The sequence below is a fragment of the Promicromonospora sp. NPDC110617 genome, assembly GCF_055598465.1.
In genome coordinates, this window is sequence record NZ_JBVKBM010000003.1 from 562,631 (window position 1) to 618,048 (window position 55,418).

Consider the following 55,418-nt stretch of genomic DNA (forward strand, 5'->3'; position numbering starts at 1 on the left):
AACGTCGTCGGCCCGTCCATCGTGGGCATCATGACGTCCAGCAGGACGGCGTCCGGCGGGTCCTCACCGCACAGCGTGATGGCCTGCTCCCCGCTGCAGGCCAGGCGCACCGACCACCCGGCGACCACCTCCAGCCCGGTGCGGACGACCTCGCGGATCGCCTCGTCGTCGTCGACGACCAGGATCCGACGGCTCACCGGGCCGCCGCCGTGCCGGCCGTCCTCGGGTCGAGTGTCCTCACCGTGTGCTCACCTGCACCGTTCGTCCGTGCACTGTTCGTCCCGTGTGCCGTTGGTCCCTCTCGCGGGCTCTCATCGTGCCACGGGCGGTGACCTCGCACCGAGGTCTCGCGCGTCACTCGATCGCGGCGGCCAGGGGGTGGGAGCGGATGGCGGCGGCCAGCTCGCCCTCGATACGGTCCAGGTAGACGCCGGTGGTGGCGATCGACGCGTGCCCGAGCAGCTCGGCGACGACCTTCACGTCCCACCCGTCCGCCACCAGCAGGGTGGCCGTGGTGTGCCGCAGGGCGTGCGGGGTGGCCTCACGCTGGTAGGGCGCGGGCATGCGGCGCACGGCGCGGGCCAGCAGGGCGCGGATGGCCTGCGTGTCGATGCGCCGTCCGCGCCATGACAGCAGGAGCGCACGCTGCGCGTCGGCGTCCTGCGGGCGCTTGGCGGCCAGGGCGGGCCGCAGGTTCGTCAGGTAGTCCTCCAGGGCGCGCGCCAGCGGCGGGGACAGCGTCACCGTGCGGGTGTTGCCGCCCTTGCCGCGGATGCGCCACGTGGTGCGCTCCGGCTCCCGGGCGACGTCGTCGACGTCGGTGCGGGCCAGCTCCGAGACCCGCGGCCCCAGGACCAGCAGGAGCGCGACCACGAGCCGGTCGCGCAGCGCGAGGTCCTGGTCCGTGCGCGCGGGGGTGTCCGACGGCGGGGTGGTCAGCAGGCTGCGTGCCGCGCTCGCGGACAGGGCCGTGCGGGCGGTGCGCAGGGTGCCGCGCACCTTCGCGGGCGGCGCCGCCCACTGCATCGGGTCGGCCTGCACCCAGCACTCCCGGGCCGCGTACGCGAAGAACCGCGTGACCGACTGCCGGAACCGGTTGACCGTCGCGGTGCTGCGACCCGGCCCGGCCTTGCGGTCCGGGTCGGTGTACCGGGCGTCCGGCGCGGACTGGTACCGCACCAGCACGGTGTCGACGTCGGCACCCGTCACGTCGTCCAGGATGCGCTCCCGGCCCGTCAGGCGGCCGAACTCCGTCACGTCGCGCGTGTAGCTGCGCGCCGTGGCGGGGGACAGGACACCGCGGATCGTCTCGACCTCGACCGCGGCCAGGTAGCGGCGGGCGGCTTCGTCGACGGTGATGCGCTCGAGGCGCGGAGGAGCGACCATGTCCGCCACCCTAAGCGCGACCACTGACACTCCCGATATGCCGGAATAGGCTGCTGACCTGCGACGAGACCTCACGCGAGGTCGCGGCGACGCAGCACCACCAGCACCACGGCGCACAGCCCCACCACGTACGCCACGACCGTGACCACCGCCTGCCCGCCCGGGACGACGTCGAGCACCCCGGGCGTGCCCGTCCCCGTCCCCGTGAGCGAACCGACCAGGGACCCGGCGGCCGTGCCGGGCAGGTAGTGCGTGACCTGCTCGACGGCGTCCAGGAGCGACCCCACGCCGCGCAACAGGTTCTCCACCACCAGGGCCCACACCAGCCCGAGCCCCACCGCGAGCGCCGGACCGCGCGCCAGGACACCGACGGCGTACCCCAGCAGGGCCCACATCTCCAGCACGAGGAGCCCGCTGCCGACGGCCTGAGCGGTGGCGCTCGCGGCGGGCCAGACGACCGCCTGGTCCTCGGCGAGGGCGATCCCGGCCGAGACCGCGGTGAACAGGGCCAGGGTGGCCACGACCATCAGGAGCACGAAGCCGGTCAGGGCGGTCAGGGAACCGCCGACGACGGCGGTGCGGGAGGGGCCCTGGGTGAACGCGGTCTTCCACGTGCCCCAGCCGAAGCCGTTGCCCGCGACCAGGGCGCCGAGCACCATCGCGAGCGCCCCGCCGAACATGGGCATGCCCTGGACCAGGACGTCGGGCACCGCCTGGGGGAGGAGCCCGGCCAGGAGCGCGTCACGGGCGGCGGCCGCGCCCTCGGTGGCGAAGGACTCGGTGCCGGTGGCCCAGGTGACGTAGTCGAAGACGTAGCCGAACGTCAGGGCGAGGGCCACCCAGGCGCCGACGGTGATCCAGACGGCGGGCCAGCGGCTCAGCCGGAGCAGCTCGGCGCGGGCGGCGTGCAGGACGGCGGTCATGCGACGGGCTCCTTCCCGGTGGTGGCGCCGGCTGTGGCGTCGGCGGGTGTCGTGCCGGGGCCGGTCGTCGTCAGCTCGAAGAAGACCTCCTCCAACGTGCGTTCGCTGGGCGCCACCTCGTGCACGTCGGCCCCGGCCGCGACCAGCGCCCGCGTCAGGTCAGGTGCGGCGCTCGCGGGCAGGTCCACGCCCAGCGCGCCGTCGGGCAGCGGGCGGACGGCGCCCGCACCGGCCAGGCGGGTGCCCACCGCGAGCGCCGTGTCGTACGGGGTGGCGCGCACCCGCATGGTGACGCCGCCGCGCAGGTCGGCGACACGTGCCTCCCGCAGCAGCCGGCCGTGGTCGATGATCCCGACGCGGTCGCAGATCTCCTGCACCTCGGCCAGCAGGTGGCTGGACAGCAGGACGGTGCGCCCGCCCCGGGCCAGGGACACGACCAGGGCGCGCATGTCCGCCATCCCCGCGGGGTCCAGGCCGTTGGTGGGCTCGTCCAGGATGACGAGCTCCGGGTCGCCGAGCAGGGCGGCGGCCACACCGAGGCGCTGCTTCATGCCCAGGGAGTAGCCCTTGTAGGCGTCTGCGCCGCGACCGGTCAGGTCGACCAGGTCCAGGACCCGGTCGACCTCGGTGCGCGGCAGGTGCCGGTACCGGGCCAGGACGCGCAGGTTGTCCCGGCCCGACAGGTACGGGTAGAAGCCCGGACCCTCGACCAGGGCACCCACCCGCGCCGTCACCGCGGGACGCCCCGCCGGCCGGCCGAGCACCGTGGCCCGCCCCGCGGTGGGGCGCACCAGCCCGAGCACCATCCGCAACGTCGTCGTCTTGCCCGCGCCGTTGTGCCCCAGGAAGCCGTACACCTCGCCCCGGCGCACCGTCATGCTGACCCGGTCGACGGCGGTCCGGCCGCCGTACCGCTTGGTCAGCGCGTCCGTACGCAGCACGAGGTCGTCCGGGGGCGCCGTCCCCGTCGTGTGTGTCGTGTCCCTGCTCTTGATGTCCATGGCCCCACCGTCGCCCCGCCCCGGCAGGCCCGGCGTCCGTCACGGAGCGACACCCGAGTACGCAGGTTTGCGTACGAGCGGCTTCGCCCACCGACGAATGTGGTTGTGCCCACCGGGCGCGCACAGTTGCCTGGACCCAGGGATACGCCCAGGACGGAGAGCCCCGTGAACAGCCTTGTGAACAGCCGCGTGAACAGCACAGCACCCTTCCGCTTCGGCGTCGTCGCCTCACCGGCACCCACCGGCGCCGCCTGGCTCGACCACGCACGACACATCGAACGCCTCGGCTTCGACACCCTCGTGCTGCCCGACAGCATCGCCCACGGCCTGTCCGTGCTCCCCATGCTCGCCGCGGCCGCCACCGCGACCACCCACCTGCACCTGGGCACCTACGTCCTGGCCAACGACTTCCGCCACCCCGTGCTCGTCGCCAAGGACGCCATGACCCTCGCCGTCCTGTCCGACGGCCGCTTCGAGCTCGGCATCGGCGCCGGACACCCCGGCACCGGACCCGACAACGCCATGCTCGGCCGCACGTTCGACAAGCCCGGGGTACGCGTGTCCCGCCTCGCCGAGTCCGTCGGCATCATCCGCCGCCTGCTCGACGGCGAGACCGTCACCACCACCGGCGAGCACTACACCACCACCGACGCCACCGTGACCCCGTACGACACGCAGCCACCCCACGTACCGCTCCTGATCGGCGCCGGCGGGACCCGCATGCTCACCCTCGCCGGCAGGCACGCCGACACCGTCGCCCTCGGCATCCCGCTCGACGCCGACGCGAACACGGCAGACAAGCTCATCGACCACGTGCGCGACGCCGAACGCACCCGAACCACAGCCGTCCCCACACCCGTCTCCACACCCACCGCCCTGCCCACACCGGTGGAGCTCAACGTCAACCTCATGGCCGTCGGCGACGCCGTACCCCGCTACCTGGCCGACCGCATCGACCCCACGGCGCTCGCGGCCTCGGGAGCGGTCTCCGTGGTCGGCGGCTCGCCCCAGGACATGGCCGACCAGCTCCGGGAGCGCCGCGAGCGCCTCGGCATCTCCTACCTCGTGGTGTCCGAGGAGCTGGTCGACGCGTTCACGCCGGTGCTGCGCCTCCTCGCGGGGGAGTGACGGGGGTGTCGGTGCCGCGTGGTTGAATCCGCTCGTGCGAGCGATCCTCTTCGACGAGTTCCAGGGCCCCACCTCCGTCCGGGAGGTCCCCGACGTGAGCGCCCCCGACGGCGGCGTCGTCGTCCGCGTGCACGCCACCGGGCTGTGCCTGAGCGACTGGCACGCCTGGGCCGGGCACGACCCCGACATCCCCGCCCTGCCGCACGTGCCCGGGCACGAGCTCGCGGGCACCGTGGCGCAGGTGGGCGCCGGCGTCACCCGGTGGCGTGAGGGGGACCGCGTCACCGTGCCGTTCGTGAGCGGCTGCGGCACCTGCGAGTGGTGCCGGACCGGTCAGGCCCAGGTCTGCCTCGACCAGACCCAGCCCGGGTTCACGCACTGGGGGTCGTACGCCGAGCTCGTCGTGCTCCACGCCGCCGACGCCAACCTCGTCGCCATCCCCGAGGACGTCACGTTCGAGGCGGCCGCGAGTCTCGGCTGCCGGTTCGCCACCGCCTACCGGGCCGTGGCCGGCCGCGCGCGAGTCCAGGCAGGGGAGTGGGTGGTGGTCGTCGGCGCGGGCGGCGTCGGGCTCAGTGCGGTGATGATCGCCGTGGCCCGCGGGGCGCACGTCATCGCCGTCGACCGCTCCCCGGGGGCCCTGGACGCCGCCCGCCGGGCCGGCGCCGAACGCACCGTGCTGGCCGACGGCCTCGACGTCCCCGCCGTCGTCCACCAGCTGACCGACGGCGGCGCGCACGTCGCGCTCGACGCCGTCGGGAGCGAGCAGACCTGCGCCGACGCGATCCTCAGCCTGCGCCGACGCGGCCGCCACGTCCAGGTCGGCCTCTTCCCGCCCGTCGACGGCGGCCCGCGCGTACCGATGGGCCGCGTGATCGGATGGGAGCTCGACGTGCTCGGCAGTCACGGCATGGCCGCCGTCGACTACCCGGAGATGCTCGACCTCGTCGCATCCGGCGCACTACGGCCCCAGGACCTGCTCGACCGCGTCGTGGGCATGGCCGAGGCGGCAGCCCTGGTGCCGACGATGGACTCCGCGCCCCGCGCCGGGATGGTGGTGCTCGACCCACGGCGGGCGTGAGGACGGCACACGTCAGGTGGCCCAGCGCAGCAGCGCGTCGAGCGGGGCCGGAACCCGGTCGAGGGGGAGCGTCTCGGCGAGGCGCCGCCCGTAGCGTTCCTTGCGGCCCCCCTTGGAGCCGATGAACCGGTGCAGCTGCTGGGTGGTGGTGCGCTCGCGCTGCGCGGGCTGGCCCCGCAGCCGCTCGAAGCTGCGCAGCTCGCCCTCCGCCTCGATCAGGGCCAGGAACCCGTCCGTGCCGACCGCCCGCATGAGCTCGTCCTCGAGGTCCCGGTCGCACCGGAAGAAGCCGTGCTCGGACAGGGGAGTGGTGGCGGCCTCCGGGCGGAGCCCGACGCGGTCGAGGCCCTTGATCACGAAGCGTTCCTCGGCGGCGTCGTACAGGCCGCCCACGCGGAAGGTGCGGGCGGCGTCGGGCAGGCTGGTGCCCGGCAGACCGGACGACTGACCGGTCACCCGTCCGGGAGCTGGGCGCTCACCGGACACGGCGACGAGGTGGTGGCCGATGTTGGTGATCCCGCCCATGGCGACGACCTGCACACCGAGGTCGGCGAGGGGGAGGCCCAGCCGCGCGGCCAGCGCCTCGACGGCGACGCGGTCGCTCTCGCCCTCCACGAGGACGGCGGTGCTCGTGGAGGCGGCGAGTATCCCGGCGAGGTTCATCGTCTCGGAGCGTATGCCCGCGGTGCGAGGCGGCGCCGCAGAAAATCGGCTCTGCTACCGTGATGATCTTGCTTGATGGTGGAAGACGGTTGTGTTGCGCTATACACACTGCTTTAAGGTTCTTGGGCGGTGGGTGCCGGGTAGGGGTGGGGCGGCCTGGGTGAGCTGAAGGCCCGCAGGTTGGGGCTGAAGACCTGCAGGTTGGGTGAGCCGAGGACCCGCGGCCGCGCCATGGGTCGAGCCTCGCGCTCGCGACTCGGCGTCGGATCACCTTTGAGGCCCGGCTTTCTCCGCATTGAGTCCTGTCAAAGGCGAGAAAGCCGGGCCTCAAAGGTGATGAGGTGAGACACCCGCAGCCTGAGGGGTCGCCTCAGGGGTTGGCGGCCGCGGCTCGCGTCCGTGCCCGGCTGGGTGGCGATTCGACACGCCGTGCCGTTCGACACGTCGCGCTGTTCGGCACGTCGTGCCGTCGTGCCTGGGGGACCTGTTCCCAGGGCCTCTTCGCGCCGTAATGACATAATGTGCATTATCGGATCCATCTCGGAAGCGGCGGATCTCAGCAGTTGTCGCGATCCCTGGGGTCGGCACGACACTGTGCCACGCTGTGCTCGTGCGTCAGGATCCCATCGTCATCCAACCTCACGACCCGCACTGGCAGCATGACTTCGACACCCAGCGGCTCGCCCTGGAGCGCGTGCTGGCCGGCTACCTGGTCACACCCGTCGAGCACATCGGCTCCACGTCGGTGCCTGGACTCCCGGCCAAGCCGATCATCGACATGCTCGCCGTCGTCGACGACCACGAAGCCTTCGGCCCGGCGCTCCCTGCGCTGCTCAGGATCGGCTGGGTGCACGCCCCGGAACCTCGCGACGCCGAGCGGCGCACGTGGTCGGTCTGCTTCCCGTCGGTGGAGCATCGCACGCACCACCTGCACGTCGTCGAACGCGACTCGACCGGTTGGCGCGACTGGCTGCTGTTCCGCGACTACCTGCGTGTTCATCCCGCGGCGGCGCACCGCTACGCGGCGCTGAAGACCGAGCTCGCGGCGCAGGACCGGCGCGATCGTGTGCGCTACCGATCCGGGAAGGCGCCCCTGATCGGCGAGCTCATGGACGAGGCGCGCGCCTGGCGCTCCCAGGGTTCGCTGACATAACGACGCCCCGGCGCGCTCCTGGCGGCAGAATCACCGCGTGACCTCTCGACCCGCCGCCCCACCGGCCGTTCCGGAACCCTCGATCCCTGACCTCGCCGACACGCTCCGCCGTCGTCCCACGGTGCGCCTCGGTGCGGACGTCGAACCGGGCTGGCATGACGCGCTCGCGGGATGGGCTCGCGCGCACGGGCTGGAGGTCACCGACGGGGATGCGACGCTCGCGATCACGACGGATCCGACCCAGGCGGTCCGCGCCCCCTGGGTCCACTCCCCCTTCGCCGGCGTCGAGCACCTGGCGCCGGCTCTGCCGGACGACGTCGTCCTGACCCGCACCACCGGCACGATGCCCGAGCGGATCGCCGAGTACGTGCTGACCTGGGTGCTCGCGGAGCGCTGGCAGGTGGCCCGGTACCTCGCGCAGTCGACGACGGCGACCTGGGACGCGTCGAACCCGCCCGCGGCGCCCGACCGTCGTGAGGCCGTCGTGGTGGGCACCGGCGCCATGGGTGCGGCGATCGCCCGGACCCTGGCGACTCTCGGGTACCGCGTCGTCGGGCTGAGCCGGACCGGCCGTCCCGACGACGCCTTCGACGCCGTGCTCCCCCTCGCCGAGGCGTTCGGCGCCGCGCCTACCGCACAGGTGTTCGACGGGGTGCGCGCGGACGTCCTCGTGCTCGCACTCCCCCACACGCCGCAGACCGACGGGCTGGTCACGCCCGCGTTGTTGCGGGCCTTCGAGCGGGTGCACCTGGTCAACATCGGGCGCGGCTCCGCGGTCCGCACCACCACGCTGCTGGACGCGCTCGACACGGGCCGGCTGCGGCACGCCACGCTGGACGTCGTCGAGCAGGAGCCGCTGGAGGCGTCGTCGCCCCTGTGGCGGCGGCCCGACGTCACGATCACGCCGCACGTCTCCGGGCTCACCCTGCCGTCTGACGTCGTCGCCGGCCTCGACGCGGCGCTGACGGCGATCCGGGCGGGGGCCCGTCCGGCATCGGCCGTCGCCCGGGACCGCGGCTACTGACCGACCCTGCCGGCTGCCTCTACGGACCAAGCCTGCCGACGGCCCCTACTGGCCGTCCTGGCTGTCCTGGCCGGGCGCGAACGGCCACTCCTCGAACGCGCTGCACCGCCCGTCGTCGTCGAGCTCCACGATCCAGAGGTCTCGCCACCGGTCCCCCGGCTCCAGGTACTCCACGTTCACGCGGACCACGGCGGTCGGCCCGTCGACGGCGAGCACCTGTGCCGTCAGCGTGAACTCCTCGTCCGGGCCGTCGCGGTGGCTCTCCCAGAACTCCGCGAGCGCCGGGAGCCCGACGACGGGTGGTGCCCAGGGTGAGGGCAGGTAGGTGGCGTCCGGGGTGAAGAGCTCGGCGAGGGCGTCGGTGCCGGCGGTGCGCCAGAGGCGTTCGTAGTCGCGGATCCAGGTCTCGACGGTGGTTCGCTGGGTCATCTCCCGAGGTTACTCAGCGAGCGCCGTCCGGGCCTGGGGTGCGTCCGGGGTGGTGGGTTCGGGTCGGTCGATCTGGTCGGCGAGGTGCTGTGGGGCCTGGATGCAGTAGGAGTCGGTGAGCAGCTCGGTCAGCTCGTCCCAGTCGGTGTGCTGGTCGAGGATCAGGCCGACGACGTTGCTGCCCCAGTCGGCCTTGAAGTACTGCGGGCCGAGGTGCTGGAACGCCGCGACCTCGTCGGGGTCGGCGCGGAAGGTGATCCGGACCAGGCCGTCCTCGCCGCCGAACACGTGGGCGACGGTGGCGTCCCTGGTCTTCCAGGCGACGCCGGTCCAGGCGTCGTGCTCGCGGCACTCGGGCAGGCGTTCGAGGATCGTGGCGAGCCGGTGGACGGCGTCGGCGGGGACGGGTGCGCGTTCGGTCACGTGCGTGAGTCTTGCACCCGCCACTGACATGCCTGCGGGGTGCGGTCCGGTGCGTCAGACGAGGCCGAGCTCCCGGGCGCGGACCCCGGCCTGGAAGCGTGATCCGGCGCCGAGGGCGTCCATGAGCTCGGCGACGCGGCGGCGGTAGGTGCGTACGCCGAGCCCGAGCGTGCGGGCGGCGGTCTCGTCCTTGATCCCCTGGCCGAGCAGGTCCAGGACCTGGGGTGCGAGCTGGCGGATCTCGGCGATCCGGTTGTCGTAGACGTCCAGGTCGGTGGCGGAGCGCCAGGCGGCCTCGAACAGGGACGTGACGCCCTGGACGGTCTCGCGCTGGGTGATGACGCTGTAGCTGCGCTGCCCGGCGCGGACGTCGCCGGCGAGGATGACCAGGCGGCGGTCGAGGATGATCGTCTCGTTGATCTCGTCGCTCGTGATGCGGATCTGCGCGCCGTGGCGGTCGCGGTCGCGGGCCAGTCCCTGGGCGGCGACGGGGTCCAGCAGCAGGGCGGAACGGTAGACCTTGCGGATGCGGACGTCGCCGGTACGTCGGGTCCGCATCGCCTCGGCGAGCTCGCCGGAGGCCTGCGCCCTGGCCCAGGTGGCGAGGTCGTTGGCGGCGCAGGCGACGTCGGTGGCGGAGGCCATCAGGTGCGCGGTGCGCTCCATCAGCTCGCGCTCGCCTTGCACGATGGTGACCATCTCGCCCGTCTGCATGCCTTCGATCATGCCCGTGGGCGCGGGGCGGCACCAGGCGTGGCCTCGGGGACGGCAACAACCTGCCAACACCGTGGGATCGGGCGGGTGCGGCGCGAGGCTGGCTTCATGACGACAGACATGACGACAGGCATGATCACCCCCAGCACCTGGCAGCTCGGCGACCGCACGGTCAACCGCATCGGGCTCGGCGCCATGCGGCTGATGGGTATGCCCTGGGACGAGACGCCCCGCGAGCGCGGCTCGGCGCTCGCCGTGCTGCGCCGGGCCGTCGAGCTCGGCGTGAACCACATCGACACCGCCGCGTTCTACTTCACCCCCACCCGCTCGGCCAACGAGCTGATCAGCACCGCCCTGCAGCCCTACGCCGACGACCTGGTCATCACCACGAAGGTGGGCCCGGCCCGGTCACGTGACGGGCAGATGGAGCCCATGGCGCGTCCCGACCAGCTCCGTGGCCAGGTCGAGGAGAACCTGCGGCAGCTCGGCCGCGACCACCTCGACGTCGTCAACCTGCGCTGGGGCACGCGGATGGCGGGCGAGGGCCGCGCGTCGGAGTCGGTCGCCGAGCACTTCGGGGCGCTCGCGGAGCTGCGCGAGGCGGGCCTGGTCCGGCACCTCGGCGTCTCCAACGTGCTCGCCGAGCAGCTCACCGAGGCCCTGACCATCGCGCCCGTCGTGTGCGTGCAGAACCAGTACGGCCTCACGCACCGGGAGGACGACGACCTGGTCACCCTGTGCGGCGAGCGCGGCATCGCGTTCGTCCCGTTTTTCGCCGTGGGTGCGGCCGTCCCGGGCGCGTCGCCCGTGGGTGGCGTCGACGACACCGGCCGGGCCGAGGTCGAGGCGATCGCCGCGGCGCACGGCGCCACCCCGGCGCAGGTGCGGCTGGCCTGGACGCTGCACCGCGGCCCGCACGTCCTGGCGATCCCCGGGACGGGCAGCGTGGCGCACCTCGAGGAGAACGTGGCCGCGAGCGCCCTGCGGCTGAGCGCGGACGAGCTCGCAGTGCTCGACGGGATCGCGTAGCCCTCTGCCTCCTTCCCCCGGAGCGGCGCCGACCGTCGCGCCGGGCCGGCGCCGCCGCTCCCGTACCCTGACCTGCGTGAGGATCGCGGTCACCGGCTCGACCGGCACGCTGGGCAGTCAGGTCGTCAACCTCCTGGCCGCGAGCGCCGGGCACGAGGTCGTGGCGCTCGCGCGTCGTCCGGAGGCGGTGCCGGCGAGGTTGAGCGAGCGGGTGCGGCGGTCGGGCGTGGTGACCGCGGTGCGTGCGGACTACGACGAGCCGGGGTCGCTGGTGGCGGCGCTGGGCGGTGTCGATGTGCTGGTGTTCGTGTCCGGGGACGGTGAGGCCGCACGGATGCTGGTGCAGCACCAGAACGTGGTGCGGGCCGCGGTCGATGCCGGGGTGGGGCACGTGGTGTACCTGAGCGGGGTGGATGCCGATCTGTCGTCGCCGTTCTGCTATGCGTTCACCAACGGGTGGACGGAGCGGCTGCTGGAGGGCAGCGGGCTGCCGTTCTCGTTCGCTCGGGCGTCGTTGTTCACGGAGTTCTTCGCGGCGTTCCTGCGTCCGGCGCTGCGTTCGGGTGAGCTGCGGGTCCCTGCCGGGGAGGGTCGGGTGTCGCTGGTCTCCCGGTCGGACGTCGGCCGGTGCCTGGCCGCGCTGGCGCTGCTGCCGCCGAGCGGGCGGCACCACGACCTGACGGGGCCGGTGTCGTCGACCCTCGGGGCCGTGGCCGAGGTGCTGAGCGGGGTCGCGGGGCGGCCGGTGCGGTACACGGACGTGCCGCCGCCGGCCCTGGCGGAGGAGCTGGCCAGGGCCGGCGAGGACCCGTGGTGGACGTACGCGTACTGCAGCATGTTCGCCTCGGTCCGTGAGGACCGGTGGAGCCGGGTGTCGCACGAGGTGCGGCGGCTGACGGGCCGGGCCCCGGCGTCGCTGGACGTCGTCGTCCGCGCGAGCGCCTGAGCCGGCCCGTCCTGCCTCCCCCGGTCCTACCCCCGGGTCCTGCCCCCAGGGTGGCTGCCCGGTGGGTTACCGGTACTGCGCGACGATCGGGCAGTCCATCGGGTCGGCGTGGCCCAGGCCGACGCGGTTGAGGTACTCGACGATGATCCCGTAGGACTCGAACAGCCCGGTCTCGGTGTAGGGGATGCCGCGCTCGGCGCAGAACTCCTGCACGATGGGGCGGACCTGGCGGAGGTTGACGCTGGGCATCCGCGGGAAGACGTGGTGCTCGACCTGGTAGTTCAGGCCGCCCATGGCCCACGCGACGAACCGTCCGCCGCGGATGTTGCGCGAGGTGAGGACCTGGCGGCGCAGGAAGTCGATGCTGGTGTCCTTGGGGAGCAGCGGCATGCCCTTGTGGTTGGGGGCGAAGGTGGCGCCCATGTAGACGCCGAAGGTGGCGAGCTGGACCAGCATGAACGCCAGGCCGAGCACCGGGCCGAGGGTGAGGAAGACGAGGGTCGGGAAGCCGATGAGCCGGATGCCCAGGAGCACGCTCTCCGCCGCGCGGTGCTTGATCGCCGGGGTCGTGGCGAGGGTCTGGACCGAGTTCGCGTGCAGCACGGGGCCGAACAGCGCCAGCATCGGGAAGAACAGCCAGCCCTGCCGCCGGGTGACCCAGCCGAGGAACCCGGTGCGCCCGGCCTCCTCCCCCGGGACGAACACGAGCGCCCCTGTGGCGATGTCGCCGTCCTTGCCGATCACGTTGGGGTTGCCGTGGTGCTTGTTGTGCTTGCGGTTCCACCAGCCGATGCTCAGGCCGACGCCGAGGTTGCCGATGATGCGGGAGAACCACTCGTTGTGCTTGCCGGTGGCGAAGATCTGCTGGTGGCCGCCGTCGTGGGCGAGGAAGGCGCCCTGGGTGAACACGATGCCGAAGAAGGCCGCGACGGCGAGCTGCCACCATGTGTCGCCCAGGGTGAGCAGCAGCGTGAGTCCGACCGCGAGCGCCGCCGCGAAGCCGATGGTGCGGCCGACGTACCAGCCGACGCGACGTCCCATGAGGCCCGCGGCGTTGGCGCGTTCGACGAGCTCGAAGTAGTCGTTGGTCTGCGCGTTGCGGGCCGTGCGTCGTTGGCGGGCCGGGCGGGGCGGGGCTTCGGTCGTCATGGGCGTCAACCTAGGAACTGGGTCGTGCGCCGCGCGTCCCCCGCAGGAGCCAATCTCACCCCCTACGCAGGTAGCGGGTCAGGGTCCTCGACGGGCAGGGTCGCGGCGAGCTCGAACCCGCCGTCGGGCGTGGGGCCGGCGGTGACCGTGCCGCCGAGCGCCGCGACCCGTTCCCGGATGCCCGCCAGGCCCAGGCGGGCGCCCGGGGTGGGCTCGTCGTCCCGGTCGGGGGGCGTGTTGGTGACGCTGACCCGCAGCTCGTGCCCGTCGTCGGTGATGGTGACGGCGATCGCCGAGCCCGGGGCGTGCCGCAGGGCGTTGCTCAGCGCCTCCTGGACCAGCCGGAACGCGGTGAGCCCGACGACCTCGGGCACCTCGGCGGCAGCCTCGGTGTCCGAGGCGCCGTCCCCGTCCGTACCGGTGCCGGCGTCGGCGTCGGCGTCGGCGTTGTACGTGATCGCCACGCCGGAGGCGCGGGTGGACTCGACCAGCCCCGTGACGTCGGACAGGCCCGGCAGCGGCGCGGTGGGCGCCGTGTCGTGGCCGCGCAGGATGCCGAGCAGCCCGCGCATCTCCCCCAGGGCGCGCCGCGAGGAGGCGGCGATCTCCTCGAACTCGCGCTGCACCGCCTCGTCGAGGCCGGGCTGCCGGTACCGCGCCGTGGACGCCTGGACGGTGATGACCGACATGCTGTGCGCGACGACGTCGTGCAGCTCGCGGGCGATCCGGTTGCGTTCCTCCAGCTCCCGGCGCCGGCCGGTCTCGGCGGCACTGAGCCGCTCGGCCTGTTCCATACGCAGCACGCTCAGGCTCCACAACCGCATGATCACGCCGACCAGCGCGAAGCCGCCGCTGAGCGACACGAGCACGACGCCGTTGGCGAACGCGGCCGGGTGCCCGCCGTCGCTCAGCGCCGCGGGCGCGAGCACGGTCAGCATCGCGCCGGCCAGCCAGAGCGACGCGGCCCAGTACCAGGAGTGGCGCAGCGCCAGCACGAACACCGTCAGGCAGTGCGCCAGCAGCACGGTGACCGGCCACGGCCAGGGCCACTCGGGGGCCGCCCCCGCCGTCACGATCGTCAGGGCGGCGGACCCAACGATCGAGGCGCCCAGCCCCGCCCACGGCCAGCGCACCGCCAGGATCGCGGCGGCGCAGTTGACCAGCGTGAACGCCATCGCCGCCGCGGGGTGGGTGCCGTAGCCGGACGCGGTCACGGGCCAGCCGACGGCGACCAGCGTGACGGCCGCGAACGAGACCACCGACCACAGCCACACGATCTCGCGCCGGGCGATCGAGACCGCGCTGACATCCAGCCGGGTCAGCGAGCGCAGCCGGTTGAGGGAACGCGGCCGCGGCGGCGTCTCGGGTGGGTGATCCATCACGCGCAGGCTATGCGGTCGTGCGCCCGTGGCGCGTCACCCGTACGACGGACCCGGTGTCATACTTTCGGGTCGCGTTCACCCCTGGGGCGACGGGCGGTTCTCCGTCCTCGGTTAGGTTTGTCCCCATGCCACCACCTCCCGACGTCGCCGGGCGCGACATCCGGGTCCTGATCGTCGACGACCAGTCGATGATCCGCGCCGGGTTCGAGGCCCTCCTGAACGCGCACGAGGGGATCACGGTGGTCGGCACGAGCGACGACGGCGCGGGCATCAGCGACGTCGTGCGGCGGGTGCAGCCCGACGTCGTGCTGATGGACATCCGCATGCCCAAGGTCAACGGCCTGGACGCCGCCCGCACGATCCTGGCGATGCCCGGCACCCCGCCCAGGGTGATCATGCTGACCACGTTCGACGCCGACGAGTACGTGTTCTCCGCCCTGCGCGCGGGCGCGAGCGGGTTCCTGCTCAAGGACTCCCCGCCCGAGGAGCTCACCCACGCCGTCCGCACCGTCGCGGCCGGCGACGCGCTCCTGTCCCCCAGGATCACCCGGGCCCTCATCGCGGACTACGCCGCGCGCCCGGCCACACCCGCCTCGGTGGCGGCCAGCCTGGGCGGGCTGACCGACCGTGAGCTCGACGTGATGAAGGCCGTGGCGGCCGGGCGGTCCAACGCCGAGATCGCGACCGAGCTGCACCTCGCCGAGCAGACCGTCAAGACGCACGTCTCGCGCATCCTGAACAAGCTCACCCTGCGCGACCGGACGCAGATGGTGGTCTGCGCCTACGAGTCGGGCCTGGTGCGCGCCGGCCGCTGACGTGTCGGACGTCCAGGTCACCCGCGTGACCTGGACGTCCGACACGTCAGGAGGTGCGGACGTACTCGGCCAGGTGCTGGCCCGTCAGGTTCGGCTCGCCCGCCTCGGTCCGGGCCACCAGGTCGGCGGGCGTGCCCGCGAAGACGACGCGGCCGCCGTCGTGCCCCGCGCCGGGACCCAGGTCGATGATCCAGTCGGCGTGCGCCATGACGGCCTGGTGGTGCTCGATGACCACGACGGACTTGCCTGACGCGACCAGGCGGTCCAGCAGGGCCAGGAGGTTCTCGACGTCGGCCAGGTGCAGGCCCGCCGTGGGCTCGTCCAGCACGTAGACGCCGCCGTCCTCACCCAGGTACGTGGCGAGCTTGAGGCGCTGCCGCTCGCCCCCGGACAGCGTGGTCAGGGGCTGCCCGATCTTCAGGTACCCCAGGCCGACGTCGGCCAGGCGCTGCAGGATCTTGTGCGCCGCCGGCGTCCGGGCCGGGCCCGACCCGAAGAACTCCTCGGCCTCGGCCACCGACATCGCCAGCACCTCGGCGATGTCCTTGCCGCCGCCGGCCCCACCACCCGAGCCGTCCGCCGAGCCGTCGCCCGAGCCGCCGAGCTTGTACTCCAGCACCGCCGCCTGGAACCGCTTGCCCTCGCACTCCTCGCACGTGGTGGCCACGGTGTCCATGAAGCCGAGCTGCGTGTAGACCACGCCGGCGCCGTTGCAGGTGGGGCACGCGCCCTCGGAGTTGGCGCTGAACAGCGCGGGCTTGACGCCGTTGGCCTTGGCGAACGCCTTGCGGACCGGGTCCAGCAGCCCCGTGTAGGTGGCGGGGTTGGAACGGCTCGAGCCCTTGATCGCGGTCTGGTCCACCACGACGACGCCGTCGCGGCCCGCGAGGCTGCCGTGGATGAGGGAGCTCTTGCCCGAGCCCGCGACGCCCGTGACGACGCACAGCACACCCGTGGGCACGTCGACGTCGACGTCGCGCAGGTTGTGCGTGCTCGCGCCCCGGATCTCCAGGGCGCCCGTGGCAGCCCGCGGGGACTCCTTCAGGGCGGCCCGGTCCGCCAGGTGCCGCCCGGTCAGCGTGCCGCTGGACCGCAGCCCCTCGACCGTGCCCTCGAAGCACACGGTGCCGCCGTCGCTTCCGGCGCCCGGCCCCAGGTCGACGACGTGGTCGGCGATCGCGATCGTCTCCGGCTTGTGCTCCACGACCAGAACGGTGTTGCCCTTGTCCCGCAGCTGGAGCAGCAGGTCGTTCATCCGCTGGATGTCGTGCGGGTGCAGGCCGATCGTGGGCTCGTCGAACACGTAGGTGATGTCCGTCAGCGCCGAGCCGAGGTGGCTGATCAGCTTGGTGCGCTGCGCCTCGCCGCCGGACAGCGTGCCCGAGGGCCGGTCCAGCGACAGGTAGCCCAGCCCGATCTCGACGAACTTGTCCAGCAGGTGCTGCAGGTTGGCCAGCAGCGGCGCGACGGACGGCTCGTCCAGGCCGCGCACCCACTCGGCCAGGTCGCCGATCTGCATGGCGCACGCGTCGGCGATGTTGACGCCCCGGACCTTGGACGCCAGCGCGGCCTGGGCCAGGCGGGTACCGCCGCAGTCGGGGCAGGTGATGAACGTGACCGCCCGGTCCACGAAGGCGCGCAGGTGCGGCTGCAACGCGTCACGGTCCTTGGTGAGCATCGAGCGCCGCACCTGCGGGACCAGGCCCTCGTACGTCAGGTTGGCGCCGCCGATCTTGCGCTTGGTCGCGTCCCGGTACAGGAAGTCGTGCCGCTCGGTCTCGTTGTAGTCGCGGATCGGCTTGTCACCGTCGAGGAACCCCGACTCGGTGAAGAACCGCACCGACCAGCCGCCCGCCTTGTACCCGGGCACCGTGATGGCGCCCTCGTTGAGCGACTTGTCCTCGTCGACGAGCTCGCTCAGATCGATGTCCGAGACGGTGCCCCGGCCCTCGCAGCGCGGGCACATCCCGCCGTGGTACGTCGCCTCGCGCACGATCTGCTTCTCGCCCGTGGACGACGTCATCACACCGCTGGCCGTGCGGGCCGGGACGTTGAACGAGTACGCGACCGCCGGGCCGGCCGACGGCGTGCCCAGGCGGCTGAACAGCAGCCGCAGCAGCGCGTTGGTGTCGGTCACGGTGCCCAGCGTGGAGCGCGGGTTGGCGCCCAGCCGCTCCTGCCCGACGACGATCGCCGTCGTCAGCCCCTCCAGCAGGTCGACGTCGGGCCGCGACAGCGACGGCATCATGCCCTGCACGAACGCGCTGTAGGTCTCGTTGATCATCCGCTGCGACTCCGCGGCGACAGTCGCGAACACCAGCGAGCTCTTGCCCGAGCCCGAGACCCCGGTGAACACCGTCAGGCGGCGCTTCGGGATCTCCAGGTCCACGTCCTTGAGGTTGTTCTCCCGCGCGCCGTGCACCCGGATCAGGTCGTGGGTGTCCGCCGGGTGCGTCCCGGACGGCGGTGCGTCCGTGCCGGCTGCCGTGCGGGTGGTGGCGCTGGTGGCTGTGCTCGCCGTGTTCATGCTCGGCCTTCCGTGTCAGTCGTTGCGGAGGCGGACACCAGCGCGGGCCGGGGTTCCGCGGACGGTCGGGTGTCGGCCGGCTCGGTGTCGGACAGGTGGGTCTCGGCCGCCCGGAGGTAGGCCGCCAGCCCAGGGACGCACATGCGTCGCTCAGAGCTGCTTGATGCGGACGGTGTTGCCCGCCGGGTCGCGGAACGCGCAGTCGCGGAACCCGTACGGCTGGTCGACCGGCTCCTGCATCACCTCCGCGCCGCTGGCCTGCACCCGCTCGAACGCCGCGTCGAGGTCGGCCGCGCCCAGGATGACGGCGGCGTACGTGCCCTTGGCCATCATCTCGGCGACCGTGCGGCGCTCGTCCTCGGTGACGCCCGGGTCGGCCCCCGGCGGCGTCAGCACGATCGAGGTGTCCGGCTGGTCCGCCGGGCCGACCGTGATCCAGCGCATCGCGCCCTGCCCGACGTCGAGGAAGACCTCGAAGCCCAGCGCGTCCCGGTAGAACGCCAGGGACGCCTCCGGGTCGGTGTGCGGCAGGAACGTCTGGTGGATCGTCAGGCCCGTGCTCTTGCTCGTCGGTGTGCTCATGACGATCACGCTAGGTCCGAACCCGGGGGTTGCGCTTCTCGATTCCTGACGGGGTTCCGCACGGGCCGGGTCACCTGCTTGGCGATGCACGCCGGCAGACCCGCGGTGTCGACCTGCGCGCCCGCGAGCACCGGGTCGGCGCGGTACACGCTCGGCGGCACCCCGACCAGCTCGGTGAACCGCGTGCTGAAGGTGCCCAGCGACGAGCAGCCCACCGCGAAGCAGACCTCGGTCACGCTCAGGTCCCCCCGGCGCAGGAGCATCATGGCGCGCTCGATCCGCCGGGTCATCAGGTAGCTGTACGGCGACTCCCCGTAGGCGGCCTTGAACTGGCGCGACAGGTGCCCGGCCGACATGTGCACCCCGGCCGCGAGCGCCGCGACGTCCAGGGGCTGGGTGTACTCGCGGTCCATGCGGTCGCGGACGCGGCGCAGGAGCGCGAGGGTGCGCAGGTGCTCGGTGTCGTCGGCGTAGGTCGTCACGCACGTGATGCTGCCATGTCGTGCCGTCTTGCTCGCGCGGCGCGGCCGACCGGCGGAGATGTCCGGCGGGAGGTGTTCGGCGTGTCAGTGGGTGAAGGTACGTTGACGAGATGCCTCCGCCGTCGCGAGATCGGTCGCCACGAGACGTGTCTGCCCTGGCCCTGGAGAGGTTCGGCGTGCGCCGGTCCGGTGGCGTATCGCCTGCCGATGCCCGTTCGGGTGCGGGGATCCATCGTGTCGAGCTGGTGGGTGGTGGGAGTGCGTACCTGAAGGTCACCGCGGCCGCCGACGGCCGGTCCCGCGCCGCGGCGGAGCGGGAGCTGCGGTTCTACCGGACCGTGGCGCCTGCCGCCCCCGTGTCCACTCCTGCGCTCCTGGGCGCACTGGTCGTCGACGAGGGCGTCGCGCTGCTGCTGGACGACGCCGGCGTGCAGCGTGACGTCGCTGCCTGGTCGCCGGAGCGGTGGCGGTTGCTCGGCCGTGACCTGGCCCGGCTGCACGAGATGGCTCTGCCGGCGGGCGACTGGGTACGCCCGGACGACCTGCTGTCGGCGCTCGCGGTCCAGGATCTCGCCCCCGTCCTCGGGTTCTGGTCGGCCCATCTTCCGCAGCTCGACACGCTGCTGGCCGGCCGGACCGCGCTGGGTGACTACCTGGGCGCGGTGCCGGCGGTGTTCGTCCACGGTGACTGTCACACCGCGAACGTCGTGCACCATGCGACCGTCGCGCACGGTACGGACGGCGGGCAGGGCGCTCTGGTGTTCTGCGACTGGCAGGCGGCCGGCGCCGGGCGGGCGACGTCGGATCTCGCCCTGCTCAGCGTCCGGGCCACCCCCTCAGGTGCTCGTGTCCCGGCCGTCCTCGTCCAGGAGTACCTGGCGCAGCGGGCACGGGCGGGCAGCGCGACGGACGTCGCCGGGTTCCGCAGCCGGCTGGCGCTGGAGGAGCTGGCCATCCTGGTCTTCCAGTGGCCGGCGTACGCGGCCTACAACGGTCCGGACGCGGTTGCCCGTGTTCGGCGGCGGGCCCGGTACCTCGCGGCCCGGTATCTCAGGGAGCGGTACCGCACCCGGTACCGCACGGAGCGTGTCAGCGGCTGAAGAACTGGAGGTAGTTGGTGTCGCCCCAGCCGTTGTCCGCGCCGTCGGCCTGGAAGCTGACGGCGACCGGGCCGCGGGCGTTGACGGCGACCTCGGGTGCCGTGCCGTAGCCGTAGGAACTGACGACGACGTCGTTGAGCGGGGTGCTGGTGCGGTCCAGGGTGACCAGCCGCAGCGTGCTCCGGGGGCAGCCGCCACGCGCGACGACACCGAACGCGACGTAGGAGCGTCCAGCGGGTGCGACACCGACGCCGGTGTTGACGAGCTCCCGGCACAGGAGGGGCACGCCGGCTGCGTAGCTCTTGGCCCACACGGTGGTGGTGGATCCCCAGCCCTCGCCGGCGGAGGTCTGCGCGAAGTGGCGGGTGCGGACCGAGAGGTAGCGACCGTTCCGGTAGGGCCACACCACGCGGGTGTCGGTGGCGCCCGCGGCGAGCTGGGCGTCCTGCCCCACGGCGAACGCGTAGGCGGGGGTGGAAGCGGTGGTCTGCTGCCGCCAGAGCTTGTCGCCCGCGGTGATCGTCTCGCGCCCCTGGCCGTCGGTCACGATGCGGGGCGCGCCGCCGGTGGGCGAGACGGTGCCGAGGGTCTGCGGCGCGGTCCAGGTGGTGGCGCCGGGGCGGAGCACGGTGCGCCGGACGACCTGGGTGGTGGTGCCGGTGGCCTCGGCCCAGACCACCGTCACCTTGCCGGCGTCGTTGATGGTCGCGGCGAAGTACCCGTTCTCGGGCACACCGGTGACCGGGAGGGTCGTCCAGGTCGCGCCCCGCGGGTGGAGGCCCGCCATGAGGCCCTCGGGAGCACGCCAGACGACGACGGCATCCCCGTCGGTGTTGGTGACGAAGCTCGTGGCCCGCTCGAGCTCGCCGATTGTCTCCGGCGCGGTCCACCGGCCGCCGACGAACTCTCGGGACACCAGGAACGAGTCGGGCCCGTAGGAGACGGCGATCCCGTATGCGCCGGAACCGGCGCGGACGGTGCCGCCGTACCCGGGGATCTCGGTCGGGGCGGGCCAGGTCCCGTTGTACGTCGACCTCAGGTTGATGACCTCGGAACCCTCGCCCGGCACGGGGTGCGCCACGGTGTGCACCCGACCGGACTGGGAGACCGCTGTCGACCAGGAGCCACCACTGTGCTGCGTGGGCCAGCCGGGGGCGGGGTCGCCAGGCGCGGCGTGCGCGGGCAGGGGTGTCGCCGCCAGCATCAGTGCTGCTGCCAGGGCGCCCACGATTCGTCGTCGCATCCGGGCTCGCCTTCCTCGGGGCTCAGCGGTCTCCCCGCCGAGGTTAGCCCCGAGTTCACCTGTACGGACGGGAGAGACCGGGTGAACTCGGCCGCCGTGAACGCAGGAACACCACACCAGCTCCGTAGGAACGACGCAGGTCGGGGCACCCGATCGGGAACAAATCGGGCCTCGTCGCACGTTACGGAAGCAGCAATGAGCAACTGTCCGATGTCGGTGGCCCAGGGCTCTCCCCAACCCTTGACGTGCGTCGGCGCACTCGTATCTCCCTGGCTCGACATCCCGGTCCGCGAACCCGGTCCAGCGCCCTCTCAGGGCGCTCCCGGTGATCCTGGATCGGCTCGCGCGATGCTGCTCACCCGGCCCCCTACGTATGGAGGACCACGTGACAACACCCGCCCCACTCCTGCGTCCTGTTCCCGACTCCCCTGACTTCCCCGACTCCTCCAGTCCTGCCGGCCCGCTGCTGATCGTCGTGGGCGGCGTCCCGGGCGCCGGGAAGAGCACCCTGCTGGCCAACGTCGCCGCGGACGTCCCGCGCGCGGTGGTGCTCGACCCCGACCGCTACCGGCGCCGGATCGCCGCCCGCCTGCCGTCCTGGGTGCCGTACGGCGCCTACCGCTGGGTGGCGCACACCCTGCACGCCGTCGCGACCGTGCTGAACCTGCTGGCCGGGCCGCGCTCCGGCCGGCCCCTGCTGGTGCACGACACCGCCACCCGCGAGCGCCGTCGGGAGCTCCTGGGCCTGCTGGCGCGGTGGTGCGGGTGGGACCCGGTGCTGGTGGCGGTGGACGTGTCGCTGGCAGAGGCGCTGGACGGGCAGCTGGACCGGGGCCGTGTGGTGCAGCCGGACGAGTTCGTGCGGCACTGGGAGCGGTGGACGGCGCAGCGTTCGCTGCTCGCGGCGGCGGCCGGCGGCCCGCGCGGCCCGTGGTCGGCGGTGCACCTGATGGAGCGGTGCGACGCGTTCGGGCAGGTGCGTGACCTGGTGCGGCGGCGTTCGGTCGTGGTGGCCGCGAACCGCCCGGAGCCGGCGCCGGCCGGCGCCGCGGCCGCCAACCCCTGCGCGGCGTAGCCGGCCGGGCCCAGCAGGTTGGGCAGGCTGGGTAGGCCGGCCGGGAGCTGCTGGTGGCCCCGGCGTTCACATGCCCGTCAGCAGCGCCTCCCGGAGGCTGTCCGGCAGGTCGGGCGGGACGTCGGGCGGCACGGCGAGGGCGTGCAGCGCACGGCTGAAGTAGTTCCGGGCGGCCGCGGCGAGCACGACGTCGACGATCTGCCGGTCGGTGAGCCCGAGGTCACGCAGCCGCTGCGTGTCCTGCTCGGTCAGCGCGGTCGAGTCGTGGCTGATGCGCTCGGCGAGCTCCATGGCGGTGACCTCGAGCTCGCTGAGCCCGGCGGCGTGGTAGTCGAGGGCGATGCGTTCGAGCTGGGCGTCGTCGAACACGGTGCGGGACTTGCGCCCGTGGGCCAGGCGGCAGGCCTGGGACCGCAGGGCGCCCGCGGCGGCGAGGGTGACGAGCTCGTACAGGCGTAGGCCGATGCTGGGCACGATCGCGCCGGTCAGGTCCTCGAACGCGCGCTGCGCCTGGGGGTTGACGGCCATGACCCGGGTGTGGCTGGGCACGTAGCCGAGCTCGCGGAGGTCTCCGGCGTACCCCTCGGCCCAGGCGCCGGTGGCCTCGGCGGGCTCGGGCGTCCTGATGATGGTCATGTTCGCAGCGTCCCACCGCCGTCGTCGGCCCGACAGCCGGTGGGCGGGTGAGATCACCACCCGCCCGGCCGGGCCGACGACGGTGCGGTCACCGCCAGCCGAGCGCCGGCGCCACGTGCTTGACGATGTTCTCGATGACGTGCGCGTTGTAGTCGACGCCGAGCTGGTTGGGCACGGTCAGCAGCAGCGTGTCGGCGGCCGCGACCGCCTCGTCCTCGCGCAGGTCCTCGACCAGCGCGTCGGGCTCGCCGGCGTACGTCTTGCCGAACCGGGCCGGCCCGGTGTCGAGGTGGCCCACCTGGTCCTCGCTGTAGACCTCCATGCCGAAGTACTGACGGTCGCGCTGGTCGGTGATCGGGAAGATGCTGCGGCTGACGGACACCCGCGGCTCGTGCTCGTGGCCCGCCTCGGCCCAGGCGTCACGGAACCGCTGGATCTGCTCGGCCTGCAGCCGGTGGAACGGCACACCGGTGTCCTCGGTCAGCAGCGTGGACGACATGAGGTTCATGCCCTGCGCCGCCGTCCACTCGGCTGTCGCGCGGGAGCCCGCACCCCACCAGATGCGCCGCCGCAGCCCGTCGGAGTGCGGCTCGACGCGCAGCAGGCCCGGCGGGTTGGGGAACATGGGGCGCGGGTTCGGCTCGGCGAAGCCCTCGCCGTCGAGCAGCTCCAGGAACCGGGCCGTGTGCTCGCGGGCCAGGTCCGCGCCGCCGGCGTCCTTCGCCGCGGGCTCGTACCCGAAGTGCCGGTAGCCCTCGATGACCTGCTCGGGTGACCCGCGGCTGATGCCGAGCTGGAGCCGGCCGCCGGAGATCAGGTCCGCCGAACCGGCGTCCTCCGCCATGTACAGGGGGTTCTCGTAGCGCATGTCGATCACGCCCGTGCCGATCTCGATGCGGCTGGTGCGCGCCCCGATCGCCGCCAGCAGCGGGAACGGTGAGGCGAGCTGCCGCGCGAAGTGGTGCACCCGGAAGTAGGCGCCGTCGGCGCCCAGCTCCTCGGCGGCCACGGCCAGGTCGATCGACTGCAGCAGCGCGTCCGACGCCGAGCGGGTGCCCGACTGCGGATGCGGTGTCCAGTGACCGAAGGACAGGAACCCGATGTTCTTCACGCTGACCTCAACTCCCCCGGGGTGCTCGTCCCGTCCCGGGACGGTACGACCGTTCCCGAACCGTTATCGGCACACGGGCATCGTTTCGTGCCCGTCGAACGTCTTTACCAGTGTGAGCAACAACGACGCCTTCCTCGACCGCACCACCTCCGCGCAGCCCGACCACTTCTACGGTCGTACCCAGCCGGAGACCGTGCGCTGGTGGATCCCTCTGGTGGCTTCCACCGGCGCGCTGCTCGTCCTCGTCCTGGGCACCGCTGCCGTCGTCAGCGGCATCGTGAACTCGACGATCGGCAGCATCGGCGGCTGACCGTCCCCGCTGGGGGCGCCCGGCACAGAGGCCCGTCCGGGCGGCGCACCGCCGTCCGGTCGGGCCTCCGTCGTGTCCGCGAAGCTGTCGTGTCCGAGAAGCTCAGGCCTGCTTGCGCACCGCGTCCGCCACGGCCTCCGCGACCCGGTGGTCGAACACGCCCGGGATGATGTACGCGCTGTTCAGCTCGTCCGGCGCGACCACCTCGGCGATCGCCACGGCCGCCACGCGCAGCAGCTCCGTGGTGATGTCCGTGGCGCCCGTGTCCAGCAGCCCCCGGAACAGGCCCGGGAAGGCCAGCACGTTGTTGATCTGGTTGGGGTAGTCGCTGCGCCCCGTGGCCACCACCGCTGCGGACTCGGCCGCCTCCAACGGGTCCACCTCCGGCGTCGGGTTGGCCAGCGCGAACACGATCGCGTCCTCCGCCATCTGCGCGATGTCCGCACCCGACAGGATCCCGCCCGCCGAGACCCCGACGAACACGTCGGCGCCCTTGAGGCCCTCCTGCAGCGTGCCGGAGAAGCCGTCGACGTTGGTGTTGTCCACGAGCCAGCGCCGGTGCGGGTCGTCCGTGACCACACCCGGGTGCAGCGCCCCGTCCCGGCCGAACGCCACGATGTGCCGCGCGCCCTGCGCCTTGAGCAGCCGGATGATTGCGTTGCCCGCCGCGCCGACGCCGGACACCACGATCCGCACGTCCGCCAGGTCCTTGCCCACCACCTTCAGCGCGTTGACCAGCGCCGCCAGCACCACGATCGCCGTACCGTGCTGGTCGTCGTGGAACACCGGGATGTCCAGCTCCTCGCGCAGCCGGGCCTCGATCTCGAAGCAGCGCGGCGCGGCGATGTCCTCCAGGTTCACGCCCCCGTAGACCGGCGCGATCGCCTTGACGATCCGCACGATCTCGTCCGTGTCGGTCGTGTCCAGGCACACCGGCCAGGCGTCCACCCCGCCGAACTCCTTGAACAGCGCCGCCTTGCCCTCCATGACGGGCAGCGCCGCGGCCGGGCCGATGTCGCCCAGGCCCAGCACCGCCGTGCCGTCCGTGACCACGGCGACCGTGTTGCGCTTGATCGTCAGCCGGCGCGCGTCCTCGGGCTTGTCCGCGATCGCCAGGCACACCCGCGCCACCCCCGGCGTGTACGCGCGCGACAGGTCCCGGCGCGTCTTGAGCGGCACCTTGTTGGTCACCTCGATCTTGCCGCCCAGGTGCATCAGGAACGTCGAGTCGCTCGACTTGAGCACCTCCGCGCCCTCGACGGCGTTGACGGCCGCCACGACCCGCTCACCGTGCTCGGCGTCGATCGTGTCGCACGTGACGTCCACGACCAGGCCGTGCGACGTCGAGTGCGCGATGTCGACGCCCATGACCGCCGCCCCGGCGTCGGCTACCGCCGCTACCACCGTGCTCGTGGCGCGCTGCGACGCGGCCACCTCCACGCGCAGGGTGATCGTGTAGCTCGGGCTGGGCAGCGACATCGTTGTTCTCCTCGGTCCTCCGGCCCACGTCGGCCGGCACAGGCGCACGGGCGTGCGCGCACCTGGAGATTCCTACCCCCGCGACGTGACGTGCGCCACACGAGCCCGGCATGCGGACGGCGCCCGCGAGCGCCGGGCAGGACAGCGGGGGGTGTGCAGGAGAGGGGGCGTGCAGGATAGGGGCGTGAACGTCTCCCCCGACTCCCCCGCGCGCGACGACGTGCTGCTCCTGCTCGACGAGCACCTCACCGACATGTTCGCCACCTCGCCGGCCGAGAGCGTGCACGCCCTGGACCACACGGCGCTGCTCGCCCCGACGATCACCTTCTGGACCGCCCGGGACGACGACGGCACCCTGCTGGGCTGCGGGGCGCTCAGTGCGTTCGGCGAGCGGGAGGGCGAGATCAAGTCCATGCGCACCGCCGGCCACGCCCGCGGCCGCGGCGTCGCCTCCGCGCTGCTCGACGCCGTCCTGGCGGAGGCGACGCGACGCGGGTACGAGCGCGTGAGCCTGGAGACCGGTACGCAGGACTACTTCGCGGCAGCCCGCCGCCTCTACGCCCGGCACGGGTTCGTCGAGTGCGGGCCGTTCGGGAGCTACACCCTGGACCCGCACAGCGTGTTCATGACGCTGGAGCTGCCCGCTGCTCCGCCCGCCGGGGAACCGTCTGCCGGGCGGCAGACGACCGGCCCGGCTACCGCAGGCGCTCCCGCAGGTTCGTGATGCGCGCCTCGTCCAGCCCTGCGTACCGCAGGTAGGCGACCGGGTCCAGGTCCGCCAGCCACTCCAGCAGGGCCGCACGGCGCTCGCCGACGCGTTCGTCGAGCTGGCGGGCCGTCCAGGTCTCGCCGCGGTGCTGCACCCAGGCGCCGCGTTCGACGTCGTAGGCCACGCCGCCGCCGCGGTGCGTGGTGCCGCGGAACGCGCGCTCGTAGTCCTGCGCGATCGCCTCGTGCTCCACGCCGGTCAGCGAGAGCAGGAGGGCCGTGACCATCCCGGTGCGGTCGCGTCCGGCCGCGCAGTGCACCAGCACCGGCCCGGGGGCGTCGGCGACCGCCCGGAAGACCCCGGCGAACAGGTGCGGGTACATCGCGATGTTGGGCGCGTAGGAGCGTGGGTGGTCGAGCCAGGGGCCGCAGGTCTCCAGGAAGTGCGGGTCGCCGGGATCCTCCGTCGGGGTGTTGCGCGTGACGAGCTCCCCGGGCCGCGCGGCGTCGGGCATGAGGTCGTGCGCCTGCTTGACCTCGGCGGAGTTGCGCAGGTCGACGACGGTCGTGAGCCCGGCGTCGACGGCCTCCGCCCACCCGGTCTGTGTCATGGGTTCGGGAGCGCCCGAGCGCCAGACGCGCCCCGCGACGGTGGTCCCGCCGTCCTCCAGCGGCAGGCCACCGAGATCGCGGAGGTTGACGGCGCCGTCCCAGACCTGGAGGTTCACCGGGTTGCTCATGTGCGGCATCGTGGTTGGCGGTCCACGGGCAGGTCAACGGGTAGAACTGCCCGTGGACAGCGGGACCTGGTCAGGCGTCCAGGTCAGGCGTCCAGCTCGATGACGACGAGCGCGTAGTTGTCGGGCGCGCCCGCCTCCTCGACGGCGTCGGCGAGCTCCTGCCCGACGGCGCCGGGGTCGCCCTCGCGGGTCAGGAGGGCCGCGAGGTGGTCGGCCGCCAGCACCGCGTGGACGCCGTCGCCGGTCAGGACGAGCCGGTCCCCGGGACGGACCTCGGTCGTGGCCAGGTCGGGCCCCTCGTCGGAGTGCCCGCCGGTCCCGGCCGGGACGAGCGCCCGGTTCAGGAGGTTGCGGTCCTCGTGCGATCGCGCCTCGTCCTCGGTGAGCCGGCCCTCCTCGATCAGCGCCGCGACCACGGTGTGGTCCCGGGTGAGCTGCTCGGCCCGGCCGTCCCGCACGAGCCACAGCCGTGAGTCGCCGACGTGCGCGCTGAAGAGCGTCGAGCCGACCAACAGCGCCGCGGTCATGGTGGTGCCGAAGTGCCTGGGATCGGCGAGCGTGGCGGCCTCGGCGGTGATCGTGCGCTGCGCCTCCGCGAACGCGGCGCCCAGCGCGGCCGCCGGGTCGCCGTCGGCCGCGTTCCAGCGCTCGTCCATCGTGGCGAACACGTCGACGGCCAGGCCGGCGGGCACGGGGCTGTCGTGCGGTCCGAACCCGTCGGCGACGACGAACAGGCAGCCGCCCGCATAGAGGGCGTCCTGCTGGGCGGCGCGTGCGCCCTGGCCGAGCCGCCAGGCGCCGCGGGCCGTGAGCGTGGGGCCTGAGATCTGCATGATGGTCTCCTTCGTGCGCAGGTGTTCGACGACGGAGGCGACGATGTCGCGGCGCGAGGCCGTGTCGGCCTCGACCTGGCGCCAGTACGCCCGCACCTGGTCTGCGGCGACGCCCGCCGGCGCCGACGCGACCTCGCGGATGCGGGCCAGGGGCATGCCGATCAGGCGCAGCCGCGCGACCAGGCGGGCCCGGTCGAGCTGGCCCGGCGCGTACCAGCGGTACCCGGTCAGCGGGTCCACCCGGTCAGGCCGGAGCAGGTCGAGCTCGTCGTACAGGCGCAACGCCTTCGGCGTCAGGCCGGACGTCCGGGCAAACTCGCCGATGCTCAGGTACTCCACGTCGTCATCCTCGTCCCCGGCGTGGGTCGCCGGTGCTCAGGAGACTGGTGGTTCCCCCAGGGTGAAGGTCAACCAGGGTGAAGGACAATCAGGGTGAAGAACAACGGGTGGAGCGGCACGGGCCTCACCGCCGCCGCGGCACCGCCACCCGGTCCAGGTCGGCCGCGACCGTGAGCTTGCCGTCGAACACCGTGCGGGCCTCCCTCTCGAACTCGTCCGGGTCGGTGTACCGCTGCGAGAAGTGGGTCAGCACGAGGCTCCGGACCCCGCACCGCGCGGCCACCGTCGCAGCCTCCAGCGCCGTGAGGTGCCTGTGGGCGTGCGCGAGGTCCCGGTCCCGGTCGAGGTAGGTCGACTCGATGACGAGCAGGTCCACGCCGTCGGCCAGGTCGTCGACGGCGTCGCACATCCGGGTGTCCATGACGAACGCGAACGACTGGCCGGGCCGCGGCTCGCTGACGTCCTCCAGCCGGACCACGCCCCGCTCGGTCCGCAGCGTGCCCTCCTGCGCGAGGCGTCCGACGTCGGGTCCCGAGATACCCGCGGCGGCCAGGCGCTCCGGGACCATGCGGCGGCCGTCCGGCTCGTCGAGCCGGTACCCGTAGGCCTCCAGCGAGTGGTCCAGGCGCGCGGCCCGCAGCACCGCCGGTCCGTGCAGCTCCCCGGGCACGCGCGGCACGACGCCGTCCCGGCTCAGCCCCTGCAGCGCGAGCCGCTCCTGGTGGTAGTACGCGGTGGAGTCGCACAGGTTCTCCACCCAGCGGCGGCCGGACGCCGGGAACGTGATCGGGATCGTCTGCGGCACCGCGTCCAGGCTGATGCGCTGCACCACGCCGGCCAGGCCGAGGCTGTGGTCGCCGTGCAGGTGCGTGATCGCGATCCGGGTCAGCGCCGTCGCGGAGACCCCCGCGTGCAGCATCTGGCGCTGCGACCCCTCGCCCGGGTCGAACAGGATGACCTCGTCGTCCCAGAACAGCACGTAGCCGTTGTGGTTTCGGGTCCTGGTGGGCACCTGGCTCGCGGTGCCGAGCGCGACGAGCTCGCGGCTCGAGACGCGGTGGTGGGCCGGACGTTGGAACACGCTCGCATTGTGTCCCGGGCGCCCGCTGTCGGCACGGGAAAATCTCCCGATAACGACTAGGTCCTTAACTTTCCAAAGATCACCCGCAGCCGGGCAAGACGTTCAGCGGGTCGCACCCGTACCGCGCCTGGGCCAGCACCAGCACCGCCCAGCAGAAGCCCGCCAGCATGGCCCCGCCCACCAGGATGTTCAGCACCGGGTAGGCCCCGCCCTGGATCGCCGGGGTCAGCGCGAGGCCTGCGCCGGCAAGCAGGCAACCCAGTGCCACAATGGTGATTGGGCTGGTCAGAGCGTCGGAAGCCGAGAGCTGCAACCACCCGAACCGATCACCCAGCAGTGTCAGCGCGACGTACGGAAGAGCGAACGCGAGCGCCGCGATGGCGCGCCAGTCCATGACCGAAAGCTTCGCCAGCATCATGACCTCCCCTTTTGCCCTGCCCCAGACGGTGGCCAAACACCCACCGTAAGTGTTAATAATCGGGGGGCGGTCCGCTATCTTTGGTAGTGATTTTCACAGAATCCGACATATTCGTACGATCTCCACTTTCAGGACTCTCGCGCAGATGGCACCCTGTGGCGCGTCGTAGCGCCAACGGCGGCACGGCTGTCGAGAAAGGACGCGCATGGCGAGGGACGAACGCGTGGGCAAGCCCGCGTACGCAGCGGTGTCGACCCGGATCACCGGGATCCAGCTTGCTGGGGCGCGCCTGCGAGAGATAGCCGTCGTGCGCGTCGACGAGCGCGGCGGGGTGGTCGACGAGTGGTCGGCCGTCCTGCACCCCGACGGCGCGTGGATCGCGCTGGCCGACGTCGCCGCCACCCTGCGCGAGCGCCTGTCGCAGATGGCGATCGTCACGCACAACGGCCGGCTCGGCGTCGAGGTGCTGCGCAACGAGCTGTCCCACCTGGGCTGGGAGCTGCCCACGCTCGCCCAGCTCACCATCATCGACGCGAGCTACCACTACCTGCCCGGCCTGGTGCACCGCCGGCTGTCGGACTGCTGCACCGCCGCAGGGGTCCCGTACGAGGGCGGTCTGCCGAACTCCAGCCCGCTCAGCGAGGCGCGGGCCGTGGCCGGGCTGCTGGCCCGGTTCGTGCAGAGCGCGACCGGCCTGCCGGACCTGCCCGAGCTGCTGCAGGTCACCCTGCGCGCGTGGGTCTACCCGTGGCCGGAGGGGCCCACGCGGGCCGCCGACGCCCCGCGGCCGTGGCCCGGCCGGCGGGGTCCCGGCGTCCTGACGACGCTCGGCGGCCAGCCGCTGGCCGACGCGATCGCCGCCGTCGCCGACGTGCGGACCAACGGTTACCTCTCGCTCCTCGCGGAGACCCTCCAGGACGGGCGGCTGACGCCGGAGACCGCCGCGGGGCTGGCCGAGGCCGAGCCGCTGTACCGGCTGACGCCCGAGGCCGCCGCTACCGCCCGGAAGGCGTTCTTCGACGCGCTGGTGCGCCAGGCGATCGAGGCCGACCGCTACCACCTGGAGGCGCGTCAGGAGCTGTGGCGGGTCGCCGACACGATCGGCTGCGCCCGGGACTCGGTGATCGAGCCGATCGTCGAGGCCACGCCGGTGGACTTCCCCAAGCTGGTGGACGAGTCGGGGTCGAAGAAGCCCACCGACGGCCGCGGCCGGGCGACCCCGGCGCAGATGCGCGCCTGGGCCATCGCCAACGGGTTCGACGTCGAGGGCTACATCCGCCTGCCCTGGTCGATCGTGCGGGCCTTCGAGGAGGCGCACGCCGAGCCGGTGGACCGCACGATGCGCCAGACGGTGCGCGAGGAGCCGGCGGCGAACGAGCGCACCTCTCGCCAGGACTCCCGCCAGGACTCGCGGTCCGCGCTCGGACCGGAGCTGCGGCCCATCCTGATGCCGGCTCCCCGGACCGACGCCCGCGCTGATTCCAGGGCTGATTCCCGGCCGCCGCTCGGCCCGGACCCGGACGAGGGCGTGCCCCAGCTCGACTTCGACCGGCTGGAGACGCCCCCGATCGGCAACCCGCTGGTCTGACTGGTCCGGCTCCGGCGACGTCGCCGGGGTCGGACCTGGGTCAGGCGGTGCCGGCCGGGCTCAGCTGCCCGGGAAACCCTCGGGGTTCTGAGACTGCCAGCGCCAGGTGTCGGCGCACATGTCGTCGATGGTCTTGGTCGCGTACCAGCCGAGCTCCGTGTTGGCGCGCGTCGGGTCGGCCCAGAAGGCGGGCAGGTCGCCGGCGCGGCGCGGACCGATCTCGTACGGCAGCTCACGGCCGACCGCACGCTCGAACGCCTTGAGCAGCTCCAGCACCGACGTGCCGGTTCCGGTCCCGAGGTTGAACGCCCGCGCGGGTTCCACCATGTCGTCCAGGTGCTCCAGGGCCGCGACATGCCCGGCGGCGAGGTCGGTGACGTGCAGGTAGTCGCGCTCGGCCGTGCCGTCCGCCGTCGGGTAGTCGTCCCCGAAGACGGTCAGCCGCTCGCGCCGGCCCACCGCGACCTGCGCGATGAACGGCATCAGGTTGTTCGGGATGCCCTGCGGGTCCTCACCGATGTCGCCGCTCGCGTGCGCGCCGACCGGGTTGAAGTAGCGCAGCAGCGCGACCTTCCAGCCCTCGGAGATCTGCGCGATGTCCGACAGGACGCGCTCGATCATCACCTTGGTCTGCCCGTAGGGCGACGACGAGGACAGGTGCTCGTAGTCCTCCCGGTACGGCACGGGGGCCTTCTCGCCGTACACCGTGGCCGACGACGAGAACACCAGCTTGGTCACCCCGTACTTCGCCATCGAGGCGGCCAGGGCGAACGTCGAGTCGAGGTTGTTGCGGTAGTACTCCAGCGGCTTCATCACCGACTCCCCCACCGCCTTGAAGCCCGCGAAGTGGATCACGGCGTCGATCCGCTCGTGCGCGAACAACCGCTCGGTCTTGTCGGCGTCGGTCAGGTCGAAGCCGTGGAAGGGGATCGCGCGACCGGCGAGCGCCTCCAGGCGGCCCTGCACCGAGGGCTTCGAGTTCGAGAAGTCGTCGACGACGATGACGTCGTGACCGGCGGCAACCAGGGCAAGGACGGTGTGTGAGCCGATGTAGCCGGCTCCACCGGAGACGAGAACGCGCATGCCTCCAAACTACCGGCTCGGTTGCGCCGGACGGGCACTGGTACGTTCGCGCGCGTGACGATCCCCGAGGCGATGCTGTTGTTCGCGCTGGTCGCGATCCCGCTGACGATCATGCCGGGCCTGGACAGCGCGCTGGTGCTGCGGACCGCCGTCGTCAGCGGCCGCAGGCACGCCTACGCCACGGCGCTCGGCATCAACGCGGGCTGCCTGGCCTGGGGCGTCGCGGCCGCCGTCGGCGCGACGGCGGTGCTCGCCGCCTCCGGGACGGCCTACCGGGCGCTGACCCTGGCGGGTGCGGCCTACCTCGCGTGGCTCGGCGGCCGGATGCTGTGGTCCAGCTTCCGCGCCGGGCGGTACGACGCGCTGCCCGACGCGCTCCCGGATGCTTCCCCGGGTGCTCTGCCTGGTGCTCTGCCTGGTGACCTGCCGGTTGTCGAACGGTCGGCCTGGCGCTCCTTCGCGCTCGGCGCGACGACGAATCTGCTGAACCCCAAGGTCGGCGTCTTCTACCTGGCCACGATCCCCCAGTTCCTGCCCGACGACGTGCCGCACCTCCTGATGGGCCTGCTCCTGGCGGTCGAGCACGACGTGCTCGGGCTGATCTGGCTCGCGCTGCTGATCAACGCGGCGGGCCTGGCGAAGCGGTGGCTGTCCGGGCGCGCGATCGCGCGGGTGACCGACCGGGTGACCGGCGTCGTTCTGCTGGTCCTCGGCGGGCGGATCGGCTGGAACGCGCTGACGGGGCAGGCCCGGGCGATCTAGCCGCGCCCGGGCTGCCCCGTCTGTGCACGCCCGGTCTCCGCGCGGACGGCGTCCAGCATGTCGTCCACGGAACCCGCCGGGTCGGTCACCGGCGCCTGGACCCGGCGCACGGTGCCGTCGGGCGCGATCAGGAGCGTGGTCCGCTTGAGCCGGTCCGTCCCGGCGGCGCGGAACACGGGCAGGCGCAGGGCGGACGCCGCCAGGCCGTCCTGGTCCGAGGCCAGCGCATAGGGCAGGCCCGCATGCGCCGCGAAGGCCGCGAGCTGGTCGGGGCGCTGGGTGGACACGCCGAGCACGCGGGCGCCGGCGTCGGCCAGCGCCGCGGTCCGTCCGGCGTACGTGACGCACTCGAGTGTGCAGCCGCGGGTGCCGGGGATGTCGCTCCAGCCGGCGGGGTACCCGTCCGTGTCGGGGGCGTAGGCGCCCGGGAAGAGGAAAAGCACGGTCCAGCGGTCGGGGTCCGCGAGGCTTACGGTGCCGCCGTCGTGAGCCGTGAGCGTGACGTCGGGTACCTGCGTTCCCACGAGCGCGTGCACGCGCCGCGCCTCGGCGTCGCCGACGGCGCCCGAGACGCTGCCGTCGCCCATCACGTGACGCGTCCCCCACTCCTGCAGCGCCACGAGCACGGGTACGAGCCCCTCGCCGCGGCGGGTGAGCCGGTAGTCGAACCGGGGCGGGTGCGCCGAGTACGGGACCCGCTCCAGGACGCCGTCGTCCACGAGCCGGCCGAGGCGTTCGGTCAGTGCGCGTCTGCTGAACCCGAGCTCGTGGGCGAGCGCGTCGAAGCGTGAGACGCCGGCCGCGGCCTCGCGCACGATCAGCAGGCTCTGCCAGTCGCCGATGACGCCGAGCGACTGCGCGATCCCGCAGTCGGCGTCGGCCAGGTCCTCCTTGCGCATGCGGCCCATCCTCTCGCACGTCGTACCTCTCGTACGGAATTCCCCCCGCACGCCACTCCTCTCGCACGGCATCGCCCGGGTGCCGTCTCCCGGTCCCGGTATCCGGGCCGCGTTGCGCCCGCCGCCGTCCTTCTGCCACTGTACCGCCAGTGGGTTTCAAAATGGAACTCACTCGCCCCGATCGAACTCATCGGCTCACCGTGGAGGCACACCATGACGACGACGGTCCCGACCGCCGCACGCTCCTTCTGGACTTTCTGGGCGGCCACGACGACCAGCAACATGGGCTCGGCGGTCACGACGATCGCCCTGCCCCTGACCGCCGTGCTCGTGCTCGACGCCGGACCGTTCGAGACCGGACTGCTCGCCGCGGCGTCCTACCTGGCCTGGATCGTCATCGGGCTGCCCGCCGGCGCGATCGTGCAGCGCTGGCCGCTGCGGACCACCCAGATCGTCACCGACCTCGTCCGGGCGCTCGCCATCGTGTCGGTGCCGCTGGCCTGGTGGGCCGGTCACTTGACCCTGGCCCAGCTGTTCGTCGTCGCGCTCACGCTCAACTTCGCCGAGGTGCTCTTCTTCAGCGCCAGCACGACGTTCATCACCTCCGTCGTGCCGCGGGACCAGCTCACGAGCCGCAACTCGCTCATGTCCGGCACGCACGCGGTGACCGAGCTCGGCGGGCCCTCGCTGGGCGGGCTGGCCGTCCAGCTCGTCGGCGCCGCGCCCGCGCTCCTGCTCGACGCCGTGTCCTACGTCGCCTCCGCCGTGCTGCTGCGCACCCTGCCCGAACGCCGCCAGCCGGGCGACGACGACCCGACCCCGCTGCGCCGCCGGATCGCCGAGGGCTGGCGGTTCGTCACCGCCCACCCCGTCCTGGCGCCGTGCACCTGGTGGGCGTGCGTGGTCAACACGGTCTGCGGCGCCCAGCACGCCCTCTTCGCGATCTACCTGGTTCGGGAGCTGGACGCACCCGCCGCCGTCGTCGGGCTGCTGCTGGCCACCGAGGGCGTCGGGGCCCTGCTCGCCGCCTGGGCCACGCCCTGGCTCGTCCGGCGGATCGGCTCCGCCCGCGTCGTGCTCCTCGTCGGGCTCGTCGGATTCGCGGGCGCGCTCCTGATCCCCGCCGGCATCGGCCGCTGGGGCTGGGTCTGCTTCGCCGTCGGCAACCTCGTCTTCGCGGCCAGCGTGGTCCCCGGCAGCGTCGTCACGCGTACCTACCGGCAGGTCGCGAGCCCGCCCGAGCTCCTGTCCCGCGTCATGGGCACCGTGCGCTTCGTGTCCTGGGGCTGCATCCCCCTGGGCGGCCTGATCGCCGGCGCGGTCGCCGAGACAGCCGGGACCCGTGCCGTGCTGCTCGGGTCGGCCTTCGTGCTGCTCGCCGGCCCCGCGATCCTCGCGGCGAGCCCCGTGCGGCGCCTGCGGAACCTCGAGGACCACGAGCGCGAGCCGCAGCACTCCGCGGCGTGAGCAGTGCACGACACGCCGCACCCCGACACGCGCGCCCCGACACGCACTCCGACACGCACCGCGCGACCATGACCAGGCGGAACGCCCCGACTACGCTGCCCCCGTGGCGTACACCGAGCAGCGCACCGACTCCGACGGCCGCACCGGCTACATCGGCCGGTACCGGGTCGACGGCCGCCTGCGCAGCACCCGCCGCTTCACGGTGCGGCGCGAGGCGCTCGCGGAGGCCCGGCGGCAGGAGGAGGCGGGCAAGCACGCCGAATGGATCGACCCGTCCGCGGGCCGGGTCACCGTCGCCGAGTGGTTCGCGACCTGGCAGGAGGCGCGCGTCGACCGCGCGCCGCGCACCATCGAGGCCGAGCGCGAACGCTTCCGCTCGCTGGTCGCCCCGGCCTTCGGCGAGCGGCCGCTGCGGCAGGTCACCCACGAGGACGTCGCCCGCTGGGCCGCCACCATGGTCTCCCCCACCACGGGACAGACCGCCTCGCCTGCCCGCCGTCGGGACGCGGCCCGCCTCCTGGTGGCCCTGCTCGACGCCGCCGTCGACGCGCGCCGCCTGCGCACCAACCCCGCGCGGACGCCGTCGGGCAAGGTGCCCGCCCTGCCCCGCGCCCCGAAGACCAAGCCGCACCGGTACCTGTCCCACGAGCAGCTCCGGCGCGTCGCGGACGCGACCACCTCCGCCCAGACGCGCACCCTCGTGCTGCTCACCGCCCTGACGGGCCTGCGCTGGGGCGAGGTCAGCGCGCTGACGGTGGCCGACGTCGACCCGCTGCGCCGCCGGGTGCACGTCACCAAGGCGTACACCCGCCTGGACGACGGCACGCTGCTGCTCGGCGACACCAAGACGCACGCGCGTCGCGAGGTGCCGCTGCCGTCCTCCCTGGCCCCGGCCGTGGCCGAGCAGGCGGCGGGGCGCGCGCCCGGCGACCTGCTGTTCACCGGCGCCCGGGGCACCGCGCTGCGGCGCGAGAGCTTCGACCGGTCGGCGTTCCGGCCCGCCGTCCTGGCGGCCGGCCGCGCCGTCCGCACCCTGCGCGAGGCCCTGGGCCTGGGCGGCGCCGGGCCGGGTGCCGCCGGACCGCACGCCAGCGGCCTGTACGACGAGGGGGTGGTCGCCGCGGTGCGCCGGCTCCAGTCGGACGCCGGCCGGGAGGCGACCGGGATCTGCGACCCGGCGACGTGGGCCCTGGTGGCCGACGGGGACCGGGCGCGCGAGACGATGACGCGAGGCGAGAAGGTGAGCCGGACCCGGCTGCTGACGGCGTTGTCGCGCACCACGCTGGGGCCTGGCGCCGAGGACTTCGACACGCTCACCCTGCACGACCTGCGCCACACCGCGGCGTCCCTGGCCATCTCGGGCGGCGCGACGGTCAAGGCGGTGCAGCGGATGCTGGGGCACGAGTCGCCGGTCCTGACGCTGTCCACCTACGCCGGGCTGTTCGAGGACGACCTCGACGCCCTGGGCGAGACGATGAGCGCCGCGTTCCAGGCGGCCGCCGTCGTGCCGGGGGCTGACGGGGGTGCGCACGGCGGCGGTGGGCCGGCGGCGGTCACGCCGATCCGGGCCGTGCGGAGCAGGGCGGGCTGAGGAGCAGGGCGGGCTGACCTGCGCGTCCACACGGTCCAACTTTTTTCTCGCGGATCGACGATCCTGATGTCGAGAACGCGAGAAGGGCTCCGTCCTAGGGTCGAGGGCGCGAGACCGCGTCCGTACCGAGTTCGGACGGGCCCCACGGGGCCCGGGACCCAGGGAGAGAACCATGGCGAAGTACCTGCTGCTCAAGCACTACCGGCGCGGCGGCCCCGAGTGGGTGCCGGGCACCGACGTCCCGATGGACCAGTGGACGCCCGAGGAGATCACGGAGCACATCGACTACATGCGCCGGTTCGCGGACAAGCTCACCGAGTCCGGTGAGTTCGTCGGCGAGGGCGCACTGTCCCCGGAGGGCACGTTCGTCCGGTACGACGGCGAGGGGCGCCCGCCCGTGACGGACGGGCCGTTCGCCGAGACCAAGGACCTCATCGCCGGCTGGATGATCATCGACGTCGAGTCCCAGGAGCGCGCCTACGAGGCCGCGGCCGAGCTGTCCGCGGCGCCCGGCAAGGACGGCCGGCCCATCTACGAGTGGCTCGAGGTGCGGCCGTTCCTCGGCGAGGACCTGACCATCAGCGAGTGACGGTCAGCAAGTAACGGTCAGCGAGTGAGAGGCCTGGTGTGGACCACGACGCAGTGAACGACCAGATGCGGACGCTGGCGCCGCAGGTCCTCGGCGTCCTCGTCCGTCGCGGAGCAGACTTCGCGACGGCCGAGGACGCCGTCCAGGAGGCCCTCATCGAGGCCGTCCGGCACTGGCCCGAGGACCCGCCGGACGACCCGAAGGCCTGGCTCCTGCGCGTGGCCGGCCGCAAGCTGATCGACGCCCAGCGCTCCGAGGCCGCCCGACGACGGCGGGAGGAGCGGGTCCACGACGAGCCGCCGCCCGGGCCCACCGAGCAGTCGGACGACACGCTGCTGCTGCTGAGCCGCTGCTGTCACCCGGCGCTGAGCCCGGCGTCGGCGATCGCGCTGACGCTCCGGGCGGTCGGCGGGCTGACGACGGCGCAGATCGCGCGGGCGTTCCTGGTCCCCGAGGCCACGATGGCGCAGCGGATCTCGCGCGCCAAGCGCACCATCACCGGCGAGCGGTTCGACACGCCCGGCGACGTCCGCGCGGTGCTGCACGTGCTGTACCTGATCTTCAACGAGGGGTTCACCGGCGAGATCTCGCTCGCGGACGAGGCGATCCGGCTGACGCGGCAGCTCGCGGCCGCCTCGGCGGCGCGTCCCGAGGGCGCAGATCCCGAGATCGCCGGCCTGCTGGCCCTCATGCTGCTGCACCACGCCCGCCGCCATGCCCGGTACACCGCCTCCGGCGAGCTGGTCCCGCTCGACGAGCAGGACCGCTCCCGGTGGGACACCGCGATGATCAGCGAGGGGGTGGAGGTGCTGCAGGACGCGCTCGGGCGGGACCAGCTCGGGCAGTACCAGGTGCAGGCCGCCATCGCGGCGCTGCACGACGACGCCCCGACCGCGGACGAGACGGACTGGTCGCAGATCCTCGAGTGGTACGACGAGCTGGCCCGTCTCACCGACAGCCCGGTCGTCGCGCTGAACCGGGCCGTCGCCGTCGGGCAGGTCGACGGCCCGCGGGCGGGCCTGGCGGCCCTGGCCGAGATCGACCCGGGGCTGTCCCGGTGGGACGCCGTGGCAGCCCACCTGTACGAGCGTGCCGACGACGCCGCCGCGGCGATCGACCACTACACGGCCGCGGCAGACCGGGCGGCGAGCTCGGCCGAGCGCACGCACCTCATCAAGCAGGCGGCGCGGCTGCGGGCGGCTCGCTGAGGTAGGCGTCCAGCGCGGCAGCCCCCATGAGCATCGCCCGCCCGCGGTCGGTCAGGCGCCCGTGCCACTCGTGCAGCGTCGCCTCCAGGGGCTCCAGCCCGCCGGCCGCGCGGACCCGGCCGACCAGCGGGACGATCTGCTCCAGGAGGTACCCACCGCGCCGGAGCTGGTGGGTCAGCCGGGCGTCCCGCTGCGCGGCCTCGTCGTAGACCCGGTAGCCGGTCTGCGGATCGCGCCGTGGACGCACCAGGCCGGCCCGTTCCCAGGTGCGCAGGGTCGCGGGCCGGATCCGGAGCGCGGCGGCGAGCGGACCGATGAAGGTGTCGCCGGGTCGCGGGGCGTCCGGCGCCGTCCTTGCATCGGCAGAAGGGTTGGCACCTGCGTTGGCACCTGCGTTGGCACCGGTGCTGGTGGTGACCGTGGTGGCGCCGCGTCCGCGGTTCGCGTGGGTGTCCGTCCTCGCGAGGTCGAGCTCGCGCAGCGCGTCCTCGACGGCGCGGAGCGTCCGGCGGTCGTCCAGGAGCTGGGCGTGGCTCTCGTCGATCAGGCGGAACGCCTCGCCGGCCGCCCCGTCGTGCACGGCTCGCAGGATCGCGGCCGCCGTCCGGTGCCCGTGCCCGGGGACCAGGGCGAGGAACGCGCGCAGGGCGCGCGCGTGCTGAGGCGTGTAGGTCCGGTACCCGGACGGCGTGCGGACGGCGGCCGGGAGGATGCCGGCGTCCTCGTAGTTGCGGACCGCCTGCGTGGACAGACCGTGCTCCCGTGCCAGGTCGACGGGCCGCAGCCGATCGACGCTTTGAGGGTTGGGCCGCATCCACCTACCTGTTCCGGGCGTTCCTCTGGGCTTTGTTCCGGCGGGTGCCGGCCCCAGGTCTCAACCGAGACGTCAACGATACCGTTGAGGGAATGGTGAGAGACCTCGAGCACACCGTTCATCCCCTTGATGCCACTGCCGTCCTGCGCCTGTTCCCGGGCCGGCCGCGGATCCTCGCCCTGGGCGAACCCACCCATGGTGCGGGCGCGCTGCTGAGGCTGCGCAACGAGCTCTTCCGGCAGCTAGTCGAGCAGGAGGGCTACCGCACGATCGCCCTGGAGACCGACTGCCTCGCGGGGCAGGTCGTGGACGACTACGTCGCCACCGGCGAGGGCGATCTCGACGACGTCATGGCGCGTGGGTTCAGCCACGAGTGGGGTTCCTTCCCGGCCAACCGCGAGCTGGTGCGCTGGATGCGCGCCTGGAACGAGCGTGCTGACGGCGAGCATGCCGGCGATGCGGGTGCCCACATCGTTCGCGCCGGCGCGGAGGGCCGGCCCGATGCCGGACGGCTCCGGTTCGCGGGCTTCGACGGGCCGCTGGAGATCCACGCGGCCGCGAGCCCCCGGGCAGCGCTCACCGCCCTGTACGAGTACCTGTCCACACGTATTGACTCCGATCTGCTGCCGTGTGCCGCGGACGTGCTCGACCGGATGATCGGTGCGGACGCCCGCTGGACCGAACCCGCCGCCATGATGGACCCGGCGCGGTCCGTGGGTCAGTCCGCCGAGGCCAGGGAGCTGCGCCTGCTCGCCGACGACCTGGCGATGCTCCTCGACACGCACGCACCACAGCTCATCGCCACCTCCACGGCGCAGGAGTGGGACCGGGCGCGCCTGTACGGACGCACCGCGACCGGGCTGCTGCGCTACCACTTCTGGATGGCCGACCCCTCGCCCGCCCGCATGACCCGGCTGCTCGCGGTACGCGACGCGATGATGGCCGACAACCTGCTGGGGCTCGCCGAGCGGGGCCCTCTGCTGGTCAACGCGCACAACAGTCACCTGCAGCGGGGCATGAGCACGATGCGCATGTGGGACCATCCGCGGCTGGAGTGGTGGGGCGCCGGCGCCCTGGTGGGCGCTCGGCTGGGTGAGCGGTACGGGTTCCTGGCCTCGGCGGTCGGCACCATCCGGCACCAGAGCGTGGACGACGCGCCGTCGGACAGCATCGAAGGGCTGCTGTCCGCGCTGGGTGCGGACCGGTCCGTCGTCGACGCCCCGGGACTGGCCGCGCTGATCCCGGACCCGGTGGCGCGGGTGTCCCCGTGGTTCGGTTACGCGCCGCTGGACCCGGACCAGCTCGCCGACCTGGACGGGATCGTGTTTCTCCAGGACGTTCCTCAGGACGTTCCTGGGGAGTGATCCTGCGTCCGCGTGTCGGTCCGGTCGGATCGTCGGCCCAGGTGCCGCGGATCTGAGACCGATCCCCCGCCGGATTCGATGCTCACTATCTGCTCCTCGGGTGCCGAGTAGTGCCCTGACAGAGCCAGCTAACCCCTGTTGTTTGGCCGATTCTGTGTCCACTGCGCACCCGCTTCAGGAAAGCGGGTGCGCAGTGTGTGGCGCAAAAGTAGGAGTAGGATTACGCTACTACTCGTACTACTACGGGGGACGGCGGCGGTCTGAAATACGGACAGTCGAGACGACGACGTGAGCGGGGAACGACGTGCGAGACAGGGAACGGGTCTTCCAGGCGGCGGACGCACTGGCGGCCGAGGGTGCGGCGCTGACCGTGACGAACGTGCGCGAGCGAGCTGGCTGCTCCAACGCCACGGCGACGAAGTACCTGCGGGAGTGGCGTGACGCGAAGACCGCCGAGGACGACGCGCGCAGCGCGCTCCCGGACCTGCCCGCCGCGGTGAGCGCGCTGGCGGAGCGCGGTCTGGACGCCCTGTGGGGTGCGGCCGTCGAGGCGGCGCGGGCTGAGCACGAGGCGGCAGCAGCGGCGTCGGACGAGGCGCTGAGCGCCGTCGTCGGCGAGGCGGACGCCCTGGCGGCGCGCGTGGACGAGGCCGACGCCGAGCTCGCACAGTTCCGCGCCCTGCTGGAGACCGCGCGCGAGCAAGCGCGCTCGGTCCAGGACGAGCGCGACGCGGCCGAGGAGGCCCAGGCCGACGCCGCGGCGTCGGCCGCCCGGCTGCAGGGCGAGCTCGACGCCGCGCGGCGAGCGCTGGAAGCCGTGCGCGAGGAGCTCACCGAGGTGCGGGCGGGGGCTGCGGCCGCAGAACGTGCGCGGTCCGAGGCGGAGTCGGCGCGCGCACAGTCGGACGGTGCCGCCGTGGGCCTGCGCGAGTCCCTGACGGACGTGCGCGGAGCGCTGGAGGTCGCACGTGTCGACGTCGCGCAGGCGAACCGGGACCGGGCCGACGCCGAGGCCGCGCGCGCCGGCGCCGAGGCCTCCGTGGCCCGGCTGGAGGGCGAGCTCTCCGCGTCGCGGGACGCGCTGGAGTCCGCGCGCAGGCAGGCGGCGGAGGCCGAGCAGGCGCGCGCGGCTGCGATCGCCGGCCAGGCCCAGGCCGAGGGCACCGCTGCCGGGCTGCGGGAGGCGCTGAACGCGGCCGCCCGACGCGGCGACCCGTCCGGGACCGAGTCCGCCGTCGCGGCGCAGGCGGGGTGAAACAAGGGCGAAAGTGCGGTTGAAAACCGCCCCTGAGCACCAAGAACACCCGCAGTTCCCGGCGAGTGTCAGTGTCCGGTGCTGAGATGGCGGCATGAGCCTTCGAGGATTTTCCACCATCAACTACTGGGCCGACGACGTCGCCGCTGCCTCCGCCTGGTACACCGAGGTGCTCGGCGTCGAGCCCTACTTCCAGCGCTCCGGACCGGACGGCACGCCCGCCTATGCCGAGTTCCGGATCGGGGACAACGAGGCCGAGCTCGGGATCGTCAGCCGGGCCTACGCGCCCCCGGGGCTGCCCGACCAGCCCGGGGGCGCGCTCATGTACTGGCACGTCGACGACCTGGAGGGAACGGTGACCCGGCTCCTGGAGCTGGGCGCCACCGAGTACCAGCCCGTCACCCCGCGCGGCGACGGGGGCTTCGTCACCGCGGCGGTCGTCGACCCCTTCGGGAACGTGCTCGGCATCATGTACAACCCGCACTACGTCGACCAGTTCGGAGCGGCCGCCAAGGCCGGGTAGCACCCTCCGCCCCAAGAGTTGTCCACAGATTTCATCTTCGCCCAGCAGATCAAACACATGTTCGATAAGGTCGGAGGGTCGACACAGCAACGGAACAGGCGGGGGTGGCAGGAGATGGACTGCACGCCGGTGCCTCCACTCTCACCAGCTCCGGTGTGCGGTCCTCGTGCCCTCGAAACCGTGCTGAGCGAGCTGGACGTGCTCGCCGACGAGCTGGTGGCCTCAGCGGGCCCGGACGCGGTCGCCGGCATCGGCGAGTCCACCGGTACGGGTGGTATCGCGGTCCCCCGGCTCGTGGACGCCGCGCCGCGGCTGCGTGCACTCAGCGCCCGCCTGGACACGGTCCGACTGACCTGGCTGCCCGTGATCGAGGCCCGGCATCCCTGGCGGGCCACGGGTGCGCGGACCTTCTCGGCATGGCTCGCCAGAACGGAGAACGTCAGCACCACCACCGCCAACCGGGAGGCCCGCACCGGCCGGGTGCTGCGCGACCACCTGCCCACGACCCGCGCAGCGGCGCTCGCAGGCGGCATCGGCGTCGACCACGTCCGTGCCCTGGTGGACGTCGCACCGACGAGCGAAGCGCGCAAGGCGGCGCTGGCCGCGCCGATCGAGCCGGAGGAACTGCCGGAATCGTCCGTCGAGGCCCCGGAGGTGCCGGGCGACGGCGGGGATCGTGCCGAAGACACTGCGGATGACTCTGCGGATGACTCTGCGGATGAGACTGGCGCCGAGCTGGTTGACGACGCCGTCGACGACAAGGCTCCGGTCGATCTGGCCGCCACAGACGTCGACCTGGCGACGAACGGTGACTCCCGAACCGCTCCCCCGGTGATCACCGGCGAGGAATACCTGACCGGGCTCGCCGGTGCCTGCGACCCGGCACGCTTCCGTCGGGTGCTGAAGCGGTTCGGCCAGGTCGCGGACCCCGACGCGGACGACCGCGGCTACCGTCAGTCGACCGAACGGGAGCACCTCGAGGTCTCGCCGACGTTCGGGGGCTGGCACCTCAACGGCTTCCTGACCGACGAGCACGGGCACCTGCTGTCGACGGCGCTCAACGCGATGACGGGCGCTCCGGCCGCCGGCGACGACCGCACACCCACCCAGCGCCGGGCGCAGGCGCTCGCCGACCTGGCACGGGACGTCCTGGACAACGGCCGTGTCGGCTCGGGTGCCGCGGTGCGTCCGCACGTCCACGTCACCGTGTCCCTGACGGAGCTGCTGCGGAGCGGGCGGACGAACAGCTACGACGGACGGACCGGAGCCGAATCGTCGAATGCTGACGCGTCGAATGCCCGCCCGAGCCAGGTTCCTGACGCGTCCGGCTCGCGGCACGGGTCCGGCGTCACCGGGCCAGATCTCTCCGCCGTACCGCTGGCGGTGGCGGCGCGCTCCGTCCCGGCGACCTGACGGCGCTCACCTCTCAGCCCGCAACGTTCACCGGGGCGTCCACGACCGGAAGCGTCGTTCCGCGCGACCTCCTGCGCCGGCTCCTGTGCGACGCCGAGGTCACACGCGTCGTGTTCGGCGCCGACGGGACCGCGATCGACGTCGGACGCGCCCGGCGCACGGTGACCGGGCAGATGCGCAAGGCCGTGATCGCCCGTGACCAGCACTGCGTCTATCCCGGCTGCGACCAACCGCCCAGCCGGTGCGAGGTGCACCACGCGGTGCGGCACTGGGCCGACGGCGGCGAGACGTCCGTCGCGAACTCCGCACTCTTGTGCTGGCATCACCACACGCTCGTCGACACCACCGGGATCACGATGGCATGGGAACCGAGCGCGACACCGGACCAGCCGGGGCGATGGGGTTTCACCAGCCGCCATGGTCACCGGATCGAGTTGCCCTGGGCTCGGGACAGGGCAGCCTGATGACGGCTGCGAGCGGTCACGCCGCTAGGTTGCCTGAGTGACTTCCGCACCCGTGCCCGCCGTGCCTTCGAACCCAGTGCCCTCCAGCCCGGTGCCCTCGAACTCAGCGCCCTCACCTGCAGAGACCCCGCCTGCCGTGCCCCTGACCTCCGCGCCGGAGATCATCGGTGCCCTGCTCGACCTCACGGCCTGGGCCGTCTTCGACGTCGATCCGGAGGGGCGGATCCTCGCAGGGAACGACGAGTCCGGGAGCATGCAGCTCGTCGAGATCGCGCCCGACGGCACCCGAACGCAGCTCACGGCCCTGCCCTCGCGTTGCTCCGGCCGCTATGTGCCGGGCACTCGCCGCGTGGTGGTGCAGCACGACACCGGCGGCGACGAGCAGATGCAGCTCAGCCTCCTGGACATCGAAACCACCGACATCAAAGCCACCGATGTCGGGGCCACCGCGTCGCCCGCCGATCCACCCGCAGCCTCCTCCGCAGGCCTCTCTGTAGGTCTGCCCGCCGGCCGGCCCGCTCGTCTGCCCGCCACGCTCGCCGACCTGACTCCTCTGGTCCACGACCCCGCGTACAAGCACGACCTGGCCGACGTCTCCGCCGAGTCCGTGGTGTTCCTGACCAACCGGCGCGACGGCGTCGACTTCGACGTCGTGGTGCACGACTTGGCGACCGGCTCCGATACCACGCTGTACGACGGCGGCGGGTATCTCGTCGACGCCGTCGCCTCCCACGACCGGAGCTCCGTGGCGATCACCACCCTGAGCAGCCGGCCGCGCTCCACCCAGGTCCTCCTCGCCGGTGCGGCCGGTCCCGTCGCCGTCACGGCGGCCGACGAGGCGCTGGTCATGGCGTCGGACCACGACCGGGAGTACGCCGCCGTCGTCCGGGTGTGCCCCGCCGGCGCTCCCGGAGCGGACGGAGCCGACCGCACCGCGTGGGAGACCCTCGTCGAGGCCGACGACCACGACCTTGAGGTGGTCCTGTCCCTCGACGGCTCCGCGATGGTCCTGGGCCATCACCAGGACGGCGTCACCACCCTGGCTGTCCACGAGCACGACGGCACCCACCGCTGCGACGTCACGCTGCCCGACGACGGCGTGCCCACCATCATCTGGGCCCCGGACTCCTCACGGTTCGCCGTGCACCTGACCGCCTCCGGCGACCCTGGCTCGATCCACCTCGTCGACGCCGCCACCGGTACCGCTGACACCCTGGTCGACGGGCGCGCCCAGATCCCCGCTGGCCTGCCGATCTCGCTGCCCACGGTGCACCGCGTCCCCACCCCGGACGGCGAGCAGATCCCCTGCTTCGTGTACCGGCCGAAGGGCACGGCGATTCCCGGCACCAAGGATTCCGGCACCAAGGGTCCTGACGCCGAGAGTCCTGACCCCCAGAGCCCGGGCACCGGGGACAACGGCACCGCGAACGCCACCGGCACCATCGTCGTGGGCGCCTCCGTGGTCCTCGTGCACGGCGGACCCGAGGGAGAGGCGACTCGCCTGTTCTCCCCCGTCATCCAGGCACTCGCCGGCGCCGGATTCACCGTGCTGGTCCCGAACGTCCGCGGCTCGTCCGGCTACGGCAAACGCTGGGTCAGCCTGGACGACGTCGACAAGCGCCTCGACTCCGTGGCCGACCTCGCGGCCCTCCGCGCCTGGCTGCCCGAGCTCGGTCTCGACGTAGAGCGCAGCGCCCTCTGGGGCGGCTCCTACGGCGGCTACATGGTGCTCGCCGGCACGACCATGCAGCCTGACCTGTGGGCCGCCGGCGTCGACATCGTCGGCATGTCGTCCCTCGTGACCTTCCTCGAGAACACCTCCGAGTACCGCCGCGCCGCCCGCGAACGCGAGTACGGCAGCCTCGAGCACGACCGCGACTTCCTGGTCACCGCGTCCCCCATCACCTACCTCGACCAGCTCCGCGCGCCGCTCTTCGTGATCCACGGCGCCAACGATCCGCGGGTGCCGCTCTCCGAGGCGGAGCAGATCGCCGCGGCGCTCGCGGACCGCGGCATCCGTCACGAGCTGCGGGTCTACCACGACGAGGGGCACGGCCTGGCCAAGCGGGCGAACCGGAAGGACGCCTACCCGGCCGCGATCGAGTTCCTCACGGAGATCCTGGGCCGCTGAGCGGCCTGATCGCAGGCCGTCAGCCGGCGCACCGCGGCGCACGTGGCGCGCACGGCGGGGTCAGCGGGTCAGCATCAGCATCCCCGCGGGACAGCATCCCCGCAGGTCAGCGATACGGCGTGACAGCGATACGGCGTGACAGCGATACGGCGTGACTGCAACGCCGTGAGCCAGTCCTGCAGCGGAACAGCATGCAGCGGGGCAGCATGCGACGGGGCAGTCGTGATGCCAGGCGCCCGCGAGGCCGGGTCATCCCGGCTTCGGCGGGTCCGGGCGTGGACCCTGTGCTCCGCCCGGACCCGGGACTAGCCTCGGTGCGTGACCCGCGAGGAGCGCCGCCTGCGCCTGTCGATCGACGACCAGATCGAGAACCGGTACCTCGAGGTGCCGTTCGAGATACCGGCGGGGCGCGGCACCGACGCCCTGGAGGTCACCCTCGCGTACGACCGGGACGCCGCCGTCATCGACCTGGGGTGCTACGACCCCCAGCGGTGGCGCGGCTGGTCCGGCGGTGCCCGGTCGCGGTTCGCGATCACCCCGAACGCGAGTCCCGGCACCGCCTGGCGTGACGGGCAGGACCGGCAGGACCGGCGGGACCGGCGGGACCGGCGGGACCGGCGGGACCGGCAGGGCACCGCCACGCCCGGGTACGAGCCCGGCGAGATCGTCCCGGGCCGGTGGGCGGTGGTGCTCGGCCTGCACGGGATGCCGGCCGCACCGATCGACGTGACCGTCACGATCGCCACCGGGGCCGACGCCGGCCCGGTCGAGGACGAGCCGCCCGCGCCCGCCCCGCCGTCGGGCACCGGAGCCCTGTCTGCGACGTCCGGTTCAGCGGCAACCAGGTCGGGCCTTCCGGGCAGCACCGGCACCCGCGGCCGGACCCGGCTGGGGCGGGACCTGCCCGCGCCCGATGGGCTGACCTGGTTCGCGGGCGACCTGCACGCCCACACCACGCACTCGGACGGGACACTCAGCATCGCGCAGCTCGCGGCGGCCGCCGTCGGCCGGGGCCTGGACTTTCTCGCCGTGACCGACCACAACACGGTCTCCCATCACGCGCACCTGCCCGGGGTCGGCGCCGCGTACGACGTCTGCCTCCTGCCCGGGCAGGAGGTCACCACGCACGCGGGCCACGCCAATGCGTTCGGCGACATCGGCTGGGTGGACTTCCGCCGCCCGGCGGCGCAGTGGTTGTCCGACGTCGAGGAGCGCGGCGGCCTGCTGTCCGTGAACCATCCGCTCCAGGACGACTGCGGCTGGCAGTTCCCCCTGCGCACCGGGTTTCTGGAGCTGTGGCACATCTCGTGGTTCCTCGACCTGACCGCGACCGGACCGTGGGCCTATCTCCGGGGCTTCGGCGGCTCGGCCGATCGAGCGGGCGCCGGGTCAACCACCGAGCCAGCCGCCCAGTCGTCGGGAGCATTCGGGGTGTTGGGCGCCGGAGCAGCCCGACACCCCGTGTTCCTGGGCGGCAGCGACTTCCACACGCCCGACCAGGGCTTCCCGCCCGGCACGCCCACGACCTGGGTCGCCGCCGAGGACCGCACGCCCGAGGCGATCCTGGACGCCATCCGGCACGGCCGCACCGCGATCAGCCGGTTCCCGGGGCCGGGTGAGCCCGTCCTGGTCCGCGTGGGCGACGACCTGGTCGCGATCGACGCCGACGGCACGGTGCTGGTCGAGGGCCTGCCGGACGGCGGCACCGACCGCAGGCGGCGGGTCCATGGTGACCGCGTGACCTTCCCCGCGCCGGCCGAGCACGGCCCCTACCGCCTGGAGGCCGCCGACCGGACCCTGCTCGCGATCAGCGCGTGAGGGGCGCGTCGCCCGCTTCGCCGCCAGCCGCACCGCTGTCGCCGGCCGCACCGCCGTCGGCTGCTCCGCTCGCGGGAGCGTCGCCTGACGCTCCACCCACCGCCTCCGGCGCCGCCGGCAGGCGGATGAATCGCGACACCACCGTGCCGAGGACGAGCAGCGCGAACGGGTAGACGGACAGGTACACGCGGAACGCCTGTCCCGGGTCCGGTCCGGGGTCCGCGCCCGACCGGTAGCCGAACCACAGCGCGAGCGACGCCAGCGCCGCCGCCGTGATCAGGCCGTTGAGCCGGCCCAGCACGCCGAACGCGGCCAGGAACAGGCCGCTGCGGTGGGTGCCGTGGCGGGCGGCGTCGGCGTCGAGGACGCGGGCGATCACCAGGTCGTTCGTCGCCAGCACGCCCGAGTACCCGACGGCGACCGCGAGCCCGGCGAGGATCCCCGTGAGCAGGTCCGTCGCGAAGTACAGCGGCACGAACCCGACGGCGGCGACCGGCAGCGCGAGCCGCCACGTCCAGGCCGCGCCCCTGCGGCGAACGACGGCGGCCCACATGCTCAGCATCCCGATCGACACGGCGATCACGACGAGCTGCAGGATGCTGGCGTCCAGCGCCGAGCCACCCAGCGTGTGCTCCACGTACAGCTGCAGCCCGCCCAGCACCAGGGCCATCGCCGCGCCGTAGCAGGCGTTGACCAGCCCCACCGTCCAGAAGTGCGACGTCGACAGGATCTGCCCCACCGACCGGAAGAACTGCGGCTTGGGCTCGGCGTCGAGCGCCGGGTCCTCCCGCACGCCGAACGCCGTCCACAGGATCACCGCGGCCGCGACCACGCCGAAGATCACCGCGAGCCGCCCGTACCCGACGGCGGAGCCCTCGGTGCCCAGCACGTTCCGTGCCAGCACCGGCGTCAGCGCCAGCGCGATCACCAGCGCGACGAGCTGCGCACCCTGCCGCACCGCGTTGGCCGTGGCTCTGCGCCGCTCGTCGGTGAACAGCTCCGGCAGGAGCGCGCCGTAGCTGGCGTTGATCAGGGAGTCGGCCATCTCGGTGGTGATCGCGAACACGGCGAACCACACAGCCAGCCCCACCGCCGACTCCGCCACGGCGCCCGGCACGGAGAACAGCGCGATCGTCGTGGCCGTCAGGACCAGAGCGCCCACCACCAGGTACGGCCGACGCCGCCCCCAGCGCGAGCGCGTCCGGTCCGACAGGTAGCCGAACACGGGGTTGTCCAGCGCGTCCAGCACCCCGTAGATCGCGTACACGGTCGCGTAGACGACGGCGTCCAGGCCGAGCAGCTCCACGTACACGTAGAGCATCGAGCCCTTGACCAGGTTGATCGGCAGCGAGGTGCCGAACATGCCGGCGCCGTACCGTAGCGGCGACGTCCTGCCCGCGCCACTGCCCCGAGCGCTGCCCGACGCCGGGTCCCGCCCGGCGGACCGCGACGGGGCTCCTGCCTGCGGCGCGTCCACGGCGTCCTCGGCCTCCACGCGGGTGAGCCTACTCACCACTCGCTGACCAGGTCGATGCCCTCCCGCTCGATCTCCCGGATGAAAACCGGGTCGCCGAGCAGCCGCAGCTCCCACGTCCGCTTGCGCCACCAGGTCGCCGACGTCTTGCGCAGCCGCGGGGTGTCGGGCGCCGGGTGCAGGAAGATCTCGCTCGTCCCCTCGGGCAGCCGCCCCAGCAGCCGCAGGTAGTGGTCCCGCAACGACCCGTAGTCCTGGGCCTCCGCGTCACCGCCGCGATGCGTGGCGATCACCTCGGGCAGGCGTACCCCCGCCGCGTCGGCGGCGACCACGGCGCTCGCGTGCCGCGCCCGGACGTCGGTCGTGGCCAGCACCGGGTCGCCGTCGCCGTACAGGTCCAGGCTGCGGGGCAGGCGGAACGCCAGTCCGTGCCCCGCGCAGAAACCGATCGCCTCGCCCAGGTAGGAGCGGCCCTGCAGGCCGTACAGGCTGCCCTGGTGCGAGTCGAGCCGCCGGGGCGGCGGCGCGCCGACGGCGGCGGTGGCTCGCGTCAGCGTGTCGACCTGGGTCGTGATGCGGTCGACGACGTCGTCGAGACCGCCCGCCGGCCCCGTCGCCGGGAGCACCACATGCACCCCGGGCGCGACATCGGGCGCGGACCGGGCGATGAGTCCGACGGCCCGCACCGCCCCCGGGCTCTCGCGCTGGATCGGATTCTCGTTCGGGCCCGGACCAGCCGGTCCGCCCTCGTCGTCCGGCTCCGTGGTGATCACCCCCACTGCTGTCAGCGGTGATCCGGCCAGGAGGGCGGCGATCTCGCGGTCCGCGTCGGGGTCGGTCCCGGCGTCGTCGGCGGTGAGGACGAGGCTGCGCGTCATACGCCCAGTCTGGCCCAGCGGACCCCGGTACGAACCACAGCACGGACCACAGCACGGACCACGGGACGGACCACGAGTCAGCCCCTGTCCCAGGCGTCTGACCTGGAACGTTCTTGATTCAGGCCGTGTTCAGGCTGCGCTGCCCGGACAGCCGGCTCAGGTCTCGCCGACGTCGCTGGTGCCGAGCACCGCCCGCGCCTTGCCGAGCGTCACCTCGAGCTCCCAGGGGGTGGTCACGTGCGGGATGTCGGACGTCACGCAGGACGGCTTGCCCGTGTGCAGCGTCAGGCTGGTGCCCAGGCTGTCTGCGCGCCAGACGCCCGGCCCCACCACCTCGAACTCGCCCGCGTCGTTGCGGTGCAGCACCACCACGTACTCGCGACCGTTGCGCAGGATGGACGGCAGCTCGCCGCCCGGGGGCGACGCGGCCGAACCGACCTGGGTCACGGCCAGGACGGCGTCCTGGCCGAGCGCGCCGAGCAGCACCTTGCGCAGCTCCAGCTCGGTGCGGGTGTACGGCACCCGGTCGACGACGTCGACCCCGGAACGGCCCGCCTGCACGAGCACGACGGCATCGGCGTCCGCGACGAGCTGCTCGACCGACCCGTATTCCTCCGGCACCGTGAAGTTGGCGACGCTGGCGTCCGGGCCACAACCGCTGAGCAGGCCAGCGACGACGGCGCTCGCGACGACCCCGCTCACAGCGAGGAGGCCTAACCTGGCCCGCGTGCGCCTGGGCATCAGCCGCTCCCGCCCTTTTGTCGTCCTGGTCGTCGGATGCCTGTTCGGCACCCACTGTCGGCACCTACTGAGAGAGAGCGACAGGTCGCGGCGCGTGGTGCGGCTGCTTCGTGTACTCGCTTGCAGTGCAACGAATGCTCCACTGTGGCAAGAACCCAGGACAAGGCCCCACCAGGGCGAACCCATGCGGCCGGGTCTCTTTTTTTGCCGCTATCTGGAAACTCGGTGGGGAACCGCGGAATCGACGGACAACAGTCGGGCAGCAGTCGGGCAGCGACCGGGCAGCAACCGGGCTGAAGACGGTCAACAGACGACAGAACGGCCGGGTGGCGCCGCGGGTCCGCGGTGCCACCCGGCCGTCTCAGGACGGATGCCGGGTGCTGGAGGGCTCGGGTGTCAGTCCGTCGTCAGGCGGCGTGGGCGCTGCCGATCGCCCGCACGAGGCCCGACGTCGAGATCGATCCCTTGCGATACCGCTCGACGGCGGCCGCGAGTGCCTCGCCCACGTCACTCGGCACGCGCGAGGACCGCGCCGACGGGTACCAGATCTCCCGCTCGAAGACGGCGGTCCGCCGGGCCGGGCCGCGGAACAGCCGCCCGGCCAGCGCCGGCGGCGGGGGTACGGGAGGTACCGGTCCCGGCGGCGGGGGCACGGGCGGCAGAGGTGCGGGCGACACGGGCGCCGACGACGACACGGGTGCCGACGACAGGGTCGCCGGCGGCACGGGGACCGGCTGGTTCGCAAGCTGCGACGCGCGGTAGCGGGCGCCGGGGTTCCAGCGCAGGGTCGGCGTGCGCGGCGTGGTGAACCGCACCCCGCTGGTCGCGCGGCGGGGTGCCGGGGGTTCCGGTGCGACGGTCTCGGTGCCGGCATCCGCCGGTTCGGTGGCTGGTTCGGCGGCCTGCTCGACGATCTGCCCGGCAGGCTGCTCAGCCGCCCGCTCGACGGAACGGGCTGCCTGCTCGGCGTGCGCCTTACGCAGCGCGGCGACGATCCGGGCGACCCGTCCGGTGTCGGGCTGCAGACCGGCGTCGGACGACAGGCTGCTCGCGGCGGTCGATGCAGGTTCGGTCGTCACGGCTTCGGCAGCCACCACTTCGGCAGCCACGGCCTTGGCTTCGGTGGCGTCGGGAGCTGCGGTCTCCGGGACGGCCGCCTCCGGGACGACCTCCTGTGGCGCGTCAGTGCCGTTCGAGTCCGAGACCTGGTCCTGTGTGTCGTCCGCCATGACCGCGCTCCCTCACCATCGACCTGCCCACGACCCGTTGCGGTGGCTGTCCCATATGTTCCCTGCCGGGCCCTGGGCGTGCAAGCCCCGGACCCGGCACGCAGGATCAGATCTCTCCAGATCGGCCCAGATCTGTCCAGATCCGCTGGGCTCAGCCCCAGTCGGCCCGCGAACCCGCAGGCCGACCCCGCCGGTGGATCACCGTGGCACCTCGCGGTCAGTTCCCACGGTCAGTTCCCAGGGCCAGATCGGACAGACAGATCCGACAGGCAGATCCCGGGTCAGTCCCCGCCCAGCATGTCCAGGAAGCTGGGCGTCGTGGCGAACGGGTCGTCCGGCTTGGCGTGCTCCCCGCGTGCGGAGACGATCGCGGCCAGCGACCGGCCGGCCCGCTCGATGCGCTCCGGGAGGGAGCTCGCGCCGTCGTCGTGCCGGGTGCGGTCGCCCCCCTGGGCCCAGTCGTCCGTGGCCGCGAAGACCGACGTCGTGACGACGTCGGCCCGCAGGTAGGTGAACAGCGGGCGCATCGAGTACTCGAGGGCGAGCGAGTGCCGCGGCGTGCCGCCGGTCGCGCCGAGCAGCACGGGCATCCCCGTGAGCACTTCCTTGTCGAGGATGTCGACGAACGACTTGAACAGCCCCGAGTAAGTGGTGGTGAACAGCGGCGTGACGGCGATGACGCCGTCGGCCTGGGTGATCGTCTCGATGTCGCGCGCCAGGTCCCCCGTAGGGAACCCGGTGAGCATCGCGTCGATGATCGCGTGACCGTGGTCGCGCAGCTCGACGATCTCGACGGTCACCTCGTGGCCCAGGGCCTCCAGCTCGCGCGCCGTGGCGTCGGCCAGGCGGTCCGCCAGCAGGCGCGTGGACGAGGGCTGCCCCAGCCCCGCGTGCACGACGGCGATCGTGCGGCGGGGCCGGTCCTCGACGGGAGGTACCAGGGAAGCGGTCCGGCCCGTGATCTCGCGGCCCGTGATCTCGCGTTCTGTCATCTCAGAGAGCCTCCTCGGCCAGCGTGCCGGTGTACTCGTCGCCGCCGTCGCCCACGTGCGTGGCGCCGGCCGCGCCCTTCGCCTGCGCCGCGGCGACCCGCTCGGCGTGCGTCGGCGGGTTGGCCGGCACGTCCTCGGGGAGCTTGGCGTCGGCGATCTTGCGCAGCTCCGGCACGACGTCGGAGGCGAGGATGTCGATCTGCTCCAGGACGGTCTTCAGGGGCAGCCCGGCGTGGTCCATGAGGAACATCTGGCGCTGGTAGTAGCCGACCTCGTCGATGAACGAGCCGTACCGGTCGACGACCTCCTGCGGGGAGCCGACGGTCAGCGGCGTGTCGCGCGTGAAGTCCTCCATGGTGGGGCCGTGCCCGTAGACGGGCGCGTTGTCGAAGTACGGCCGGAACTCGCTGACGGCGTCCTGGCTGTTCTTGCGCATGAAGACCTGGCCGCCGAGGCCCACGATCGCCTGGTCCGCGCGGCCGTGGCCGTAGTGCTCGAACCGCTGGCGGTAGAACTGCACCATCTGCTTGGTGTGGCTCATCGGCCAGAAGATGTTGTTGTGCAGGAACCCGTCACCGTAGTAGGCGGCCTGCTCGGCGATCTCGGGGCTGCGGATCGACCCGTGCCACACGAACGGCGGCACGCCGTCCAGCGGGCGCGGCGTGGCGGTGAAGCCCTGCAGCGGGGTGCGGAACTTGCCCTCCCAGTCCACGACGTCCTCGGTCCACAGGCGGCGCACCAGGGCGTAGTTCTCGATGGCCAGCGGGATGCCCTGGCGGATGTCCTGCCCGAACCACGGGTAGACGGGGCCGGTGTTGCCGCGGCCCATCATGAGGTCCATGCGGCCGTTGCTGATGACCTGGAGCATCGCGTACTCCTCGGCGATGCGGACCGGGTCGTTGGTCGTGATGAGCGTGGTGGCCGTGGACAGGGTGATGTCCTTCGTCACGCCCGCGAGGTAGCCGAGCATCGTCGTCGGGCTCGAGGCCACGAACGGCGGGTTGTGGTGCTCACCGGTGGCGAAGACGTCGAGGCCTGCCTCGTCCGCGTGCTTCGCGATGGTGAGCATGGCCCGGACGCGCTCGGTGTCGTCCGGGGTGTGCCCGGTGGTCGGGTCCGTCGTCACGTCGCTGACACTGAAGATCCCGAACTGCATGATGCTGTGCTCCTCGATCGTGGTGCTGAGCTGGTTGCCGCACGTGCTGTGTGTCACCCACGCTGTTCA

General features: G+C 73.0%; 54 protein-coding genes (1 of these 54 cut by a window edge). 24 read left to right on the top strand and 30 right to left on the bottom strand.

Translation table 11 applies throughout. The features are described 5' to 3' along the window. The 4 genes from ACZ7LE_RS20265 to ACZ7LE_RS20280 all read right to left on the bottom strand — a co-directional run. Positions 1-197: the 5' portion of a response regulator gene (locus tag ACZ7LE_RS20265; RefSeq protein WP_470405038.1), read on the bottom strand. Its footprint begins 181 nt before the window's first position; 197 of the gene's 378 nt are visible here — the first part of the coding sequence; the start codon lies at positions 195-197; the stop codon falls past the left edge of the window. A gap of 157 nt (positions 198-354) precedes the next feature. Further along, positions 355-1,386, bottom strand: a complete 1,032-nt coding sequence (locus ACZ7LE_RS20270; protein WP_470405039.1) for a tyrosine-type recombinase/integrase — start codon at positions 1,384-1,386, stop codon at positions 355-357. Between the two features lie 71 nt (positions 1,387-1,457). After that, positions 1,458-2,309 carry an ABC transporter permease gene (locus ACZ7LE_RS20275; RefSeq protein ID WP_470405040.1) on the bottom strand — a complete coding sequence of 284 codons (852 nt, stop codon included), beginning with the start codon at positions 2,307-2,309 and terminating at the stop codon, positions 1,458-1,460. Further along, positions 2,306-3,310 carry an ABC transporter ATP-binding protein gene (locus tag ACZ7LE_RS20280; protein ID WP_470405041.1) on the bottom strand — a complete coding sequence of 335 codons (1,005 nt, stop codon included), beginning with the start codon at positions 3,308-3,310 and terminating at the stop codon, positions 2,306-2,308. The genes ACZ7LE_RS20275 and ACZ7LE_RS20280 overlap by 4 nt, the downstream gene beginning before the upstream one ends. A 165-nt stretch (positions 3,311-3,475) precedes the next feature. Here ACZ7LE_RS20280 and ACZ7LE_RS20285 point away from each other — a divergent pair, with 165 nt between their 5' ends. Next, positions 3,476-4,438: a TIGR03621 family F420-dependent LLM class oxidoreductase gene (locus tag ACZ7LE_RS20285; RefSeq protein WP_470405042.1), complete on the top strand. Its 963-nt coding sequence runs from the start codon at positions 3,476-3,478 to the stop codon at positions 4,436-4,438. Between the two features lie 34 nt (positions 4,439-4,472). Continuing rightward, positions 4,473-5,519 carry an alcohol dehydrogenase catalytic domain-containing protein gene (locus tag ACZ7LE_RS20290; protein ID WP_470405043.1) on the top strand — a complete coding sequence of 349 codons (1,047 nt, stop codon included), beginning with the start codon at positions 4,473-4,475 and terminating at the stop codon, positions 5,517-5,519. A gap of 12 nt (positions 5,520-5,531) precedes the next feature. Here the strand turns inward: ACZ7LE_RS20290 and ACZ7LE_RS20295 are convergent, their stop codons facing one another. Continuing rightward, on the bottom strand, positions 5,532-6,182 hold the full coding sequence (locus ACZ7LE_RS20295; RefSeq protein WP_470405044.1) for a TOPRIM nucleotidyl transferase/hydrolase domain-containing protein: 651 nt from the start codon (positions 6,180-6,182) through the stop codon (positions 5,532-5,534). Positions 6,183-6,792: 610 nt separating this feature from the next. On the opposite strand from ACZ7LE_RS20295, the gene ACZ7LE_RS20300 reads away from it, so the two are divergent. After that, entirely contained in the window at positions 6,793-7,335 is a 543-nt protein-coding gene (locus ACZ7LE_RS20300) for a GrpB family protein (RefSeq protein WP_470405045.1), read from the top strand. Positions 7,336-7,372: 37 nt separating this feature from the next. Beyond that, a complete protein-coding gene (locus ACZ7LE_RS20305) occupies positions 7,373-8,359 on the top strand; it encodes an NAD(P)-dependent oxidoreductase (RefSeq protein WP_470405046.1) in 987 nt (328 codons plus the stop codon). Positions 8,360-8,404: 45 nt separating this feature from the next. Here ACZ7LE_RS20305 and ACZ7LE_RS20310 read toward each other — a convergent pair whose 3' ends face one another. The 3 genes from ACZ7LE_RS20310 to ACZ7LE_RS20320 are packed head-to-tail and all read right to left on the bottom strand — an operon-like array spanning position 8,405 to position 9,925. Further along, complete coding sequence (locus ACZ7LE_RS20310; RefSeq protein WP_470405047.1) at positions 8,405-8,788, bottom strand: YybH family protein; 384 nt, start codon at positions 8,786-8,788, stop codon at positions 8,405-8,407. 9 nt (positions 8,789-8,797) lie between these two features. Further along, positions 8,798-9,211: an MmcQ/YjbR family DNA-binding protein gene (locus tag ACZ7LE_RS20315; RefSeq protein ID WP_470405048.1), complete on the bottom strand. Its 414-nt coding sequence runs from the start codon at positions 9,209-9,211 to the stop codon at positions 8,798-8,800. Positions 9,212-9,265: 54 nt separating this feature from the next. Further along, on the bottom strand, positions 9,266-9,925 hold the full coding sequence (locus ACZ7LE_RS20320; protein ID WP_470405049.1) for a DNA-binding response regulator: 660 nt from the start codon (positions 9,923-9,925) through the stop codon (positions 9,266-9,268). Positions 9,926-10,033: 108 nt separating this feature from the next. On the opposite strand from ACZ7LE_RS20320, the gene ACZ7LE_RS20325 reads away from it, so the two are divergent. Both ACZ7LE_RS20325 and ACZ7LE_RS20330 read left to right on the top strand, forming a co-directional pair. Then, on the top strand, positions 10,034-10,954 hold the full coding sequence (locus tag ACZ7LE_RS20325) for an oxidoreductase (protein WP_470405050.1): 921 nt from the start codon (positions 10,034-10,036) through the stop codon (positions 10,952-10,954). Positions 10,955-11,030: 76 nt separating this feature from the next. Further along, a complete protein-coding gene (locus tag ACZ7LE_RS20330; protein WP_470405051.1) occupies positions 11,031-11,900 on the top strand; it encodes an NmrA family NAD(P)-binding protein in 870 nt (289 codons plus the stop codon). A gap of 66 nt (positions 11,901-11,966) precedes the next feature. On the opposite strand, the gene ACZ7LE_RS20335 is transcribed toward ACZ7LE_RS20330, so the two are convergent. Continuing rightward, positions 11,967-13,049 carry a fatty acid desaturase family protein gene (locus ACZ7LE_RS20335; RefSeq protein WP_470405052.1) on the bottom strand — a complete coding sequence of 361 codons (1,083 nt, stop codon included), beginning with the start codon at positions 13,047-13,049 and terminating at the stop codon, positions 11,967-11,969. A 62-nt stretch (positions 13,050-13,111) separates the two neighbouring features. Further along, on the bottom strand, positions 13,112-14,428 hold the full coding sequence (locus ACZ7LE_RS20340; protein WP_470405053.1) for a sensor histidine kinase: 1,317 nt from the start codon (positions 14,426-14,428) through the stop codon (positions 13,112-13,114). 128 nt (positions 14,429-14,556) lie between these two features. Here ACZ7LE_RS20340 and ACZ7LE_RS20345 point away from each other — a divergent pair, with 128 nt between their 5' ends. After that, positions 14,557-15,246: a response regulator gene (locus ACZ7LE_RS20345; RefSeq protein ID WP_470405054.1), complete on the top strand. Its 690-nt coding sequence runs from the start codon at positions 14,557-14,559 to the stop codon at positions 15,244-15,246. Between the two features lie 46 nt (positions 15,247-15,292). Here ACZ7LE_RS20345 and ACZ7LE_RS20350 read toward each other — a convergent pair whose 3' ends face one another. The 3 genes from ACZ7LE_RS20350 to ACZ7LE_RS20360 form a co-directional block, all read right to left on the bottom strand. Continuing rightward, on the bottom strand, positions 15,293-17,773 hold the full coding sequence (locus ACZ7LE_RS20350; protein WP_470405055.1) for an ATP-binding cassette domain-containing protein: 2,481 nt from the start codon (positions 17,771-17,773) through the stop codon (positions 15,293-15,295). 150 nt (positions 17,774-17,923) lie between these two features. Next, positions 17,924-18,355, bottom strand: coding sequence for a VOC family protein (locus ACZ7LE_RS20355; RefSeq protein WP_470405056.1), 432 nt, complete (start codon positions 18,353-18,355; stop codon positions 17,924-17,926). Between the two features lie 5 nt (positions 18,356-18,360). After that, positions 18,361-18,837 carry a helix-turn-helix transcriptional regulator gene (locus tag ACZ7LE_RS20360; RefSeq protein ID WP_470405057.1) on the bottom strand — a complete coding sequence of 159 codons (477 nt, stop codon included), beginning with the start codon at positions 18,835-18,837 and terminating at the stop codon, positions 18,361-18,363. Between the two features lie 245 nt (positions 18,838-19,082). On the opposite strand from ACZ7LE_RS20360, the gene ACZ7LE_RS20365 reads away from it, so the two are divergent. Then, positions 19,083-19,937, top strand: a complete 855-nt coding sequence (locus tag ACZ7LE_RS20365; RefSeq protein WP_470405058.1) for a phosphotransferase — start codon at positions 19,083-19,085, stop codon at positions 19,935-19,937. On the opposite strand, the gene ACZ7LE_RS20370 is transcribed toward ACZ7LE_RS20365, so the two are convergent. Further along, positions 19,927-21,180 (bottom strand): hypothetical protein, encoded by a 1,254-nt coding sequence (locus ACZ7LE_RS20370; protein WP_470405059.1) that lies wholly within the window; start codon positions 21,178-21,180, stop codon positions 19,927-19,929. The genes ACZ7LE_RS20365 and ACZ7LE_RS20370 overlap by 11 nt on opposite strands. Before the next feature lie 385 nt (positions 21,181-21,565). Here ACZ7LE_RS20370 and ACZ7LE_RS20375 point away from each other — a divergent pair, with 385 nt between their 5' ends. Beyond that, positions 21,566-22,255 carry an AAA family ATPase gene (locus ACZ7LE_RS20375; protein ID WP_470405060.1) on the top strand — a complete coding sequence of 230 codons (690 nt, stop codon included), beginning with the start codon at positions 21,566-21,568 and terminating at the stop codon, positions 22,253-22,255. Positions 22,256-22,321: 66 nt separating this feature from the next. Here the strand turns inward: ACZ7LE_RS20375 and ACZ7LE_RS20380 are convergent, their stop codons facing one another. Continuing rightward, the gene (locus tag ACZ7LE_RS20380; protein ID WP_470405061.1) at positions 22,322-22,891 is read right to left on the bottom strand and encodes a carboxymuconolactone decarboxylase family protein; all 570 of its coding nucleotides are present in this window, start codon (positions 22,889-22,891) and stop codon (positions 22,322-22,324) included. Positions 22,892-22,979: 88 nt separating this feature from the next. Further along, positions 22,980-24,002, bottom strand: coding sequence for an LLM class flavin-dependent oxidoreductase (locus ACZ7LE_RS20385; protein WP_470405062.1), 1,023 nt, complete (start codon positions 24,000-24,002; stop codon positions 22,980-22,982). A 112-nt stretch (positions 24,003-24,114) separates the two neighbouring features. On the opposite strand from ACZ7LE_RS20385, the gene ACZ7LE_RS20390 reads away from it, so the two are divergent. Further along, complete coding sequence (locus ACZ7LE_RS20390) at positions 24,115-24,312, top strand: hypothetical protein (protein WP_400547424.1); 198 nt, start codon at positions 24,115-24,117, stop codon at positions 24,310-24,312. A 102-nt stretch (positions 24,313-24,414) separates the two neighbouring features. On the opposite strand, the gene ACZ7LE_RS20395 is transcribed toward ACZ7LE_RS20390, so the two are convergent. Next, entirely contained in the window at positions 24,415-25,791 is a 1,377-nt protein-coding gene (locus tag ACZ7LE_RS20395; RefSeq protein ID WP_470405063.1) for an NAD-dependent malic enzyme, read from the bottom strand. 184 nt (positions 25,792-25,975) lie between these two features. On the opposite strand from ACZ7LE_RS20395, the gene ACZ7LE_RS20400 reads away from it, so the two are divergent. Next, complete coding sequence (locus ACZ7LE_RS20400; protein ID WP_470405064.1) at positions 25,976-26,515, top strand: GNAT family N-acetyltransferase; 540 nt, start codon at positions 25,976-25,978, stop codon at positions 26,513-26,515. Here the strand turns inward: ACZ7LE_RS20400 and ACZ7LE_RS20405 are convergent. The 4 genes from ACZ7LE_RS20405 to ACZ7LE_RS20420 form a co-directional block, all read right to left on the bottom strand. Then, entirely contained in the window at positions 26,487-27,239 is a 753-nt protein-coding gene (locus tag ACZ7LE_RS20405; protein ID WP_470405065.1) for a tyrosine-protein phosphatase, read from the bottom strand. The genes ACZ7LE_RS20400 and ACZ7LE_RS20405 overlap by 29 nt on opposite strands. Positions 27,240-27,322: 83 nt before the next feature. Further along, the gene (locus ACZ7LE_RS20410; RefSeq protein ID WP_470405066.1) at positions 27,323-28,411 is read right to left on the bottom strand and encodes a MerR family transcriptional regulator; all 1,089 of its coding nucleotides are present in this window, start codon (positions 28,409-28,411) and stop codon (positions 27,323-27,325) included. A gap of 124 nt (positions 28,412-28,535) precedes the next feature. Next, positions 28,536-29,492, bottom strand: coding sequence for a ribonuclease Z (locus ACZ7LE_RS20415; RefSeq protein WP_470405067.1), 957 nt, complete (start codon positions 29,490-29,492; stop codon positions 28,536-28,538). A 79-nt stretch (positions 29,493-29,571) separates the two neighbouring features. After that, positions 29,572-29,910, bottom strand: coding sequence for a hypothetical protein (locus ACZ7LE_RS20420; protein ID WP_470405068.1), 339 nt, complete (start codon positions 29,908-29,910; stop codon positions 29,572-29,574). Between the two features lie 205 nt (positions 29,911-30,115). Here ACZ7LE_RS20420 and ACZ7LE_RS20425 point away from each other — a divergent pair, with 205 nt between their 5' ends. Continuing rightward, complete coding sequence (locus tag ACZ7LE_RS20425) at positions 30,116-31,498, top strand: hypothetical protein (RefSeq protein ID WP_470405069.1); 1,383 nt, start codon at positions 30,116-30,118, stop codon at positions 31,496-31,498. A 60-nt stretch (positions 31,499-31,558) separates the two neighbouring features. Here the strand turns inward: ACZ7LE_RS20425 and galE are convergent, their stop codons facing one another. After that, complete coding sequence (gene galE / locus ACZ7LE_RS20430; protein WP_470405070.1) at positions 31,559-32,581, bottom strand: UDP-glucose 4-epimerase GalE; 1,023 nt, start codon at positions 32,579-32,581, stop codon at positions 31,559-31,561. 54 nt (positions 32,582-32,635) lie between these two features. Here galE and ACZ7LE_RS20435 point away from each other — a divergent pair, with 54 nt between their 5' ends. Further along, positions 32,636-33,343 carry a LysE family translocator gene (locus ACZ7LE_RS20435; RefSeq protein WP_470405071.1) on the top strand — a complete coding sequence of 236 codons (708 nt, stop codon included), beginning with the start codon at positions 32,636-32,638 and terminating at the stop codon, positions 33,341-33,343. Here ACZ7LE_RS20435 and ACZ7LE_RS20440 read toward each other — a convergent pair. After that, the gene (locus tag ACZ7LE_RS20440; protein ID WP_470405072.1) at positions 33,340-34,242 is read right to left on the bottom strand and encodes a winged helix-turn-helix transcriptional regulator; all 903 of its coding nucleotides are present in this window, start codon (positions 34,240-34,242) and stop codon (positions 33,340-33,342) included. The two genes, ACZ7LE_RS20435 and ACZ7LE_RS20440, sit on opposite strands and share 4 nt — an antisense overlap. A 213-nt stretch (positions 34,243-34,455) precedes the next feature. On the opposite strand from ACZ7LE_RS20440, the gene ACZ7LE_RS20445 reads away from it, so the two are divergent. The 4 genes from ACZ7LE_RS20445 to ACZ7LE_RS20460 all read left to right on the top strand — a co-directional run bounded on the left by ACZ7LE_RS20445 (position 34,456) and on the right by ACZ7LE_RS20460 (position 39,097). Further along, positions 34,456-35,709, top strand: a complete 1,254-nt coding sequence (locus tag ACZ7LE_RS20445; RefSeq protein ID WP_470405073.1) for an MFS transporter — start codon at positions 34,456-34,458, stop codon at positions 35,707-35,709. Between the two features lie 103 nt (positions 35,710-35,812). Further along, complete coding sequence (locus ACZ7LE_RS20450) at positions 35,813-37,300, top strand: tyrosine-type recombinase/integrase (protein ID WP_470405074.1); 1,488 nt, start codon at positions 35,813-35,815, stop codon at positions 37,298-37,300. A gap of 172 nt (positions 37,301-37,472) precedes the next feature. Next, positions 37,473-37,889, top strand: coding sequence for a YciI family protein (locus tag ACZ7LE_RS20455; RefSeq protein WP_470405075.1), 417 nt, complete (start codon positions 37,473-37,475; stop codon positions 37,887-37,889). A gap of 38 nt (positions 37,890-37,927) precedes the next feature. Further along, positions 37,928-39,097, top strand: a complete 1,170-nt coding sequence (locus tag ACZ7LE_RS20460; protein ID WP_470405076.1) for an RNA polymerase sigma factor — start codon at positions 37,928-37,930, stop codon at positions 39,095-39,097. On the opposite strand, the gene ACZ7LE_RS20465 is transcribed toward ACZ7LE_RS20460, so the two are convergent. Further along, complete coding sequence (locus ACZ7LE_RS20465) at positions 39,063-39,911, bottom strand: TioE family transcriptional regulator (RefSeq protein WP_470405077.1); 849 nt, start codon at positions 39,909-39,911, stop codon at positions 39,063-39,065. The genes ACZ7LE_RS20460 and ACZ7LE_RS20465 overlap by 35 nt on opposite strands. A gap of 92 nt (positions 39,912-40,003) precedes the next feature. On the opposite strand from ACZ7LE_RS20465, the gene ACZ7LE_RS20470 reads away from it, so the two are divergent. From ACZ7LE_RS20470 to ACZ7LE_RS20500, 7 genes are all read left to right on the top strand, one after another. Further along, positions 40,004-41,275, top strand: coding sequence for an erythromycin esterase family protein (locus ACZ7LE_RS20470; protein ID WP_470405078.1), 1,272 nt, complete (start codon positions 40,004-40,006; stop codon positions 41,273-41,275). Between the two features lie 304 nt (positions 41,276-41,579). Continuing rightward, on the top strand, positions 41,580-42,530 hold the full coding sequence (locus ACZ7LE_RS20475) for a DNA-binding protein (protein WP_470405079.1): 951 nt from the start codon (positions 41,580-41,582) through the stop codon (positions 42,528-42,530). A 94-nt stretch (positions 42,531-42,624) separates the two neighbouring features. Next, positions 42,625-43,053 (top strand): VOC family protein, encoded by a 429-nt coding sequence (locus ACZ7LE_RS20480; protein WP_470405080.1) that lies wholly within the window; start codon positions 42,625-42,627, stop codon positions 43,051-43,053. A 180-nt stretch (positions 43,054-43,233) separates the two neighbouring features. Then, positions 43,234-44,466, top strand: coding sequence for a DUF222 domain-containing protein (locus ACZ7LE_RS20485; protein WP_470405081.1), 1,233 nt, complete (start codon positions 43,234-43,236; stop codon positions 44,464-44,466). An 83-nt stretch (positions 44,467-44,549) separates the two neighbouring features. Further along, a complete protein-coding gene (locus tag ACZ7LE_RS20490; protein ID WP_470405325.1) occupies positions 44,550-44,930 on the top strand; it encodes an HNH endonuclease signature motif containing protein in 381 nt (126 codons plus the stop codon). Between the two features lie 136 nt (positions 44,931-45,066). Next, on the top strand, positions 45,067-47,061 hold the full coding sequence (locus ACZ7LE_RS20495; RefSeq protein WP_470405082.1) for a S9 family peptidase: 1,995 nt from the start codon (positions 45,067-45,069) through the stop codon (positions 47,059-47,061). A gap of 318 nt (positions 47,062-47,379) precedes the next feature. Then, a complete protein-coding gene (locus ACZ7LE_RS20500) occupies positions 47,380-48,879 on the top strand; it encodes a CehA/McbA family metallohydrolase (protein WP_470405083.1) in 1,500 nt (499 codons plus the stop codon). Here the strand turns inward: ACZ7LE_RS20500 and ACZ7LE_RS20505 are convergent. From ACZ7LE_RS20505 to ACZ7LE_RS20530, 6 genes are all read right to left on the bottom strand, one after another. Continuing rightward, positions 48,869-50,374, bottom strand: a complete 1,506-nt coding sequence (locus ACZ7LE_RS20505) for an MFS transporter (protein WP_470405084.1) — start codon at positions 50,372-50,374, stop codon at positions 48,869-48,871. The two genes, ACZ7LE_RS20500 and ACZ7LE_RS20505, sit on opposite strands and share 11 nt — an antisense overlap. Positions 50,375-50,388: 14 nt before the next feature. Continuing rightward, complete coding sequence (locus ACZ7LE_RS20510; protein ID WP_470405085.1) at positions 50,389-51,231, bottom strand: hypothetical protein; 843 nt, start codon at positions 51,229-51,231, stop codon at positions 50,389-50,391. Between the two features lie 156 nt (positions 51,232-51,387). Beyond that, entirely contained in the window at positions 51,388-51,972 is a 585-nt protein-coding gene (locus ACZ7LE_RS20515; RefSeq protein WP_470405086.1) for a hypothetical protein, read from the bottom strand. A gap of 407 nt (positions 51,973-52,379) precedes the next feature. Next, entirely contained in the window at positions 52,380-53,201 is an 822-nt protein-coding gene (locus tag ACZ7LE_RS20520; protein ID WP_470405087.1) for a hypothetical protein, read from the bottom strand. A 281-nt stretch (positions 53,202-53,482) separates the two neighbouring features. Beyond that, positions 53,483-54,193, bottom strand: a complete 711-nt coding sequence (locus tag ACZ7LE_RS20525; protein ID WP_470405088.1) for an FMN reductase — start codon at positions 54,191-54,193, stop codon at positions 53,483-53,485. A 1-nt stretch (position 54,194) separates the two neighbouring features. Next, entirely contained in the window at positions 54,195-55,349 is a 1,155-nt protein-coding gene (locus ACZ7LE_RS20530) for an LLM class flavin-dependent oxidoreductase (RefSeq protein ID WP_470405326.1), read from the bottom strand. Positions 55,350-55,418: the final 69 nt, after the last annotated feature.

What these genes read in the sequence shown, in the direction of transcription:
- ACZ7LE_RS20515 (WP_470405086.1), bottom strand. Translation starts at nt 51,972, where the DNA reads ATGCCCAGGCGCACGCGGGCCAGGTTAGGCCTCCTCGCTGTGAGCGGG.
- ACZ7LE_RS20345 (WP_470405054.1), top strand. Translation starts at nt 14,557, where the DNA reads ATGCCACCACCTCCCGACGTCGCCGGGCGCGACATCCGGGTCCTGATC.
- ACZ7LE_RS20275 (WP_470405040.1), bottom strand. Translation starts at nt 2,309, where the DNA reads ATGACCGCCGTCCTGCACGCCGCCCGCGCCGAGCTGCTCCGGCTGAGC.
- ACZ7LE_RS20465 (WP_470405077.1), bottom strand. Translation starts at nt 39,911, where the DNA reads ATGCGGCCCAACCCTCAAAGCGTCGATCGGCTGCGGCCCGTCGACCTG.
- ACZ7LE_RS20405 (WP_470405065.1), bottom strand. Translation starts at nt 27,239, where the DNA reads ATGAGCAACCCGGTGAACCTCCAGGTCTGGGACGGCGCCGTCAACCTC.
- ACZ7LE_RS20530 (WP_470405326.1), bottom strand. Translation starts at nt 55,349, where the DNA reads ATGCAGTTCGGGATCTTCAGTGTCAGCGACGTGACGACGGACCCGACC.
- ACZ7LE_RS20525 (WP_470405088.1), bottom strand. Translation starts at nt 54,193, where the DNA reads ATGACAGAACGCGAGATCACGGGCCGCGAGATCACGGGCCGGACCGCT.
- ACZ7LE_RS20350 (WP_470405055.1), bottom strand. Translation starts at nt 17,773, where the DNA reads ATGAACACGGCGAGCACAGCCACCAGCGCCACCACCCGCACGGCAGCC.
- ACZ7LE_RS20320 (WP_470405049.1), bottom strand. Translation starts at nt 9,925, where the DNA reads ATGCAGACGGGCGAGATGGTCACCATCGTGCAAGGCGAGCGCGAGCTG.
- ACZ7LE_RS20335 (WP_470405052.1), bottom strand. Translation starts at nt 13,049, where the DNA reads ATGACGACCGAAGCCCCGCCCCGCCCGGCCCGCCAACGACGCACGGCC.
- ACZ7LE_RS20455 (WP_470405075.1), top strand. Translation starts at nt 37,473, where the DNA reads ATGGCGAAGTACCTGCTGCTCAAGCACTACCGGCGCGGCGGCCCCGAG.
- ACZ7LE_RS20520 (WP_470405087.1), bottom strand. Translation starts at nt 53,201, where the DNA reads ATGGCGGACGACACACAGGACCAGGTCTCGGACTCGAACGGCACTGAC.
- ACZ7LE_RS20380 (WP_470405061.1), bottom strand. Translation starts at nt 22,891, where the DNA reads ATGACCATCATCAGGACGCCCGAGCCCGCCGAGGCCACCGGCGCCTGG.
- ACZ7LE_RS20295 (WP_470405044.1), bottom strand. Translation starts at nt 6,182, where the DNA reads ATGAACCTCGCCGGGATACTCGCCGCCTCCACGAGCACCGCCGTCCTC.
- ACZ7LE_RS20425 (WP_470405069.1), top strand. Translation starts at nt 30,116, where the DNA reads ATGGCGAGGGACGAACGCGTGGGCAAGCCCGCGTACGCAGCGGTGTCG.
- ACZ7LE_RS20340 (WP_470405053.1), bottom strand. Translation starts at nt 14,428, where the DNA reads ATGGATCACCCACCCGAGACGCCGCCGCGGCCGCGTTCCCTCAACCGG.
- ACZ7LE_RS20395 (WP_470405063.1), bottom strand. Translation starts at nt 25,791, where the DNA reads ATGTCGCTGCCCAGCCCGAGCTACACGATCACCCTGCGCGTGGAGGTG.
- ACZ7LE_RS20420 (WP_470405068.1), bottom strand. Translation starts at nt 29,910, where the DNA reads ATGATGCTGGCGAAGCTTTCGGTCATGGACTGGCGCGCCATCGCGGCG.
- ACZ7LE_RS20440 (WP_470405072.1), bottom strand. Translation starts at nt 34,242, where the DNA reads ATGCGCAAGGAGGACCTGGCCGACGCCGACTGCGGGATCGCGCAGTCG.
- ACZ7LE_RS20480 (WP_470405080.1), top strand. Translation starts at nt 42,625, where the DNA reads ATGAGCCTTCGAGGATTTTCCACCATCAACTACTGGGCCGACGACGTC.
- ACZ7LE_RS20445 (WP_470405073.1), top strand. Translation starts at nt 34,456, where the DNA reads ATGACGACGACGGTCCCGACCGCCGCACGCTCCTTCTGGACTTTCTGG.
- ACZ7LE_RS20470 (WP_470405078.1), top strand. Translation starts at nt 40,004, where the DNA reads ATGGTGAGAGACCTCGAGCACACCGTTCATCCCCTTGATGCCACTGCC.
- ACZ7LE_RS20370 (WP_470405059.1), bottom strand. Translation starts at nt 21,180, where the DNA reads ATGCGACGACGAATCGTGGGCGCCCTGGCAGCAGCACTGATGCTGGCG.
- ACZ7LE_RS20355 (WP_470405056.1), bottom strand. Translation starts at nt 18,355, where the DNA reads ATGAGCACACCGACGAGCAAGAGCACGGGCCTGACGATCCACCAGACG.
- ACZ7LE_RS20270 (WP_470405039.1), bottom strand. Translation starts at nt 1,386, where the DNA reads ATGGTCGCTCCTCCGCGCCTCGAGCGCATCACCGTCGACGAAGCCGCC.
- galE (WP_470405070.1), bottom strand. Translation starts at nt 32,581, where the DNA reads ATGCGCGTTCTCGTCTCCGGTGGAGCCGGCTACATCGGCTCACACACC.
- ACZ7LE_RS20510 (WP_470405085.1), bottom strand. Translation starts at nt 51,231, where the DNA reads ATGACGCGCAGCCTCGTCCTCACCGCCGACGACGCCGGGACCGACCCC.
- ACZ7LE_RS20310 (WP_470405047.1), bottom strand. Translation starts at nt 8,788, where the DNA reads ATGACCCAGCGAACCACCGTCGAGACCTGGATCCGCGACTACGAACGC.
- ACZ7LE_RS20280 (WP_470405041.1), bottom strand. Translation starts at nt 3,310, where the DNA reads ATGGACATCAAGAGCAGGGACACGACACACACGACGGGGACGGCGCCC.
- ACZ7LE_RS20325 (WP_470405050.1), top strand. Translation starts at nt 10,034, where the DNA reads ATGACGACAGACATGACGACAGGCATGATCACCCCCAGCACCTGGCAG.